At 69.5% G+C, this 56,818-nt stretch carries 54 protein-coding genes (1 of these 54 running past the window's edge); 36 read left to right on the top strand and 18 right to left on the bottom strand.

Annotated features, from left to right (window positions below):
• Positions 1 to 54: 54 nt before the first annotated feature.
• A complete protein-coding gene (locus tag G7043_RS14820) occupies positions 55 to 474 on the bottom strand; it encodes a ribonuclease domain-containing protein (RefSeq protein ID WP_166046186.1) in 420 nt (139 codons plus the stop codon).
• A 234-nt stretch (positions 475 to 708) separates the two neighbouring features.
• On the opposite strand from G7043_RS14820, the gene G7043_RS14825 reads away from it, so the two are divergent.
• From G7043_RS14825 to G7043_RS14855, 7 genes are all read left to right on the top strand, one after another.
• Entirely contained in the window at positions 709 to 1,551 is an 843-nt protein-coding gene (locus tag G7043_RS14825) for a cellulose binding domain-containing protein (RefSeq protein ID WP_166046187.1), read from the top strand.
• A 72-nt stretch (positions 1,552 to 1,623) separates the two neighbouring features.
• Positions 1,624 to 2,361 (top strand): protocatechuate 3,4-dioxygenase subunit beta, encoded by a 738-nt coding sequence (pcaH, locus tag G7043_RS14830; protein WP_166046188.1) that lies wholly within the window; start codon positions 1,624 to 1,626, stop codon positions 2,359 to 2,361.
• A complete protein-coding gene (gene pcaG, locus G7043_RS14835; protein ID WP_166046189.1) occupies positions 2,354 to 2,845 on the top strand; it encodes a protocatechuate 3,4-dioxygenase subunit alpha in 492 nt (163 codons plus the stop codon). The genes pcaH and pcaG overlap by 8 nt, the downstream gene beginning before the upstream one ends.
• Before the next feature lie 2 nt (positions 2,846 to 2,847).
• On the top strand, positions 2,848 to 3,957 hold the full coding sequence (locus G7043_RS14840) for a lyase family protein (protein ID WP_313887881.1): 1,110 nt from the start codon (positions 2,848 to 2,850) through the stop codon (positions 3,955 to 3,957).
• On the top strand, positions 3,954 to 4,709 hold the full coding sequence (locus G7043_RS14845) for an alpha/beta fold hydrolase (protein ID WP_166046190.1): 756 nt from the start codon (positions 3,954 to 3,956) through the stop codon (positions 4,707 to 4,709). The genes G7043_RS14840 and G7043_RS14845 overlap by 4 nt, the downstream gene beginning before the upstream one ends.
• Positions 4,706 to 5,047, top strand: coding sequence for a carboxymuconolactone decarboxylase family protein (locus G7043_RS14850; protein ID WP_166046389.1), 342 nt, complete (start codon positions 4,706 to 4,708; stop codon positions 5,045 to 5,047). Before G7043_RS14845 ends, G7043_RS14850 begins: the two co-directional genes overlap by 4 nt.
• The gene (locus G7043_RS14855; protein ID WP_313887882.1) at positions 5,044 to 6,210 is read left to right on the top strand and encodes a 4-hydroxybenzoate 3-monooxygenase; all 1,167 of its coding nucleotides are present in this window, start codon (positions 5,044 to 5,046) and stop codon (positions 6,208 to 6,210) included. Before G7043_RS14850 ends, G7043_RS14855 begins: the two co-directional genes overlap by 4 nt.
• Here the strand turns inward: G7043_RS14855 and G7043_RS14860 are convergent.
• Positions 6,186 to 7,391 (bottom strand): molybdopterin molybdotransferase MoeA, encoded by a 1,206-nt coding sequence (locus G7043_RS14860; RefSeq protein ID WP_166046191.1) that lies wholly within the window; start codon positions 7,389 to 7,391, stop codon positions 6,186 to 6,188. The two genes, G7043_RS14855 and G7043_RS14860, sit on opposite strands and share 25 nt — an antisense overlap.
• 62 nt (positions 7,392 to 7,453) lie before the next feature.
• Between G7043_RS14860 and G7043_RS14865 the strand changes: the two genes are divergently transcribed.
• From G7043_RS14865 to G7043_RS14885, 5 genes are all read left to right on the top strand, one after another.
• Positions 7,454 to 8,695, top strand: coding sequence for an MFS transporter (locus G7043_RS14865; RefSeq protein ID WP_166046192.1), 1,242 nt, complete (start codon positions 7,454 to 7,456; stop codon positions 8,693 to 8,695).
• 390 nt (positions 8,696 to 9,085) lie between these two features.
• Complete coding sequence (gene fdhD, locus G7043_RS14870; RefSeq protein WP_166046193.1) at positions 9,086 to 9,925, top strand: formate dehydrogenase accessory sulfurtransferase FdhD; 840 nt, start codon at positions 9,086 to 9,088, stop codon at positions 9,923 to 9,925.
• Between the two features lie 76 nt (positions 9,926 to 10,001).
• Positions 10,002 to 10,871, top strand: coding sequence for an ABC transporter ATP-binding protein (locus tag G7043_RS14875; RefSeq protein WP_166046194.1), 870 nt, complete (start codon positions 10,002 to 10,004; stop codon positions 10,869 to 10,871).
• 1 nt (position 10,872) lies between these two features.
• A complete protein-coding gene (locus tag G7043_RS14880) occupies positions 10,873 to 11,955 on the top strand; it encodes an ABC transporter permease (protein WP_166046195.1) in 1,083 nt (360 codons plus the stop codon).
• 4 nt (positions 11,956 to 11,959) lie between these two features.
• Positions 11,960 to 12,874 carry a Gfo/Idh/MocA family protein gene (locus G7043_RS14885; RefSeq protein ID WP_166046196.1) on the top strand — a complete coding sequence of 305 codons (915 nt, stop codon included), beginning with the start codon at positions 11,960 to 11,962 and terminating at the stop codon, positions 12,872 to 12,874.
• Here the strand turns inward: G7043_RS14885 and G7043_RS14890 are convergent.
• Positions 12,868 to 13,719 carry an alpha/beta fold hydrolase gene (locus G7043_RS14890; protein WP_313887883.1) on the bottom strand — a complete coding sequence of 284 codons (852 nt, stop codon included), beginning with the start codon at positions 13,717 to 13,719 and terminating at the stop codon, positions 12,868 to 12,870. The two genes, G7043_RS14885 and G7043_RS14890, sit on opposite strands and share 7 nt — an antisense overlap.
• 80 nt (positions 13,720 to 13,799) lie before the next feature.
• Between G7043_RS14890 and G7043_RS14895 the strand changes: the two genes are divergently transcribed.
• Positions 13,800 to 14,906, top strand: a complete 1,107-nt coding sequence (locus G7043_RS14895) for a macrolide family glycosyltransferase (protein ID WP_166046197.1) — start codon at positions 13,800 to 13,802, stop codon at positions 14,904 to 14,906.
• Here the strand turns inward: G7043_RS14895 and G7043_RS14900 are convergent.
• Entirely contained in the window at positions 14,881 to 15,723 is an 843-nt protein-coding gene (locus G7043_RS14900; RefSeq protein WP_166046198.1) for an alpha/beta fold hydrolase, read from the bottom strand. The genes G7043_RS14895 and G7043_RS14900 overlap by 26 nt on opposite strands.
• A gap of 108 nt (positions 15,724 to 15,831) precedes the next feature.
• Here G7043_RS14900 and G7043_RS14905 point away from each other — a divergent pair, with 108 nt between their 5' ends.
• Positions 15,832 to 16,551: an SDR family NAD(P)-dependent oxidoreductase gene (locus G7043_RS14905; RefSeq protein WP_166046199.1), complete on the top strand. Its 720-nt coding sequence runs from the start codon at positions 15,832 to 15,834 to the stop codon at positions 16,549 to 16,551.
• On the opposite strand, the gene G7043_RS14910 is transcribed toward G7043_RS14905, so the two are convergent.
• Positions 16,514 to 17,140, bottom strand: coding sequence for a DedA family protein (locus tag G7043_RS14910; protein WP_313887884.1), 627 nt, complete (start codon positions 17,138 to 17,140; stop codon positions 16,514 to 16,516). The genes G7043_RS14905 and G7043_RS14910 overlap by 38 nt on opposite strands.
• 80 nt (positions 17,141 to 17,220) lie before the next feature.
• Here G7043_RS14910 and G7043_RS14915 point away from each other — a divergent pair, with 80 nt between their 5' ends.
• From G7043_RS14915 to G7043_RS14950, 8 genes are all read left to right on the top strand, one after another.
• Positions 17,221 to 19,314 (top strand): XRE family transcriptional regulator, encoded by a 2,094-nt coding sequence (locus G7043_RS14915; protein ID WP_166046200.1) that lies wholly within the window; start codon positions 17,221 to 17,223, stop codon positions 19,312 to 19,314.
• Between the two features lie 98 nt (positions 19,315 to 19,412).
• The gene (locus G7043_RS14920) at positions 19,413 to 20,432 is read left to right on the top strand and encodes a hypothetical protein (protein WP_166046201.1); all 1,020 of its coding nucleotides are present in this window, start codon (positions 19,413 to 19,415) and stop codon (positions 20,430 to 20,432) included.
• Positions 20,429 to 20,731, top strand: coding sequence for a hypothetical protein (locus G7043_RS14925; protein ID WP_166046202.1), 303 nt, complete (start codon positions 20,429 to 20,431; stop codon positions 20,729 to 20,731). The genes G7043_RS14920 and G7043_RS14925 overlap by 4 nt, the downstream gene beginning before the upstream one ends.
• Complete coding sequence (locus G7043_RS14930) at positions 20,728 to 21,345, top strand: ESX secretion-associated protein EspG (protein WP_166046203.1); 618 nt, start codon at positions 20,728 to 20,730, stop codon at positions 21,343 to 21,345. Before G7043_RS14925 ends, G7043_RS14930 begins: the two co-directional genes overlap by 4 nt.
• A gap of 13 nt (positions 21,346 to 21,358) precedes the next feature.
• Positions 21,359 to 21,703: a YbaB/EbfC family nucleoid-associated protein gene (locus G7043_RS14935; RefSeq protein ID WP_166046204.1), complete on the top strand. Its 345-nt coding sequence runs from the start codon at positions 21,359 to 21,361 to the stop codon at positions 21,701 to 21,703.
• Positions 21,700 to 21,999, top strand: coding sequence for a type VII secretion target (locus G7043_RS14940; RefSeq protein ID WP_166046205.1), 300 nt, complete (start codon positions 21,700 to 21,702; stop codon positions 21,997 to 21,999). Before G7043_RS14935 ends, G7043_RS14940 begins: the two co-directional genes overlap by 4 nt.
• Entirely contained in the window at positions 21,996 to 22,772 is a 777-nt protein-coding gene (locus G7043_RS14945) for a hypothetical protein (RefSeq protein ID WP_242642250.1), read from the top strand. The genes G7043_RS14940 and G7043_RS14945 overlap by 4 nt, the downstream gene beginning before the upstream one ends.
• Positions 22,769 to 23,821, top strand: coding sequence for a serine hydrolase domain-containing protein (locus G7043_RS14950; RefSeq protein WP_166046206.1), 1,053 nt, complete (start codon positions 22,769 to 22,771; stop codon positions 23,819 to 23,821). Before G7043_RS14945 ends, G7043_RS14950 begins: the two co-directional genes overlap by 4 nt.
• Positions 23,822 to 24,026: 205 nt before the next feature.
• On the opposite strand, the gene sucD is transcribed toward G7043_RS14950, so the two are convergent.
• Both sucD and sucC read right to left on the bottom strand, forming a co-directional pair.
• Positions 24,027 to 24,905 (bottom strand): succinate--CoA ligase subunit alpha, encoded by an 879-nt coding sequence (sucD, locus tag G7043_RS14955; RefSeq protein ID WP_166046207.1) that lies wholly within the window; start codon positions 24,903 to 24,905, stop codon positions 24,027 to 24,029.
• A complete protein-coding gene (gene sucC / locus G7043_RS14960) occupies positions 24,905 to 26,011 on the bottom strand; it encodes an ADP-forming succinate--CoA ligase subunit beta (protein WP_166046208.1) in 1,107 nt (368 codons plus the stop codon). Before sucC ends, sucD begins: the two co-directional genes overlap by 1 nt.
• 126 nt (positions 26,012 to 26,137) lie before the next feature.
• Here sucC and G7043_RS14965 point away from each other — a divergent pair, with 126 nt between their 5' ends.
• The 6 genes from G7043_RS14965 to G7043_RS14990 all read left to right on the top strand — a co-directional run bounded on the left by G7043_RS14965 (position 26,138) and on the right by G7043_RS14990 (position 34,272).
• Entirely contained in the window at positions 26,138 to 27,823 is a 1,686-nt protein-coding gene (locus G7043_RS14965; protein ID WP_166046209.1) for a thiamine pyrophosphate-binding protein, read from the top strand.
• Positions 27,824 to 27,833: 10 nt separating this feature from the next.
• On the top strand, positions 27,834 to 29,063 hold the full coding sequence (gene frc / locus G7043_RS14970; RefSeq protein WP_166046210.1) for a formyl-CoA transferase: 1,230 nt from the start codon (positions 27,834 to 27,836) through the stop codon (positions 29,061 to 29,063).
• Positions 29,064 to 29,085: 22 nt separating this feature from the next.
• Entirely contained in the window at positions 29,086 to 31,236 is a 2,151-nt protein-coding gene (locus tag G7043_RS14975) for an acetate--CoA ligase family protein (RefSeq protein ID WP_166046211.1), read from the top strand.
• 205 nt (positions 31,237 to 31,441) lie between these two features.
• Positions 31,442 to 32,848 carry an Nramp family divalent metal transporter gene (locus tag G7043_RS14980; protein WP_166046212.1) on the top strand — a complete coding sequence of 469 codons (1,407 nt, stop codon included), beginning with the start codon at positions 31,442 to 31,444 and terminating at the stop codon, positions 32,846 to 32,848.
• Positions 32,848 to 33,291, top strand: coding sequence for a hypothetical protein (locus G7043_RS14985; protein WP_166046213.1), 444 nt, complete (start codon positions 32,848 to 32,850; stop codon positions 33,289 to 33,291). The genes G7043_RS14980 and G7043_RS14985 overlap by 1 nt, the downstream gene beginning before the upstream one ends.
• 30 nt (positions 33,292 to 33,321) lie before the next feature.
• Positions 33,322 to 34,272 (top strand): TerC family protein, encoded by a 951-nt coding sequence (locus G7043_RS14990; protein WP_166046394.1) that lies wholly within the window; start codon positions 33,322 to 33,324, stop codon positions 34,270 to 34,272.
• On the opposite strand, the gene G7043_RS14995 is transcribed toward G7043_RS14990, so the two are convergent.
• Entirely contained in the window at positions 34,263 to 34,448 is a 186-nt protein-coding gene (locus G7043_RS14995; RefSeq protein ID WP_166046214.1) for a hypothetical protein, read from the bottom strand. The two genes, G7043_RS14990 and G7043_RS14995, sit on opposite strands and share 10 nt — an antisense overlap.
• A 240-nt stretch (positions 34,449 to 34,688) precedes the next feature.
• Positions 34,689 to 35,402, bottom strand: coding sequence for a GntR family transcriptional regulator (locus G7043_RS15000; RefSeq protein ID WP_166046215.1), 714 nt, complete (start codon positions 35,400 to 35,402; stop codon positions 34,689 to 34,691).
• A gap of 97 nt (positions 35,403 to 35,499) precedes the next feature.
• Here G7043_RS15000 and G7043_RS15005 point away from each other — a divergent pair, with 97 nt between their 5' ends.
• Positions 35,500 to 36,477 carry a 2-dehydropantoate 2-reductase gene (locus G7043_RS15005; protein WP_166046216.1) on the top strand — a complete coding sequence of 326 codons (978 nt, stop codon included), beginning with the start codon at positions 35,500 to 35,502 and terminating at the stop codon, positions 36,475 to 36,477.
• Between the two features lie 11 nt (positions 36,478 to 36,488).
• Here G7043_RS15005 and G7043_RS15010 read toward each other — a convergent pair whose 3' ends face one another.
• Positions 36,489 to 37,094 (bottom strand): hypothetical protein, encoded by a 606-nt coding sequence (locus tag G7043_RS15010; RefSeq protein WP_166046217.1) that lies wholly within the window; start codon positions 37,092 to 37,094, stop codon positions 36,489 to 36,491.
• A 143-nt stretch (positions 37,095 to 37,237) separates the two neighbouring features.
• On the opposite strand from G7043_RS15010, the gene G7043_RS15015 reads away from it, so the two are divergent.
• Genes G7043_RS15015 through G7043_RS15035 form a run of 5 tightly spaced genes read left to right on the top strand, consistent with a single transcriptional unit; the run spans position 37,238 to position 44,420 of the window.
• On the top strand, positions 37,238 to 39,163 hold the full coding sequence (locus G7043_RS15015) for a molybdopterin oxidoreductase family protein (RefSeq protein ID WP_166046218.1): 1,926 nt from the start codon (positions 37,238 to 37,240) through the stop codon (positions 39,161 to 39,163).
• The gene (locus tag G7043_RS15020; RefSeq protein WP_166046219.1) at positions 39,164 to 40,948 is read left to right on the top strand and encodes an NAD(P)H-dependent oxidoreductase subunit E; all 1,785 of its coding nucleotides are present in this window, start codon (positions 39,164 to 39,166) and stop codon (positions 40,946 to 40,948) included.
• Positions 40,945 to 41,868, top strand: a complete 924-nt coding sequence (locus G7043_RS15025) for a 2Fe-2S iron-sulfur cluster-binding protein (RefSeq protein ID WP_166046220.1) — start codon at positions 40,945 to 40,947, stop codon at positions 41,866 to 41,868. The genes G7043_RS15020 and G7043_RS15025 overlap by 4 nt, the downstream gene beginning before the upstream one ends.
• Positions 41,869 to 41,895: 27 nt before the next feature.
• Entirely contained in the window at positions 41,896 to 43,437 is a 1,542-nt protein-coding gene (locus G7043_RS15030; RefSeq protein WP_166046221.1) for an aldehyde dehydrogenase family protein, read from the top strand.
• Between the two features lie 14 nt (positions 43,438 to 43,451).
• Positions 43,452 to 44,420: an acyl-CoA dehydrogenase family protein gene (locus G7043_RS15035; protein ID WP_166046222.1), complete on the top strand. Its 969-nt coding sequence runs from the start codon at positions 43,452 to 43,454 to the stop codon at positions 44,418 to 44,420.
• Positions 44,421 to 44,500: 80 nt separating this feature from the next.
• Here the strand turns inward: G7043_RS15035 and G7043_RS15040 are convergent, their stop codons facing one another.
• Complete coding sequence (locus tag G7043_RS15040; protein ID WP_166046223.1) at positions 44,501 to 47,185, bottom strand: AfsR/SARP family transcriptional regulator; 2,685 nt, start codon at positions 47,183 to 47,185, stop codon at positions 44,501 to 44,503.
• Positions 47,186 to 47,479: 294 nt separating this feature from the next.
• Positions 47,480 to 48,202, bottom strand: coding sequence for a YqjF family protein (locus G7043_RS15045; RefSeq protein WP_166046224.1), 723 nt, complete (start codon positions 48,200 to 48,202; stop codon positions 47,480 to 47,482).
• A 79-nt stretch (positions 48,203 to 48,281) separates the two neighbouring features.
• Here G7043_RS15045 and G7043_RS15050 point away from each other — a divergent pair, with 79 nt between their 5' ends.
• Positions 48,282 to 49,574 (top strand): nucleobase:cation symporter-2 family protein, encoded by a 1,293-nt coding sequence (locus tag G7043_RS15050; protein ID WP_166046225.1) that lies wholly within the window; start codon positions 48,282 to 48,284, stop codon positions 49,572 to 49,574.
• On the opposite strand, the gene G7043_RS15055 is transcribed toward G7043_RS15050, so the two are convergent.
• From G7043_RS15055 to G7043_RS15065, 3 genes are read right to left on the bottom strand one after another with little or no spacing between them, the layout of a single operon-like run.
• Positions 49,546 to 49,830, bottom strand: a complete 285-nt coding sequence (locus G7043_RS15055) for a PASTA domain-containing protein (RefSeq protein ID WP_207311148.1) — start codon at positions 49,828 to 49,830, stop codon at positions 49,546 to 49,548. The genes G7043_RS15050 and G7043_RS15055 overlap by 29 nt on opposite strands.
• 6 nt (positions 49,831 to 49,836) lie before the next feature.
• Complete coding sequence (locus G7043_RS49865; RefSeq protein WP_166046226.1) at positions 49,837 to 50,472, bottom strand: TetR/AcrR family transcriptional regulator; 636 nt, start codon at positions 50,470 to 50,472, stop codon at positions 49,837 to 49,839.
• Between the two features lie 8 nt (positions 50,473 to 50,480).
• On the bottom strand, positions 50,481 to 52,808 hold the full coding sequence (locus G7043_RS15065; protein ID WP_166046227.1) for a glycoside hydrolase family 3 protein: 2,328 nt from the start codon (positions 52,806 to 52,808) through the stop codon (positions 50,481 to 50,483).
• A gap of 151 nt (positions 52,809 to 52,959) precedes the next feature.
• On the opposite strand from G7043_RS15065, the gene G7043_RS15070 reads away from it, so the two are divergent.
• A complete protein-coding gene (locus G7043_RS15070) occupies positions 52,960 to 53,661 on the top strand; it encodes an AfsR/SARP family transcriptional regulator (protein ID WP_166046228.1) in 702 nt (233 codons plus the stop codon).
• Positions 53,662 to 53,834: 173 nt separating this feature from the next.
• On the opposite strand, the gene G7043_RS15075 is transcribed toward G7043_RS15070, so the two are convergent.
• The 3 genes from G7043_RS15075 to G7043_RS15085 all read right to left on the bottom strand — a co-directional run.
• Complete coding sequence (locus G7043_RS15075) at positions 53,835 to 54,317, bottom strand: hypothetical protein (protein ID WP_166046229.1); 483 nt, start codon at positions 54,315 to 54,317, stop codon at positions 53,835 to 53,837.
• A gap of 98 nt (positions 54,318 to 54,415) precedes the next feature.
• A complete protein-coding gene (locus G7043_RS15080) occupies positions 54,416 to 56,617 on the bottom strand; it encodes a hypothetical protein (RefSeq protein ID WP_166046230.1) in 2,202 nt (733 codons plus the stop codon).
• Positions 56,618 to 56,765: 148 nt separating this feature from the next.
• A protein-coding gene (locus tag G7043_RS15085) for a hypothetical protein (protein WP_313887886.1) crosses the window boundary here: on the bottom strand, positions 56,766 to 56,818 show its 3' portion. Its footprint extends 526 nt past the window's final position; the window shows 53 of its 579 coding nt (coding positions 527-579); its start codon lies off the right edge, out of view; it ends in the stop codon at positions 56,766 to 56,768.

Genomic DNA, 56,818 nt, shown 5'->3' on the forward strand with positions numbered 1-56,818 from the left:
GGCGCCGCGCGGGGGAGCAGCGCTGCCACCTTCTGTGCACCTGGTGGGCGCTCTCTAGGAGGTGGTGATGCGGTAGAAGTTCGAGTAGTGGTCCGGCGAGAAGTAGACGTAACCGTTGGTGCGGTCACGGACGATCCGGTACGCGTCCCGGGCGGCACCGCAGGCCCGCGGGTAGACGTCGAACTCCTGGTAGGTGTGGCCGGCCGGCAGCTGGCCCTCGCGGTTCTGGAACGTGCCGCCCGCGAAGTTGCACCGCCCGCCCGGCCAGTCGTACCAGTCGCGCCGGGTCGGGTAACCCAGCGACTTCCACGTGTTGTTGGCGGTGATGGCCGCCGAACAGCGGGATTGCGTGCAGGAGTTGTAGACGGCGGCGTCGGCGGCGGGCGTGACGACCGTGGTCACACCGAGCACGGACGCGACGATGGCGAGAGCGGCGAGCAGGCGACGTGTCCAGTGCGGTTGCAGGGTTTGCACTTCAGACCTCCATCGGCAGGGAACCTGGATGTCGTGATCATTTCTGGTGATCACCACGAGCAGGTGAACGGCGGGGAACCATCCGCGCAACGGCTGTGGCCTCTTCACGTTCGCACAAATGGCGCAGTCACGGGTCGAACATCGGGTGTTCACCGATCACAGCCTCCGAACGCCGGAGTTGATCAACTCCGAACAGTTGATTGCGGGCGCGGCCACCGGCGATAAATTTGTCCTATGGCAGCACGGAAGCACTTTTTGGTGCTGTTGACCCTGATCATCTGCGCGACCGCCTGCACCGCCGAACAGGTCGGAGCGCCGCGCCCCGCACCGCGGATCTCGGCTCCTCCGTCGGTGGAGAACCTGCCGTCCACAAAGGTGCGATCCGTTGTCGACGGCCGCACCGTCGAACTGGCGGACGGCACGCGCGCCCGCATCTCGCTGCTCGCCGAACCGGTCTCGTGCAACGCCGCCGCAGCCCTGGAGTTCGCCACGAAGACGTTGCTGGACAAGGAAGTTCGCGTCAGCAGCATCACGCCCGGCGAAGTGTCGCTGATACTGCCGGACGGCACCGACTTCGCGCTGGCGGCCGTGTCCGCCGGTGTGCTGCGCACCTCCGGTGTGGACGGTGGCCCGCTGATGGAGGCGGAAACCCAGGCGTCAAAGGCGAAAATCGGACTTTGGGCGCAGGAGTGTCCCACCTCGACCCCCGCGCCGCCGCCTCCCGTCACGTCCACGTCCGCCGCGCCGCCGCCCGCCCCGCCCTGCGTGGTGGCCTACCGGATCAACAGCACGTGGCCCGGCGCGTTCCAGGCCGAGGTGACCATCCGCAACGTCAGCGGCGCGCTGATCAACGGCTGGGCGTTGCGCTGGCGGTTCCCCGACGGGCAGACGATCACGCAGATGTGGAACGCCACCGCGTCCCAGTCCGGCGCGGACGTGACCGCCACCAACGCCGGTTACACCGCCCTGATCGTGCCCGACGGTTCGATCTCGATCGGGTTCAACGGCTCGATCAACGGCCTCAACTCCGTGCCGGACGCGTTCACGCTGAACGGCGCCGCCTGCACGGTCGGCTAGTTCGTGCGGCTTTCCGTTCAGTGGAAAACCACCGTCGACGGAGGTCGGTGCGGCTGCCTAGCGTTCGACCGTGTGACGACCAGCCAGCACGAGATCAGCGACGAGATCGCGAAGCTCCAGGCCGACTCACCGAAGGGTGCGCCGCTGCTGGACTTCCCGCCCTACCGCAGCACCCTGCTGCGCCACCCGACCAAGGAGCTGCAGCTCGTCGACCCCGAGGGCGCCGAGCTGCTCGCCCCGGTGTTCGGCCACTCCGACGTCGACGCCGTCGAGGCCGACCTGACCCTCCAGCGCGGTGGCGAGCCGATCGGCGAACGCATCCGGGTGCACGGGCGCGTGCTCGACGGCGACGGCCGGCCGGTGCGCCGCCAGCTCGTCGAGATCTGGCAGGCCAACGCCGCCGGCCGGTACTCGCACCAGGGCGACCAGCACCCCGCTCCGCTGGACCCGAACTTCACCGGCGTCGGCCGGTGCCTCACCGACGACGACGGCTGGTACTCGTTCACGTCGATCAAGCCGGGCCCCTACCCGTGGCGCAACCACCACAACGCCTGGCGGCCCGCGCACATCCACTTCTCGTTGTTCGGCACGGACTTCACCCAGCGCCTGATCACGCAGATGTACTTCCCCGGCGACCAGCTGCTGGCGCTGGACCCGATCGCCCAGTCGATCACCGATCCGGGCGCGTTGTCCCGGTTGATCGCGACGTACGACCACGCTCAGTCCGAGCACGAGTGGCTGCTCGGCTACCGCTGGGACATCGTGTTGACCGGCAGCCACGCGACCTACCTGGAGCCGTCCGATGACTGAGACCCCCGGGCAGACCGTCGGCCCGTTCTTCCACCACGCGCTCGCGTACGCGGGCGACTCCGAGCTGGTGCCGTTCGGCTCGGCCGGATCCGTGGTGCTGCACGGCCACGTCTACGACGGTGCGGGCACTCCGGTGCCGGACGCGATGATCGAGATCCGGCAGGCCGACGCTTCCGGTGTGGTGCCGGCCGTCGGCGGGTCGTTGCGGCGACGCGGAGCCGGGTTCACCGGATGGGGGCGTTCCTGCACGGACAGCGCCGGGCGTTACTGGTTCAGCACCGTTGAGCCCGGGTTGCCGTTCTTCGCCGTGACGGTGTTCGCGCGCGGGTTGCTCAATCGGTTGTTCACGCGGATCTACCTGCCTGGGGCTGACGGCGCGATGGACGGGTTGGTCGCTGAACGGGAGCCGGACGGGCGGCTGCGGTTCGACATCCATCTGCAGGGGCCGTCCGAGACGGTGTTCTTCAAGTTCCCGCGGACCTGACCGTGCTGCCGGGCTCGTATCGCGCCGCCGGTCTGGTGGACGACGCCGCGTTCGTGCGGGCGATGGTGTCGGTCGAGGTCGCGTGGGCGCGGGTGCTCGGCAACCCGGTCTCGGTGGACGCCTGGGTGCCGACGCTGGACCCCCGTGAGGTCGAGGCTGCCGGAAATCCGGTGCTGCCGCTGGTGTCGGCGCTGCGTGCCGAGGTCTCCGGTCCGGTCCACACCGGACTGACGAGCCAGGACGTCCTCGACTCCGCCCTGATGTTGCTGGCGCGTGAGGTGTTGACGCGTGTCTCGGCTGATCTGGAACGGGTTGCTGTCGCGCTCGCCCGGCTGGCTGACGAGCATCGGGCGAGCGTGATGGCCGGGCGGACGTTGACGCAGTTCGCCGTGCCGATCACGTTCGGGCTCAAGGCCGCGCGGTGGCTGGTGGGCGTGCTGGACGCACTGGACGAGCTGGACGTCGTGTCGAGGAACCTGCCGGTGCAGTGTGGAGGTGCGGCGGGGACGTTGGCTCGGGTGGAGTCCGATCCGGTCGCGGCTGCTTCCGCGTTCGCGGACCACTTGGGACTGGTGTGGCCAGGGATGCCGTGGCACACCTATCGCGCGCCGGTCACGCGTCTTGGTGACGCGGTGGTGCGCGTGTGTGACGCGCTCGGTGTGATGGCGGCGGATCTGCTGACGTTGGGACGGCCCGAGATCGGTGAGGTCCGGGAGGGCGCGGTGGCGGGGCGCGGTGGGTCGTCGACCATGCCGCACAAGCGGAATCCGGTGTTGTCGGTGCTGGTGAACAGCGCGGCTTTGCAGGCTCCGCAGCTGGGCGCCCAGTTGCACCTGTGTTCGGCGCGGGCCGTGGACGAACGGCCGGACGGCGCTTGGCACGCGGAGTGGCCGGCGTTGCGGTCGCTGCTGGAGCTGGCCGTGGTGGCGGCTTCGCAGGCGGCCGAGCTGGTCGAGGGCCTCGAGGTGCACGCGGACGTGATGGCGCGGCGGGCTGCCGAGGCGGCGGGCGAGTTGCTGGCGGAGCGGGGCGGCGGGACGGACCCGGCCACCTACCTCGGTGCCGCCGAGGTGTTCGTGGACGACGTGCTGAAGCGGTGGGAGTCGCGATGAGCGTGGAGCTGAGCCTGACACGGCTGGCCGGGGCGGAGTCGTCGGAGCGGCTGTTGGTGGTCGGGCCTTCGCTGGGCACGTCGGTGGCGTTGCTCTGGCGGGAGTGCGCGCTGACCCTTGACGAACAGTTCGAGGTGATCGGCTGGGACCTGCCCGGCCACGGCTCGGGTGCTCCCGCGACGGAGCCGTTCACCGTCGAGGACATCGCGGACGAGCTCAGCGCGCGGGTGGTGGCGTTGGGCGGTGGAAGGCGGATCGAGTACGCCGGGGTGTCGTTAGGTGGCGCGGTCGGGTTCGAGCTGGCCACGCGGGCCGACGGGCCGTTCGAGGCGGTCGTGTGCATCGGGGCGGCGCCGCGGATCGGCGTGCCGGAGATGTGGCGGGAGCGGGCCGCGCTGGTGCGGCGGGCCGGTACGCCGGTGATGGTCGAGGGGTCGGCTCAGCGGTGGTTCGCGCCGGGCTTCGTCGAGCGCGCGCCTCGGGTGGCCGGGGCGGTGCTCAGGACGTTGGCGGACGCGGACCAGGAGTCGTACGCGTTGGCGTGCGAGGCGTTGGGGCGGTACGAAGCCGGTGCGGCCGTGCGGCCCTGCCAGGTGCTGGTGGGGGAGCACGACGTCGTGGTGTCGCCGGCGACGGCTGATCGGGTGCTCGGCGGGTGCGGGCATCTGCCGCCCGCCGAGGATCCGGTGATGGTGGCGCAGGTGTTGGTTCAGGTGCTTGAGGAGATGCGGTGTCCTACGACGACGGCATGAAGGTTCGGCGTGAGGTGTTGGGGGACGCGCATGTGGACGGCGTGACGCCGGACGAGTTCACGAAGGACTTCCAGGACTTCATCACGCGGTACGCGTGGGGTGAGATCTGGACGCGGCCTGGGCTGGATCGGCGGATGCGCAGCGCGATCACGCTCACGGCGTTGATCGCGTTCGGGCACTGGGACGAGTTGAAGATGCACGTCGCCGCGGCGCGGCGGAACGGGTTGAGCGTCGAGGAGATCGGCGAGGTGATCTTGCAGAGCGCGATCTACTGCGGGGTTCCCGCGGCGAACCACGCGTTCTCGGTGGCACGTCAAGTTTTGCGGGAGGACACGTGAAAACGCAGGTTGGCATCGTCGGTGCGGGACCCGCCGGTCTCATGCTCTCGCACCTGTTGTCGCTCAACGGAATCGACAGCATCGTCATCGACAACAGAACGCGCGTGGAGATCGAGAACACGGTCCGCGCCGGCATCCTGGAGGCCGACAGCGCCCGGCTGCTCGTCGACACCGGGGTGTCCGCCCGGGTGCTGCGCGACGGGCACCCGCACGAGGGCATCGACCTGCGGTTCGGCGGCGAGAGCCATCGCATCGACTTCCGCGCGCTCGTCGGCGAATCGGTCTGGCTCTACCCGCAGACCGACGTGTTCGTCGACCTGGCCAACGCCCGCGAGCGCGACGGCGGCGACGTGCGGTTCGGCGTCAGCGACACGTCGGTCGACCTCACCGAGCCCGCGATCCGCTTCACCGACAGCGACGGCGTGCGGCAGGAGGTGCGCTGCGACCTGCTCGTCGGCGCGGACGGCTCCCGCTCGATCTGCCGGGCGCAGGTACCGGAAGCCGTGCGCACGCACAGCTTCCGCGAGTACCCGTTCGCCTGGTTCGGCATCATCACCGAGGCCCCGCGCAGCGCCCCCGAACTGGTCTACGCGCACTCGCCGCGCGGGTTCGCGTTGATCAGCCAGCGCACCGAGACCCACCAGCGCATGTACTTCCAGTGCGACCCGGAGACCGACCCCGCGGCGTGGTCGGCGGACCAGATCTGGGAGGAGCTGCAGTCCCGCGTCGCCGGACCGGACGGCTTCACGCTGAACGAGGGACCGATCACCGAGAAGACCGTGCTGCGCTTCCGGTCGTTCGTCGCGGAACCCATGCGCCACGGCAAACTCCTGCTCGCCGGCGACGCGGCCCACACCGTGCCGCCGACCGGCGCGAAGGGCCTCAACCTGGCACTGGCGGACGTGCGAGTGCTGGCCGAGGTCATCGAACGCGCGCTGCTCAAGAACGACGGCGACGCGTTGGACGAGTACGGGCCGCGCGCGCTGGACCGCGTGTGGAAGGCGCAACACTTCTCGTACTGGATGACCACGATGCTGCACGCCCTGCCCGGCGCGACGGACTTCGACGTGCGGCGGCAGCTCGGCGAACTGGGCTCGGTGGTCGGATCCGAGGCGGGGTCGCGGTTCCTGGCCGAGGGCTACACCGGCCGCTGGCCCGCGTAGGGCAGCAGCTCCACCTTGCCGCCGCGGTGGCCGGGTGGAACGACCGCGAGCGCGTCGGCCAGCGCCGCACCCCACAGCGAACCCGGCCGGTCGTGGCCGGCCGGGAAGGCTTCTCCTCCGGTGCGGACGACCGGCACCAGGCGGGTGTCCTTCGGATGGGCACCGACGTCCTGAAGCCGTGCGGTGACAGGTGACTGGACGGTGTGGCCGCCGAGGGTGTCGAGCAACGGCCGGAGCAGGGTCAGGATCGCGGCCAGGGCGGCGAACGGGTTGCCCGGCAGGCCGGCCACGCACCGGCCGTCGGGGAGGACGGCGAGCAGCATCGGGTGGCCTGGGCGGCAGGCGACGCCGCTGACCAGGATCTCCGCGTCCAGATCGGCCAGGACGCGGCGGAGGTGGTCCGCCGGGCCGACCGAGGTGGCGCCGCACGTGACGAGGACGTCGGCTGTGTCGAAGTTGAGGGCGGCTGGGGCGTGCGGCGGCGTGGCGCCGAGGACGTCGGCAGTGTCGGACGTCAGCGCGTCGGCGAGAGCGGCCGGATCGTCGCGCAGGTGGGTGGTGCCGAGCAGGTCGGCTCCGGTCAGCAGACCGGGAAGCATCGGACCGATGGCGTCGCGAACCCGGCCAGGGCGCGGTGGTCCGGAGTGCAGGAGCTCGTCACCGGTCACGATCACAGCCACGCGGGGACGGCGATGCACCAGCACGGTGTCGTGGCCGGCCCCCGCGGCGAGACCCAGGACGGCCGGCGTGACGAGGGAACCGGCAGGAACCAGCTCGTCGCCGGCTGACCAGTCCTCGCCCCGGCGGCGGATGTGTTTGCCGGGCACGCCCTCGCCGTCCAGCCGCGCGCCGTCCACCGTGCAGATCTCCACCGGCAGCACGAGGTCCGACCCGTCCGGCACCGGCGCGCCGGTGGCCACGCCGAACGCCTCCCCGGAGCCCAGCACCACCGCCGGGACCGGGTCGCCGGCGGCCACGCGTCCCACGATCGTCCACGGGCCCGGCCCGGCCGCCGCGTAACCGTCCATCGCCGAGGTGTCGCAGGCCGGCTGACTGGCCAGGGCGCGCACCCCTGAGGCCAGCGCGAGGCCCAGGCCGTCGGCGAGAGGGACCTCGACGGCCTCCAGCGGTTTGGCTGCTTCCCGTGCTGTCTGACGGGCCAGCGTCCAGGGCATGTTCATGTGGGCTCCCGTGGTATAGCCTACCTCATACTGTATGCAATCCTCGGAACGGGGTGAAGGGCATGCCAGTCGCGACTTACGTCCGTGATCACGTCGGCAGGCTCTACCGGGTGGGGGAGACCGACGTCGAGGTGTCGGGGCGCTCGCGCCGTGCGGTGCTGTGGGCGGCGTGGGCGGCGATGCTCGCGGCCGGCATCGGGCAGTACGGCTTCGGAGCGCTGATCCCGCAACTGCAGGACCGGTGGAGCGTGCCGGAGTTGTTCTGGGCCTTGGCGTTGTGGACCGTGTGCCAGGCGGGCACGGCGTTCCCGGCGGCCTGGTTGAGGCAGCAGAAGAGACTCACGGCGACCGGCGCCATGTGGATCGGCGCGATCCTGTGCGGGACAGGGCTGTTGACGCTCGGGCAGGGCCAGTTGGTCGGGTACGCGGTGCTCGGTGGCATCGGCGCCGGCCTGGTCTACGCGACGTGCCTCGGCACGGTCGTCCGGTGGTATCCGGAGCGCGTCACCAGGAAGGTCGCGTTCGTCAGCGCGGCGTTCCCGTACGGGTCGGTGCCGTTCGTGATCGCCGCCGGGATCTTCTTCGGCAATGGCTTCCTGCTGCAGGCGGCCATCGCGATCACCGTGATCGTGGCGGTGGCGGGCGTGTTCATGAAGGACCCGCCCGAGCACTGGTGGCCGTCGCACGTCCCGCCGCGCGAGTGGGCGTTGGATCGGGCACGGGTGCCGAACCGTGCGGCGCTCAAGGAGTTCAGGCCCGAAGAAGCCATGCGGTGCGGCACGTTCTGGTGGCTGTACGGCGGTGTGGCGTTCGCGGCGGCGGTCTCGCTCTACGATCTGGCGTACCTGCCGCTGTTCGTCGGCGACAAGGTGCTCGGGGCGGTCGCACTGGCCACCCTCGCCGCGGCCACCGGTACCGGACGGGTGCTGGTCGGGCGGATCTCGGACCGGATCGGACGCAGGAAGGCGCTCGTCTGGACCTTGGCGACCGGTGGGCTGGCGCAGTTCGTCCTGCTGTACTCGCAGAACACGGTCGGCCTGCTGATCGGCGCGACGCTCGCGGGCCTGGGCACCGGCTGCTGTTACTCGTTGCTGGTCGGCGTCACCCGCGAGTACTTCGGCGAGACGAACGGCGCGCAGAACTTCGGCGTGCTCTACACCGCGAAGGCCGCCGGGGCGCTCCTGGCCGCCATCGTGCTCGCCTCACAGGGGCCCACGTTCGCCTTCATCGCGGCAGGCGTGCTCGGGCTGGCCGGCGCGGTGCTCACCAGACACCTCTCGCAACCGGGAAGGCCCCGGCTGTGAGCCGCGTGCCCGTCCTTGCGAGAGGCTGGCACGAGACACCCGCGGACGGCTGTTGCCTGATGGAACTGACATCGGTGCTCGCGGGCGAGGTGTGGTCGGACCGGCCCGCCTGCGTGCACCCGGTGCTGGCGTGTGTGGCGCGGTGCGTCAACGATCAGTCCACAGCGGACGGACGACGCAAGCTGTTGCCGTTCGCCACCAAGGTGATCGGGACGCAGAAGGCGCCGGCCCGAGCACTGGTAGCGCATTGTGTGCGCCGGGCCGGGATCGTCGTGCCGAGGTGGTGGCCGCGCGACTGGGTCGTGGTCAGGGCGGTGCGGACGATGACCGGGGACGAGGTGTTGCGGCGCCTGCTCGACGAGTGCGTCGCGATCTGCAGGGAGGAAACACGTGGGACGGGTGACGAGCAGGCGGCGCGTGGTGCGGCTGGTGGACGACGCGGCCACCGCGCGACCGGACACGCTGGCGGTCGAGGAACCGCTGGAGATCCGCGTGCGGGGCAAGTCCCTCGCCGTGACCATGCGCACGCCGGGTGACGACTTCGACCTCGCGGCGGGTTTCCTGGTCAGCGAAGGCGTTGTGCGCGACCCGTCCGACATCGCCTCCATCCGCTACTGCGCGGGCGCCACGGCGGACGGCGGCAACACCTACAACGTGCTGGACGTCGGACTCGGCGAAGGCGTCGCGCCACCCGACCCGTCGATCGAGCGCAACTTCTACACCACCTCGTCGTGCGGCCTGTGCGGCAAGGCGAGCCTGGACGCCGTGCGCACCACCGCGACCTGGCAGGTGGCGGCCGACCCGATCCGGCTCGACCCGAAGACGATCACCGAGTTCCCGACGAAACTCCGTGCCGCGCAACGGGTCTTCGACCGCACGGGCGGGCTGCACGCGGCCGGGCTGTTCGACGCCGACGGCAACCTGCTGTGCCTGCGCGAGGACGTCGGCCGGCACAACGCGGTGGACAAGGTCGTCGGCTGGGCCACCCGAAACGGACGGCTGCCGCTGACGAGCACCGTGCTGATGGTGAGCGGCCGGGCGTCGTTCGAGCTGGTGCAGAAGGCGGTCATGGCGGGGATCCCGGTGCTCACCGCGGTGTCCGCGCCGTCGTCGCTGGCCGCGGACCTCGCCGAGGAGATGGGCGTGACGCTCGTCGGGTTCCTCCGGGGCAGCTCGATGAACGTCTACACAGGAGGACACCGCCTCGGCCTCACGGTCGGAGCGCGTTAGTCCGTAAGGAGTCCTCCGCGCGGATGATGCCGCGCGACGGACGCGATCTTGGTACGAACCGCATAACGTTCACGGCATGTTGAACGTGAGGGGGATCAGCCGAAGCTTCGGCGATCACAAGGTGCTCGACGAGGTGAGCTTCGACGTGCGGCCCGGCCGGATGACGGGCTTCCTCGGCGCCAACGGGTCGGGCAAGACGACCACGATGCGCATCGTGCTGGGGGTGCTCGCCGCGCACGGGGGTTCGGTGAGCTGGCAGGACCAGGAGATCACACCGCAGAACCGCCCGCACTTCGGGTACATGCCGGAAGAACGCGGCCTGTACCCGAAGATGAAGGTGCGCGAGCAGATCACCTGGCTCGGCCGCCTGCACGGCGTCGAGAGGACGGTCGCGCAGCGCAACACCGACCAGCTGCTCGAGGACCTGGAGCTGACCGGGCGTGCGAACGACCGGCTGGAACAGCTGTCGCTCGGCAACCAGCAGCGCGTGCAGATCGCCGCCGCGCTGGTGCACGACCCCGAGGTGCTGATCCTCGACGAGCCGTTCTCCGGCCTCGACCCGATCGCCGTCGAGACCGTGCTGGACGTGCTGCGCAAGCGGGCGGCGAGCGGGGTACCGGTGCTGTTCTCCAGCCACCAGCTGGCGATCGTGGAACGCCTCTGCGACGACGTGGTGATCATCTCGAAGGGACGGATCGCCGCGAAGGGCTCGCGCGAGGAACTGCGGCAGACCCACGCGGGCGACCGCTACGAGATCGTCGTCGCGGAGGACGCGGGCTGGATCCGCGACGTGCCCGGCACGACGCTCCTGGAGCTCGACGGGCCGCGCGCGGTGTTCGAGTCCGCACCCCAGCAGGTTCTCAAGGCCGCCTTGGACCGCGGTGAGGTCCGCTCGTTCACGCCCGTCGTGCCCACGCTCGACGAGATCTTCAAGGAAGTGATCTGACATGGCCGTGACCACTTCCAAGAAGGCGTCCTTCTCCCAGGCGACGTGGCTCGTCGCCGAACGTGAGATGAAGACCCTGGTCACCACCAAGGGTTTCTGGATCGGCTTCCTCTTCACGGTCGTCGCGCTGTTCGCGCTCACCGTGCTGCCGACCGTGTTCGGCGGTGACAACCCGAAGGTCGCGGCGGTCGGTTCGGCCGTGCAGGTGGTGCAGGGCAAGCAACTCGACGTCCAGGAGGTCTCCACCGTCCAGGAGGCCGCGGACCTCGTCAGGGCCGACGACGTCGAGGCGGCGATCGTGCCGGACGGCAGCGGGATCAAGGTCCTCGCCCTGAACGACCCGCCGAACGACGTGATCCGCGAGCTCGTCCAGTCGCCTCCGGTCGAACTGCTGGAGGCCTCCGCGGTGAACAACGGCCAGCGGTCCGTCACGGTGGTGGTGTTCGGGCTGGTGTTCCTGATGTTCGGCATGGGCGGCGCGGCGATCGCGCAGAGCACCGTGACCGAGAAGCAGACCCGGATCGTGGAGATCCTGGTGTCCACCGTGCCGGTGCGGGCGCTGCTCGCGGGCAAGATCCTCGGGCACACGATCCTCACCCTCGGCCAGGTGGTCGTGCTCGCGCTCACCGCGCCGATCGCGCTGCGGGTCGCCGGGCTGGGCGAGCTGCTGGGGGTGGTGGCGCCTGCGCTGGGCTGGTTCGTGCCGTTCGTGATGCTCGGGTTCGTGCTGATCTCGTCGATGTGGGCGGTCGCGGGCTCACTGGTCAGCCGCCAGGAGGACCTCGGCTCCACCATGGGCGTGGTCATGCTCGCGGTGATGGGCCCGTACTTCGGCGTGCAGTTCTTCCACGAGAACCCCGCGGTGCTCGCCGTGATGTCGTTCGTGCCCTTCACCGCCGGGGTCGCGATGCCGGTCCGGTTGTTCGCGCAGCAGGCCGAAGCGTGGGAGGCGCTGGTCTCGCTCGGGATCCTGGCGGCGACCGTCACGGTGATCCTGCTGGTCGCGTCGCGGCTCTACACCGGATCGCTCATGCAGACCGGTGGGCGGGTGAAGTTGTCCAAGGCCTGGGCACCTGCAGAATGAGCGGATGATCGCTGATCCGATTCGCCTCGCCGTCGTCGGCCTGGGCGCCATGGGCACCCGGATGCTGACGGCGGCGCAGGCACATCCCGGCTACACCGTGGTCGCGGGTGTCGACGTCGTACCCCGCAGGCTGGATGTTCCCGTCGTGCCCTCGCTCGACGACGTGCTGTCCGATGTGGACGCGGTGTACGTCGCGACCCCGCCCGCGTCCCACGCCTCGCTCGTGACCACGGCGTTCGAGGCGGGCAAGGCGGTGTTCTGCGAGAAGCCGCTCGCCGTCGACCTCGCCGAAGCCCGCGCGATGGCGGCCGCGGCCAAGGGACGGCCGAACGCGGTGAACTTCGCGTTGTCCGACATGGTGGCGACGATCGAGATCGAACGGCGGCTGGCCGAGCTGGGCGCGCTGCGCGGAGTGGAGATCAGGCTGCAGTTCCCGCGCTGGCCGCGGGCGTTCCAGGCGGACGCGGAGTGGCTCGCGCGGTCCGCGCAGGGCGGGTTCGTCCGCGAGGTGTTGTCGCACTTCGTCTACCTGACGGACCGGCTGCTCGGGCCGCTCACCGTCGAGTCGGTGTCGTCGGACTTCCCCGAGCCCGGCGCCGCCGAGGTGGCCGCACGCGGTGTGCTGCGGGGCAGCGGCGTGCCGGTGCACGTGTCGGCGTTCTCCGGGCTGGCCGGGCCCGAGGTCTACGAGTGGACGGCGTGGGGCACCGAACGTTCGCTGCGCCTCGAACAGTGGGCCTCTCTGTCCATTTCGGATGGTGGTGCGTGGAAGCCGGTGCCGTTGCGGCAGACGGGTTCCGAACACTCGCGGCTCACGCTGTTCGCGCAGGCCGTGCGGGGTGAACACCCGCGCGACCTGGCGAACTTCGACAGCGGACTGCGGGTGGCCGAGGTGGTCGAGGCCTTCCTGCGTCAGTGACGGCGGACGTGCTCGAGGATCGCGTCGGTCAGCACCGCGTGCATCGCGGCCGGGAGGCTGTGCCCCATGCCGTCGAGCTCCACCAACCGCGCGTCCGGCAGCAGACCGGCCAGGTGACGGCCGAAACCGAGCGGGTAGAACGGATCCTCGCTCGCCTGCAGCACCAGGGTCGGCGTCTCGGCCCGGCGCAGGTCGTCCGCGCCACGCGGCAGTGCCGCGGCGCCGAGCCGCACGTGTCCGGTGGCCGGCAGGAACGTGCCCGCGTGTGCGATGGCGCGTTCCTCCAGCCGCCGGTACTCCGCCGCGTCGAACGGCAACCGGTCACCGTGCAGCTCCCGCCAGAGCGCCACGCGACGCTCCAGCTCGGACTCCACGTCCGCCCCCGGTTCGGCGAGCGCGATCATCCTGCTGATCCGCTCGCCGTTGTCCGGCTGCGTCTCGTCCGTCGTGCCCATGTCGAGGGCGCCGGTGAGCGCGAGCGTGAGGGAGCGCAGGCGCTCGGGGTGGTCCACGGCCAGCAGCTGACCGATGAGACCGCCCATCGACACGCCGACGACGTGGGCCTTGTCCACGCCGTGCGCGTCCAGCACCGCGAGAGCGTCCTGCGTGAGGTCGGCGAAGTCGTAGGTGGCGTCCGGCACCGTCGTCGACTTCCCGGTGTCGCGGTGGTCGTACCGGATCACCCGGTACCCGCCGCCCACCAGCAGTGCGACGAACTCGTCCGGCCACCCCATCGCGGACGCGTTGGCGCCCATGATCAGGAAGATCGGCGGGGCCGCCGGATCACCGAGGTCCTCGCTCCACAGCCGGACCTCTCCCGTTTCGACGACACGCTCTGCCACCACGCCCCCTGACCTTGATCAACTCCATCCCACGCTACCCGAGCCGGAAAATGCGTTTGACCGTGTTCGGCAGGATCGGGGAAATGGGGATCTTGTTCGTCACGCTTGCAGGACATGGCCACGTCACGCCGACCCTGGCGGTGGTCGAGGAACTGACCAGGCGCGGCGCCGAAGTCGACTACGCGACCGGCGCCGAGCACGCGGAAGCCGTGACGGGAGCCGGTGCGCGCTGGGTGGAGCTGCCCGCCCTGCCGGACTTCCGCCCGACCACCGCCAATCCGATCGACGAGTGGTTTCCGCACTACTTCAGGGCGATGAGCGCCACCTACCCGGTGCTGCTCGACCGCTGCCGGACCGACCGTCCCGACCTGATCTGCTACGACGCGACGAACTGGCCGGCCCGGCTCGCGGCGCGGAAGTTCGGCATCCCGGCGGTGCGGACCATGCCGCACACCGCGTCCAACGAGCACTTCAAGGTGATGGACGTCGACCTGGACCGCTACCTCACCGAGGACACCGCGCGGTTCGCGGCCGAACACGGCGTCGAGCTCGACCCGTGGAGCACGGTCGAGGCACCGGAGGCGTGCAGCGTGGTGTTCCTGCCGCGCGAGTTCCAGCCGTTCGGGGAGACGTTCGACGACTCGTTCCACTTCGTCGGCCCCGTGCTCGGCAGCCGGCTGGACGAGGAGTGGTCACCGCGCCGCGCGGACCTGCCGTTGCTGTTCGTCTCGCTCGGCTCGGTGATGAGCGATCACGACTTCTACCGCGCGTGCGTCGAGCAGTTCGGCGACGGCAGCTGGCAGGTCGCGATGACCGCACAGGGAGTCGGTGAAGTACCGGAGAACATCGATGTGCGGCCGTGGTTCCCGCAACCCGCGGTGTTGCGGCACGCCGACGTGTTCATCAGCCACGGCGGCATGAACTCCACGATGGAGGCGCTGCACCAGGGCGTGCCGCTGGTGATCGTCCCGCAGACGCCGGAACAGGACGCCAACGCCGACCGCGTCGCCGAACTAGGGCTGGGCGAACGGGTCGACGACCACGCGGACCTGCGTTCGGCGGTGGAACGGGTGGCGAAGAGCGGCACGATCCGGCGCAACCTCGACCGGATGCGTGCCGCCATCGAGAACAGCGGCGGCGCTGAACGGGCCGCCGACGTCATCCTCAGCCGAGCACTTCGCGCAGTTTGACGCCGAACTCCTCGGGCTTGCCCGCGTACCCGAACTCGCCGCCCATGAACCCGCCGTGGTGGCTGGGGAACACGGTGGCCTCCTGGCCGAGGAGCTTCGCGGTGTGCACGGCGGTTCGCGCGGTGAACGCGTTGCCCGTCTCCTCACCGACGGCGATCACGATCCGGGTCGGCGCGGCCGCGAGCGCGTCCACCTTCACCTGGTAGTCGGTGATCGCGAGGGAGTTCCGCGACAGCAACGGGTCGTCGCGGGACCCGTCGTCCTCGGCGGGCATGCCGAACTGCGCCGGATCGGCCGGCGGCAGGGCGAAGTACTCGTCGGTGAACTCGCCCTGCCACGACGACATGACGATGAACTGGGCCATGCCCGCGCCGTTCCCGTTGGCGAAGTAGGCGTCGATGAACCCGTCACGGGCGCGGCGCGCGGCGTCGGCATCCGGCAGCACGTCGATGATCGGCGGCTCGTGCGCGACGAGCGTGACCACGTCGTCCGGGTAGGTGGCCACGAGTTCGAGCGCGGTGACCGCGCCGCCGCTGGACGCGAACATGTCGACCGGGCCGCCGACGGCCTCGATCACCGCGTGCACGTCCGCCGCCTGGATCTCGGGCCGGTTCTCCGTGCTGCCGTCCGATCGCGTGCTCCTGCCGAGTCCGCGCGGGTCGTAGGTGATCACTGTTCGATCGGGAAACTGTTCCTTGAGCGCCGCGAAGCCGCTGGCGTCCATCGGCTGGCCGATCATCATCAACGGACGGCCGCCCTCACCGTGCACGTCGTAGGTGATGGCCGCTTCGTCGGTTTCCAGAATGTGGGATGTCATGCGGTTCTCCCCAGTGGAGTCGGGTCTGAGCAGCCTAGTCACAGACGTGAACCCCGAGGGACGACAAACCGATCGACCTGCATGTTCGCCACTGGTATCAAGGCTCGCATGACACGAACAGCAGTGGTGACCGGCGGCGGCACGGGCATCGGCAAGGCGGTGGCTGCCCGGTTCGCGCAGCAGGGCCTCGACGTGGTGATCACGGGTCGGCGGGAGGACGTGCTGAAGGCGGCGGCCGAGGAGATCGGCGCGCGGGCGGTGGCGTTCGACGCGACGGATCCGGAGGCCGTGCAGGCGGCGTTGAGCGACCTGCCGTCGCAAGTGGACGTTCTCGTCAACAACGCGGGTGGCAACGTGGCCCGTCGACGTCCCGCGCCGGAGAACCTGACCGACGTGCGGGACCTCTGGGTCGCGAGCTACGAAACCAACGTGGTCAGTGCCGTGCTCGTGACGACCGCGCTGGAGCCGCGCCTGGCCGACAACGCCCGAGTGGTGACGATCGGCTCGATCGCGGGCCGGCGCGGGTCGGGTTCCTACGGCGCGGCCAAGGCGGCGGTGGAGGCGTGGACGGCGGACCTCGCGTTCTCGTTGGGAGGCAGGGGGATCACGGTCAACGTGGTGTCGCCCGGCGTCACCGAGGACACCGAGTTCTTCGGCGGCACCCTGAGCGAGGACAGGCGCAAGGTGCTCGTCGGCAACACGGCGAACGGCCGTGCGGGCACCCCGGCGGACGTCGCCGCGGCGATCACCTTCCTGACCTCCCCGGAGGCCGGGCACATCACCGCGCAGGTCATCGGGGTGAACGGCGGAGCCGGGCTCGGACGCTGAACCCGATCACCGCGAGCAGGACGACCAGCAGCGCGATCCAGGAGAACTCGGCGAGGTAGTGCTCGGCGGCCTCGCCGACGAAGTACACCGCCGCTGTCGTGCCGCCGGCCCACGCGATGCCGCCAGCAGCGTTGGCCAGCAGGAACTTCCCGTAGTGCATGCCCATCGTGGCGGCCAGCGGACCGGAGAGGATCCGCAGCAGCGCCACGAACCGGCCGAAGAAGACCGCCCAGGCGCCGTACCGTTCGAACAGCGCCTGGGCGCGGCCGAGTTTGTCCTCGCTGAAGTGGCTGGGGAACTTCTCGCCCGCCCACCCGAACACGCGCGGCCCGAACCGCTTGCCCAGCGCGTACCCGATGCTGTCGCCGATGATCGCGCCCGCTGAGGCCGAGATGCCGACGATCACCGGCGAGACGCCGTCGTGGTGCGAGGCCATGAGCGCGGCCGTGACGAGCACGATCTCGCCCGGCAGCGGGATCCCGACGCTCTCGACGCCGACCACCAGGCCCACGACGACGTAGACCAGCAGCGGTGGAACGGTGTGGAGCCACGCGGAGAGCACGTCCGCGATCTTCCTCCAACCGGGCACCAACGGCTATTGGACACAGTGGCCACGAGACGCGGCCGTCTCGGTACCCTGCTGATCATCCGGACGAGGGGGCGGCGGTTGTGGCGAGCCAGTTCGGCTTACTGCTGCGTCAATGGCGGCAGCGGGCGGGATTGAGCCAGGAAGCGCTCGCTCAGCGCGCTGCCGTGGGCATTCGCACGGTGCGGGGGCTGGAGACCGGCGAACGCACCGATCCGCGGATGGGAACCGTGCGGTCGCTGGCCGACGCGCTGGAGCTCACCGGGGCCGAGCGGGCCGAGTTGTTCGCCGCCGCCGGCCGCGACGAGCCGGTGGTTCTGGAGCCCGTGCGGTTCGACCCGCTGGCCGAGGCCGTGGAGACCCTGAAGGTCGCGGTCGAGGCGCGCTGGCGGCGCGAGGAAGAACAAGGCCAGATCCACGACCCGGTGCCGCTGCCGGTCCGATGGGACGCGGCGCCCGAGACGTTGCGGGACAGCTGGCTCAACATCGGTGGTGAGGCCGCGCTCGCCGGGCGGCTGGACCAGATCGTCGAGGTGTACCGGAAGGTCGGGTCGCGGCGGCTCGTCGTGCTCGGGCGGGCAGGGGCCGGCAAGACGGTGCTGACCACGCGGTTCGTGCTCGACCTGCTGGGCGCCCGGGACGCGCGGGACCCGGTGCCGGTGATCTTCAGCCTGGGGTCGTGGCACCCGGAACGGGTGGGGCTGCGCGACTGGATGGCCGAGCAGCTGACCCGTGATCACCCGTTCCTCGGAGCTCCCGGACCCAGTGGTGGGACGTTGGCGGCGGCGCTGGTGGACGCCCAGCGGGTGCTGCCGGTGCTCGACGGGTTCGACGAGATCGCGGCCGGGTTGCATCGACCGGCGTTGAACGCCTTGAACACCACCACTCTGCCGTTGCTGCTGACCAGCCGTGTGGACGAGTACCGGGATGCGGTCGAGGGCACCGACGTGCTGACGTCGGCTGCAGCAGTAATGCTGGCTGACCTGACGTGCGACGACCTCGCGGACTACTTGCCGCGCACCACGCGCAAGGACGTGTGGACGCTGGTGCTCGACGAGGTGCGGGGCGGCGGGGTCCTCGCAAAGGTGCTGACGACGCCGTTGATGGTGGCGCTCGCGCGGCGGATCTACAGCGACACACCGGACCACGATCCCGCTGAGCTGCTCCGGTTCCACGACGCCGAAGAGATCGAACGGCACCTGCTCGGCAGTTTCGTGCCCGCTGTCTACGGGGTCGAGGCCGAGCGCGTGCAGCCGTGGCTCGGCTACCTCGCCGATCACCTCACCCGCCTCGGCACCCACGACCTGGCGTGGTGGCGGTTCGGCACGTCGTCGAAGGTCACCGGACTGAGCGTCGGGATCGCGGTCGGGATGGCGGACCTGGTGCTGGAGGCGGCCGTACTCGGCATGTTCACCGCCAGAGGCGTGTCGTTCGCGGTGATGATCGGGCTGGTCACGGGTGTGTTGTTCGGGGTGGCGCACCGGTACGTGGTCCGCGCGGCACCGCTGGAACCCGTGCGGACGCGGCTGCGGCTGCGCGGACGCCTGGGCAAGCGGGTGTGGTCACGAGCCCTGCTCGGGCTGGCGTTCTGCGGGGCGGTCGGCGGCACTTACGGGCTGGTGCAGGGGATTTCGTTCTGGCTGGCCTGGCCCGGATGGAAGATGAACACGGGCGTGCTGGCGGACGTCGTGGTGTTCTCCCTGGTGTTCGGGCTCGGCGGCGCGCTCGTCTTCGGGCTGGTCGCGGCGATGGAGACGCCGCTGGACGTGCGTTCGGCAGGCAGCCCCGGTGACTTGCTCGACGCGAACCGGCGGCACGTGTTCGGGCTGGCCGCGGTGGTGGTCCCGGCCTTCGCACTGTTCGTCGTGGCGGCCACCCAGGTCGGCGTGGTGGTGCTCGTGGCGTTGAGGTTCGAAGTCGTGTGGACTCCGGTCTCGGCGCTGGCCCTCGGGCTCGTCGGCGGTGTGGGGGGCGGGCTGGCCTACGGCCTGAGCCTGACCGCGTGGGGCCAATGGGTGCTGTTCGCGCGCGTCTGGTTGCCGCTGACCGGACGGCTGCCGTGGCGGTTGCCGGCCTTCCTCGACGACGCCTACCGGCGTGGCGTGCTGCGGCGAGCGGGTGCGGTCTACCAGTTCCGGCACGCGCGCCTGCAGGATCATTTCGCGCGTTTGCCCTGATGGGAGGGACCGGCCACAAGTGGCCGGTCGTCTGGCCTGTTCCTTCGTTTGGCCCGGTGTGATCGTTTGCCGGGCTGGACGAGGGAGGGATCCGAGGGGTGTCAGGCGAGATCAACTGGGAGGCGTACAGCCACCAGCAGCTGCATCAGATGCTGTGGCAGGACGCCGATGTGGGGGACGTCAGCACGGTCGCTGACGAGTGGACGCGCCACCGCGAGGCGTTGAGCACGCACGCCGCGGTGCTTCGGGAGCAACGGGCCGCGTTGCTCGACGGCTGGCACGGCGCCGCGGCGGAGGAGGCCGCCGCGCGGCTCACCACGCTGGCCGAGCGAATCGAGAAGATCAGCGAGCTCGCGGCGGCGGGGCAGCAGGCCGCTCAGGACTCCGCGGACGCGTTGGCTGCCGCGCGAGCCGCGATGCCGCCGCCACCGGACGCGGCGACGATGCCCGCGTCGTTCACGCCGGCGTCGTTCGCGCTGCCGAGCGCACCTTCGCCGTTCGCGCTGCCGAGCGCGCCGTTCTCGCTCCCCGGCGCGCCGGCGCCGATGGCCCTGCCGAGCGCTCCAACGCTGCCGGCGGGCACGTCGGGCTTCTACTTCTACTTCGGCGCCGCCTCGGCCGACCAGCAGAAAGCCCAGGCGGTCCGCGCGATGCAGACCTACGAGTCCAGCCTCAACGGCAGCGGCCGCCTGATCGACGACGCCCGCGGCTACGTCCCGCAGGCCGCCCCCACGCCCCGCGCCGCCGCCGTCGCACCGGTGCAGACACCCAGTTCAGGTGGCGTGCCTTGGCAACGGCTCGTAGGCGGTGGGAGCGGTGGAGCCGCAACGACGCGAGGCCCGGTCATCGGCGCCGTGAATCCGGTGAGCCAGCAGACCCAACTCAGCCCAGGCATGCGCACGGGCGTGATGTTCGGTCAGACCGTAGGCCCAACGATCACCGGTGCGCCCATTACAGACGCACGGTCCGCCGCACAAAACGGCGCGATGGCCTCGCCGCCGGGCGGCGCGCGCAAGGACGACGACCAGGAACACGAGAACCAGATGCCGACGCTCGACCACGGGCTGTTCGTGGTGAACGAGCGGGTGTCGCCGGCCGTGATCGGGGAGGAGCAGTGACCGGTTTCGAGGTCGCACCGGACGCGTTGCAGGACCGGATCAGGACGCTGACCAGGCTGGCCGAGCTGACCGGTGACCTGGTGGCCACCGCGAGCAGGCTGGCCGAGCGGCAGCCGTTGCTCGGCACGGCGCCGCCCGCCCAGGACCTGTCGAAGAGGCTCAAGGGGGCGGGCGAAGGGCTCGCGGGCGAGGTGGGCGCCGCCGAACGGGAGGTGCGCGCGTTCCAGGAGATGCTCGCGCAGATCAAGGCCACCTACGCCGAGACCGACGCCGAGCAGGCGCGCAAGGCGGGGCGATGATCGCCTTCGACCTGGTGGAGATGGACCTGCTCGCGACGCACGCCGGGGTGCGCTGGCCGTTTCCGCTGCGGGTGCCGTCGTTCGGCACCCGAGCGAGCGAACGCGCCGATCTCCTCGCCGAGGCGGGCCACGGGTTGCAGGCGCGCGGACTGGCCGAAGCGCACGGGCCGACGGGTATGGCCGCTGTGCTCGTCACGGCGCTGTGCGAACACACGGCCGTGGTCGACCTCGTGGTGCCGGGGACGGGTGCCGTCGCGATGGTCTACGGCGACGACGCTGTGGTGTGCACGCAGTCGGAGAGCACGGTTCGCGTGCGGCTCGTCGAGGCGGCGACGCTGGGTGACGAGCTCGTGGCGTTGGTGCCCGAACTGCGGCCCGCGCAGCTCATGCCGATCACCCTGCCGCCCGGCGCGAAGGTCGACCTCGAGGTCACCGGGCAGGGGCAGGCAGGCGTGATCCGCGGCGGGCAGCGGCAGGAAGTGTCCTGGTTGGACAGTGCGGACGGCCGGGTCAGGGTCGACGTGGGCGTGGACGGCTGGGTCAGCGTCAATCCCATGCGGCACCACGACCTCGTCCGTGCGATTGGTGAGCTCGCCGCGGTCGCGCGAGCCTAGAAGAGGGGGAGAAGTGGATCCAGCACAGTGGCTGGCGGACTACCAGGAACGTCTGGAACGGGTGGCGTACAGCGCGCGCAGCGCCAGTGCGAGCCTGGCCGAGGTCGGGGCGAGCGCGACCTCGCCACGCGGAGAGGTCACCGTGACGGTGAACGCGGGCGGGGTGCTCGGCGACGTCGTGCTGACGCCCGCGGCGCGCAAGCTCGACGTCGACACGCTCGCGATGCTGATCGTCAGCACCGCACGGGAGGCGCAACGGCTGGCCGGCGCGCGCATGACCGAGGTGATGACGGCCTACCTCGGTGATGGCGACGCACTGAACCAGATCACGAATCACCTGCCGGAGGCCGTGCGATGAGCTTCGCGGTTGATCACGAGCAGCTGCGCGGTCATGCCGCGACGCTCGCCGGGTACGCCGACCAGCTGTCCGCGACGGGAACGGCTCTGCCCGACCAGCTCGGCCAGGATTCGCTCGGCTCGTTCGCCCAGTTCCTCGCCGCCGGACTCAGCGGCGCGATGGGGGAGACGCTGGCAGCGTTCGCGCACGTGGCGTCCACAATGGACAAAGTGAGCGAGGGCATGCGGCAGACCGCCGACACCTACCAGCGCACCGACGACGACAGCGCCGCCAACCTCACCGGGGTCGCCCGATGACCGCCACTACAACGGACGCGGGCACGATCGCCGCGCTGCTCAACGAGCTCCGCACCACCACCAACGCCATCACGGGCGACGAATGGCTGTCGTCCGACCTCGCCGCCACCCCGAAGGCCGACCTCCGCGAACTCGGTTCGAACGGCAAACCCTTGCAGGCCCTGGACAGTGCGGGCGTCGGGTTCCTCACCCCGATGATCTCGTTCCTGGAAGAGCCGCTGAACCAGCTGAAGGGCGACCCGGACGGCGTCGAGCGCGGCGTCGGCGAGTTCGACAAGGCGGGCAAGGCCGGCCAGGCGCTGGCGAAGGACTACCAGGACAAGGCAGGCAGCGAGACCAGCGGCTGGAGCGGCCAGAGCGCCACCGACTACGCCAAGACCGGCAAGGAACTCGTCGACGGCGTGCTGTCCGTCGCCGAGACCGCGCTGACCAACGCCAGCGCGCTGATCAAGGCGGGACAGGTGGTCGCCCAGGTCGTCGCGGAGGTCACCCGGCTGATCACCGAGGCGATCGGCAAGATCGTGCCGATCATGACCCAGGCGATCGCGGCGGCACCGGCGACGTTCGGGCAGAGCATCGCCGTCGCGATCCCGCAGTGCGTGCAGATCGCCGTCGACTGCGGCGGGCAGATCGCGGCGAAGCTCGGCGAACTGCTGGCCAGCGGCGAGAACCTGATCAAGCTGGTCGAGGGCGCGCAGGCGGTGCTGAAGATCGTGAAGCAGGCCCTGTCGGTCATCGGAGACAAGAGCACCTCGACGGAGGCGACCACGTGAAGCGCATCGCAGCACTTGTCGCGGGCGTCGCGCTCGCCATCAGCGTCGCCCCGGCGAAGGCCGACGCCGCGGTCCAGACGGTGCTCGACCGGTACGCCGCACAGGCAGGACCGGGCGCTGCCGTGCACACCGCGCGGTACACGCTCTCCGCGGGCACTGGGAAGATCAACGAACAACGCGTGATCACCGCTGCCGACCACTTCCGGATCGGCAGCCAGACCAAGACGTTCACCGCCGCGGTGATCCTCCAGCTCGTCGACGAGCACCGCGTGGAGCTGGACGTACCGATCTCCCGTTACCTGCCCGGTGTCGTGAACGGGAACTACAACGGTGACGTGATCACCGTTCGCCACCTGCTGCAGCACACCAGCGGCCTCGTCCGTGACGTCCGTGACGCACGAGCGAACCCGGACGGCACGTTCTCCCTCGCCGAACTGGTCCGCTCCGCGATGGACGAGCCCGCGCAGTCCGCACCTGGCGCCGCGCTGAACTACTCCAACGTCGGCTACCTGGTGCTGGGCCTGCTGATCGAGAAGATCACCGGCGAGCGGGCGGGTGACGTGATCACCGAGCGGATCATCAGCCCGCTCGGCCTCACCGAGACCGACTTTCCCGCACCCGGAGACCGCGCGTTGAGGGCTCCGTTCCTCAACGGGTATATCGGTGGTCGCCTCGGCCCGTTCTTCTTCTGGACCGAGGCGACCACCGGTCAGGAACTGTCGTTCTGGAGCACCGCAGGCGCGATGTCGTCCACATTGGACGACATCCGGCGGTTCTACCAGGCGCTGATCCAGGGCCGGGTCGTCTCGCCCGCCGCGCTCGCGGAGATGCGCCGCACGGTCAGCTCCTACGGTCTCGCGCTCGCCGAGGTGCCGCTGACGTGCGGGGGAGTGGCCTGGGGTCACAACGGTTCGTTGCCCACCGGCCATTTCTCGCTGACGCTGGCCACCGACGACGGGCGGTCCGTGTCGGTGGTGACCAACACGAACCAGCCGGGGTCGAACCCCTCCGCCATCGCGGTCGCGGACAAGGCCCTCTGCGCCACCTAGAAGCCCATGCCGACCGCAGTCCCCTTCACCCACAGAAACCCCACCCGCCTCACTTTTGGATACGCGGGGACCCCGCGTACTACTAGAACGGACAAAGGGCCCCCGCGTGGCCACCGGCCAGCAGGGTGGGGTTGCGGAGAGTGATAGGGGCGGGGTTGGGTCACTCGAACGATTTTGGGTGTCGGTATATGGGCTGGGCGGACGGCTAGGTGGTCAGGATGGAGCGGGCCAGGGCTGCGGTTTCGGACGGGGTTTTGCCGACCTTGATGCCGACCGCCTCCATGGCCTGCTTCTTGGCCTCCGCCGTGCCCGAGGACCCCGAGACGATGGCGCCCGCGTGGCCCATCGTCTTGCCCTCGGGCGCGGTGAAGCCGGCGACGTAGCCGACGACGGGCTTGGACACGTTGTCCCGCACGAACTCCGCCGCCCGCTCCTCCGCGTCACCGCCGATCTCACCGATCATCACGATCAGCTCGGTCTCCGGGTCGGCCTCGAACGCCGCGATCGCGTCGATGTGCGTGGTGCCGACGATCGGGTCGCCGCCGATGCCGACGCACGTCGTGAAGCCGAAGTCCTTCAGCTCGTGCATCAGCTGGTAGGTCAGCGTGCCGGACTTCGACACCAGTCCGATCGACCCCGGCTTGGTGATGTCGGCCGGGATGATGCCCGCGTTCGCCTTGCCGGGACTGATGATGCCGGGACAGTTCGGTCCGATGATCCGCGTCGGCGAACCGGCCGCGTGTGCCCAGAACCGGGCGGTGTCGTGGACCGGGACTCCCTCGGTGATCACCACCGCCAGGCCGATGCCCGCGTCGATCGCCTCGATCACCGCGTCACCGGTGAAGGCGGGCGGCACGAAGAGCACCGACACGTTCGCGCCGGTTGCCTCCATCGCTTCGCTGACCGTGCCGAACACCGGCAGCGTCACGTCGTCGAAGTCCACGGACGTGCCGGCCTTGCGCGCGTTCACGCCGCCGACGACCTGCGTGCCGGCCGCGAGCATGCGGCGGGTGTGCTTGGCGCCCTCGGACCCGGTCATGCCCTGCACGATCACGCGGCTGTGCTCGTCGAGGAAGATCGCCATCAGGACTCCTTACCGGCGCCGGCGAGCACGGCGGCACGGCCCGCCGCGTCGTCCATCGTGTGCGCCACGGTGATCAGCGGGTGTCGTGCTTCGTCGAGGATGCGATGGCCTGCTTCGGCGTTGTTGCCGTCCAGCCGCACGACCAGCGGCTTGTCCGCGCGGTCGCCCAGCAGCCCGAGTGCTTGCACGATTCCGTCGGCCACCGCGTCGCACGCGGTGATGCCGCCGAAGACGTTCACGAACACGCTGCGCACCGACGGGTCGGACAGGATGACGTCGAGACCGTCGGCCATCACCTGGGCCGAGGCACCGCCGCCGATGTCGAGGAAGTTCGCGGGCGCGGCACCGGCCAGCGCCACGACGTCCAATGTGGACATGACAAGACCCGCGCCGTTGCCGATGACACCGACCGTGCCGTCGAGCTTGACGTAGTTCAGGCCTTTCTCGGCGGCCCGCACTTCCAGCGGGTCACCCTGGGCGCTGTCTGACGAACGAGAGTGCCGGAAGGAAGCGTTGTCGTCCAGGGTCACTTTGCCGTCGAGCGCGACGATCCGGCCGTCTTTGGTGCGCGCCAACGGGTTCACTTCGACGAGTGTCGCGTCCTCCGAAACGAAGACCTTCCACAAAGCGGAAGCGACGGCGTTCACCTCGTAGGCGATCTCCGGTGAGAAGACCGCAGCTGCGTCGAAGGACGAAGCTGGCATTCGAGTGATGGAGTCCGCCATCTCCTCGATCTCCATGCCGCCGGTGGCCGACGCCATGCCGATGAACGTCCTGTTGGCACGATCGAGCAGGAACGACAGGTAGTACTCCTCGGCGATCTCGCTCGCCTCGGTGACCAGCACCTTGTGCACGGTGTGGCCCTTGATGTCCATTCCGAGGATGGTCGAGGCCGCAACCAAAGCTTCGTCGGGCGTCGAAGCGAGCTTGATGCCGCCGGCCTTGCCGCGCCCGCCGGTCTTCACCTGAGCCTTGACGACAACGGTGCCGCCGAGCTTCGCGGCGGCCTCGCGCGCGGATTCAGGAGTGTCCGCCACGAAACCACGCGGAACGGGCACCCCGTACCGCTCGAAGAGGTCCCGTGCCTCGTGTTCGAAAAGATCCACCGTCTACGTCCTCTCGCCGAAAACTTGCGGCCATCTATGGACATCCGGTTGGTAGCGGAGTAACGATATGCCTACCTCATACGGTATGCAATCTACAGTCGAAGCGCCAAGGGGAGCTGATCGCCGATGACGAGTTCCGCGGAGCCGGAGTCGATTTCTGGAGGCCACCTGGTGGCCAAGGCGCTCAAAGCTGAGGGCGTCGACACCATCTTCACGCTGTGCGGCGGGCACATCATCGACATCTACGACGGCTGCGTGGACGAGGGCATCGCCGTCGTCGACGTACGACACGAGCAGGTCGCGGCGCACGCGGCCGACGGCTACGCCCGCATCACCGGCAAGCCCGGTTGCGCCGTCGTCACGGCGGGGCCCGGCACCACCGACGCCGTCACGGGCGTCGCCAACGCGTTCCGCGCGGAGAGCCCGATGCTGCTGATCGGCGGCCAGGGTGCGTTGAGCCAGCACAAGATGGGCTCACTGCAGGACCTCCCGCACGTCGACATGATGACGCCGATCACCAAGTTCGCCGCGAACGTCCCGCACACCGCCCGCATCGCGGACATGGTGTCGATGGCGTTCCGCGAGGCCAACGCCGGCGCGCCCGGCCCGTCGTTCCTGGAGATCCCGCGCGACGTCCTGGACGCCAGGGTGCCGGTGAGCACCGCCCGAGTACCGCAGGCGGGCCACTACCGCGCGTCCACCCGCAGTGTCGGTGACCCGGCGGACATCGAGAAGCTCGCGGACCTGCTGGTGAACGCCCGAAAGCCCGCGATCCTGCTGGGCAGCCAGGTGTGGACGACGCGCGCCACCGACTCCGCGATCGAGCTCGTCCGCACCCTCAACGTCCCCGCCTACATGAACGGCGCCGGCCGCGGCACCCTGCCTCCCGGCGACCCGCACCACTTCCAGCTGTCGCGCCGCTACGCCTTCGACAACGCCGACGTGATCGTCATCGTCGGCACCCCGTTCGACTTCCGGATGGGCTACGGCCGAAGGCTTTCCGCGAACGCCACGGTCGTGCAGATCGACCTCGACTACCGCACGGTCGGCAAGAACCGCGACGTCGACCTCGGCATCGTCGGTGACGCCGACCTGGTGCTGTCCAGCGTCACGCAGGCCGCGTCCGGTCGCGAGGACAACGGCGCGATGGGCCGCAAGGTGTGGCTGGAGGAACTGCAGGCGGTCGAGGAGAAGGCCCGGCAGAAGCGGCTGGAGCACCTGCGCTCCGACGACATGCCGATCCACCCCTACCGGCTGGTGAGCGAGATCAACGACTTCCTCACCGAGGACTCCATCTACATCGGCGACGGCGGTGACGTCGTCACGTTCTCCGGCCAGGTCGTGCAACCCAAGTCGCCGGGCCACTGGATGGACCCCGGTCCGCTCGGGACACTCGGCGTCGGCATCCCGTTCGTGCTCGCCGCCAAACTGGCGAGGCCGGACAAGGAAGTCGTGGCGCTGTTCGGTGACGGCGCGTTCAGCCTCACCGGCTGGGACTTCGAGACGCTCGTCCGCTACAACCTGCCGTTCGTCGGCATCGTCGGCAACAACTCGTCGATGAACCAGATCCGCTATGGCCAGGCGGCCAAGTACGGGCTGGAACGCGAGCGAGTCGGCAACACGCTCGGCGACGTGAAGTACGACCAGTTCGCCAAGATGCTCGGCGGTTACGGCGAGGAAGTCCGCGATCCCAAGGACATCGGCCCGGCGCTGCAGCGCGCCCGCGAGTCGGGCAAGCCCTCGTTGATCAACGTGTGGATCGACCCCGACGTGTACGCGCCCGGAACCATGAACCAGACGATGTACAAGTAGGTGAGCTGACATGGCCAAAGCCCTGGAGGGCGTCAAAGTCCTCGACATGACGCACGTGCAGTCCGGACCGTCGTCGACCCAGCTGCTCGCCTGGCTGGGTGCGGACGTCATCAAGCTGGAGACGCCCGGACGCGGTGACATCACCCGCGGTCAGCTGCGTGATCTGCCCGAAGTGGACAGTCTCTACTTCACGATGCTCAACTGCAACAAGCGGAGCATCACGCTCAACATGAAGGCCCCGGAAGGCAAAGAGGTCTTCGAGAAGCTCATCGGTGACGTCGACATCCTCGTCGAGAACTTCGGCCCCGGTGTCGTCGAACGGTTCGGCTACCCGTGGGAGAGGTTGCAGGAGCTCAACGACAGGCTCATCTACGCGTCGATCAAGGGCTTCGGGCCCGGCCGTTACGCCGACTTCAAGGCGTACGAGGTGATCGCGCAGGCGATGGGCGGCTCGATGAGCACCACCGGGTTCGAGGAAGGTCCGCCGCTCGCCACCGGCGCGCAGATCGGCGACTCCGGTACCGGAATCCACCTGGTGGCCGCGATCCTGGCTGCGCTGTACCAACGGACCAACACCGGGCGCGGGCAGCGCGTCCAGGTCGCGATGCAGGACGCGGTGCTCAACCTGTGCCGGGTGAAGCTGCGCGATCAGCAGCGCCTCGCCCACGGGCCGCTGGGGGAGTACCCGAACGAGCAGTTCGGCGACGAGGTGCCCCGCTCCGGCAACGCATCCGGTGGTGGCCAGCCCGGCTGGGCGGTGCGCTGTGCCCCCGGCGGCCCCAACGACTACATCTACGTGATCATCCAGCCGCCCGGCTGGAAGCCGCTGACCGAGCTGATCGGCAGGCCCGAGCTCGCCGAGGACCCGGCGTGGGCCACGCCCGAGGTCCGGTTGTCCAAGCTGGACAAGGCGTTCGCGTTGATCGAGGAGTGGACGGAGAAGCACACCAAGTGGGAGGTGATGGACAAGCTCAACGCCCACAACATCCCGTGCGGACCCATTCTGTCCACAAAGGAGATCATCGAGGACGAGACCCTGGCCGAGCTGGGCACCGTAGTCGAGGTCGACCACCCGGAGCGCGGCACGTTCAAGACGGTCGGCAACCCGCTCAAGCTCTCCGACTCGGTCGTCGAGGTGCAGCGCCCGCCGCTGCTCGGTGAGCACAACGACGAAGTCCTCGGCGCGCTGGGCTACAGCACCGAACGGCTGGCCGAACTCCGCACCGCCGGCGTCATCTGAACCCTTAGGGAGACGAAATCTCATGCCGGACAACGGCTACGACCGCGCCGCGGTCGAGAACGTACTCGCGAAGGTGCGGGCGGAGGGACGGTCGTCGCTCACCGCACCGGAGGGCAAGCGGGTCTGCGACGCCTACGGGATCGCGACCCCGGCCGAGGCGCTGGCGAAGTCGTCGGAGGGCGCCGTCGCGTTCGCCGAGGAGATCGGCTACCCGGTCGTGCTCAAGATCGTCTCACCGGACATCCTGCACAAGACCGAGGCCGGCGGCGTCCTGGTGGGCCTGCGGAACTCAGCCGAGGTCGCCGAGGGCTACCGCGCGATCATCCACAACGCCAAGAACTACCAGGCCGACGCCGAGATCACCGGTGTCCAGGTCCAGCAACAGCTGCAGACCGGCAAGGACGTGCACGAGGTGATCGTGGGCGCCACCACCGACGAGACGTTCGGCAAGATCGTCGCGTTCGGGCTCGGCGGTGTCCTGGTCGAGGTGCTCAAGGACGTCACCTTCCGGCTGGCGCCCACGAGTGCCTCCGAGGCGCTGTCGATGGTCAACGGCATCGCGGCGGCGGAGATCCTGCACGGAGTGCGTGGCGCGCAAGGCGTCGACACGGGCAAGCTCGCCGACCTGATCCACCGCGTCTCGGCCCTGGTCACGGACTTCCCGCAGCTCGCGGAGGTCGACCTCAACCCGGTGCTCGCCACTCCCGGTGGCGCCACGGCGGTCGACGTGCGGATCCTCGTGGACGAGAACGCCGCGAAACAGCCGCACCGGTTCACCCAGGACGAGATCCTCGCCTCGATGAACCGGATCATGAAACCGGCGGCCGTCGCCGTGATCGGTGCCTCGAACGAAGAGGGCAAGATCGGCAACTCGGTGATGAAGAACCTCGTCAACGGCGGGTTCCAGGGAGAGATCTATCCGATCAACCCCAAGGCCGACGAAATTCTCGATCGGAAGGCCTTCGCGAGCATCGCCGACGTTCCAGGAGACGTCGACGTCGCGGTGTTCGCCATCCCGGCCAAGTTCGTACCGGCCGCACTCGAAGAGGTCGGCAAGAAGGGCGTCGCCGGCGCGATCATGATCCCGTCCGGGTTCGGCGAAACGGGCAACGTCGAACTGCAGGAGGAGATCGTCACGATCGCGCGCAAGCACGGAGTGCGCATCCTCGGTCCGAACATCTACGGCTACTACTACACGCCGGAGAACCTCTCGGCGACGTTCTGCACGCCGTACGACGTCAAGGGCGGAGTCGCCCTGTCGTCGCAGAGTGGCGGAATCGGCATGGCGATCCTCGGATTCAGCCGTTCCGCGGGCATGGGCGTCTCCGCGATCGTCGGTGTGGGCAACAAGGCCGACATCGACGAGGACGACCTGCTGACGTTCTTCGAGCAGGACCCCAACACCCAGCTCGTCGCGATGCACCTGGAAGACCTGAAGGACGGCCGTTCCTTCGCGGAGACGGCGAAGCGGGTGTCCACCAAGAAACCGGTCGTCGTTCTGAAAGCCGGACGAACCGACCAGGGTGCCAAGGCCGCCAGCTCGCACACCGGCGCACTGGCGGGCAACGACCGGGTCTACGACGACATCCTCAAGCAGAGCGGCGTGATCCGCGCACCCGGCCTGAACGACCTGCTGGAGTACGCGCGCGGCATCCCGCTGCTGGCCACGCCCAAGGGCGAGAACGTCGTCATCATCACCGGCGCGGGCGGCTCGGGTGTGTTGCTCTCGGACGCCTGTGTGGACAACGGGTTGTCGCTCATGACCATTCCGGACGACCTGGACGCGGCGTTCCGGAAGTTCATCCCGCCGTTCGGCGCGGCGGGCAACCCGGTCGACATCACCGGGGGCGAACCGCCCTCGACGTACCGGAACACGATCGCGCTCGGACTCGCGGACGACCGCATCCACTCGCTGATCCTGGGCTACTGGCACACCATCGTCACGCCACCGATGGTGTTCGCGAAGCTCGTGGTCGACGTCGTGGAGGAGTACCGGGCGAACGGCATCCACAAGCCCGTCGTCGCCTCGCTCGCCGGCGACGTGCAGGTGGAGGAGGCCAGCGAGTACCTGTACCGGAACGGAGTGGTTGCGTATCCGTACACAACGGAGAAACCTGTCGCGGTACTGGGAGCGAAGTACCGGTGGGCACGTGCCGCTGGGCTGCTTGGGTAACGGCAGATTTTTCTTGTAGCAAGGGAGAGATGGCCCGTCCGCGACCGTGACACGCCCACGGTCGCGAACCCGCCAGGGAGGTCAACGAAGACAGCCGGTCCTCTGGAGGTTGTTAACCGTGGATGATCCAAATCTGGTCGCTCGAACGGAAGTCAGTTCGCCTCCCGAGAAGGAGCGGTTCTGGCCCGCGGGCAGGCTGGAAGCGATGCCCATCAGGAAACTGCCCGACGCACCACCGTCGATCCACCTGCTCGGCCCCACGGTGTTCCTGGTGGCGCTCGGCGTGGGCATGGGCGAGTCCTACATGTGGCCGCGCCTGGTGCTGGTCTTCGGACCGGACATCAGGTGGCTCTTCCTGGTCGGCGTGACGTTGCAGGCCGTCGTCATGCTGGAGATGGCCAGGTACGCGATGGCGACGGGGGAGAGCATCTTCTTCGGCGCCGCACGCGTGTTCAAACCGATCATGTGGTTCTTCTTCGTCGTGGCGATACTCGTCTACATCTGGCCGGGTCATCTCTCCGCCGGGGCGGCGGCCCTGGAAAAGATCACCGGCATACCGTGGACGGTGTCGGCCTGCGTCGGCCTGATCCTGGTCGGGATCCTGTTCAGCCTGGCCAAGGTCATCTACAACCTGCTCGAGAACCTGCTGTCCATCCTCATCGGACTGCTCGTCGTCAGCACGGCCGTGGTGGCGGCGCTGGTCGGCACCTGGGGCGATCTGACCAGCACGGTGACCGGCATGTTCCAGTTCGGGTACTTCCCGGCGCAGGCCATGTCGCCCGAGTGGTTCCCGATCATCGTCGGCTCGATCGCGTTCGCCGGCCCGTCCGGCATGCAGCAGATGTGGTACACGCTGCACCTGCGCGACAGCGGCGCCGGCATGGGCGCGCACATCCCGAAGCTGCGCGGCCTGCGGCACGCGGGCGAGGAAGAGCAGATGCCGTCCCGCGGCTTCATGTTCGACACCGAGGACAAGTCGGAGCTCGCCAAGTGGAAGGGCTGGCGGCGCTGGGTGACGTTCGACGCCCTGTTGTTGTTCTGGGGCATCACGATGCTCGTCACGGTTTCTTTCACGGTCCTCGCGCAGTCGGCCAGCCGGACCTCTCCGGACGTCAAGGCGCTGATCGAGTCCGGTGAGCGCGAGGCGGCGCTGAACGCCATGTCGGACGCCTTCGCGTCAGCGGGCGGACCGGTGCTCGGTGGCGTGTTCCTCGGGTTCATCGCACTGATCGGCCTGAACGCCACGCTGGGCCTGTTCGACTCGTTCTCGCGCGGCCAGGCGGACATGACCTACCACTTCGTCAAGGGCGCGAAGAAGTTCCGCATGTCGCACCTCTACGCGGGATTCCTGTGGGGCGTCATCACGTTCGGCATCCTGATCCTGCTGTTCGGGCCAGCCGACGGACCGGGAGCGATCCTCGACGTGCTCGCGTTCCTGTCGACGTTCGCCATGGGCGCCTACTGCGTCGTGCTCCTGCTGGTGAACAACCGGATGCTGCCCAAACCCATCCGGCCCAAGCTGATCACGAACCTCATCATCGGCTTCGGCGCCCTGTTCTACCTGGGCATGCTGTTCTTCAGCCTCGTCAAGTTCGGGGTCGTGGTGGGCTGATGACGCAGATCCGCGAAGGCTTTCTGAAAGAAGCGGTGCCCGGCGCGTTCGTCGGTCTCGCCGCGGGGCTCATCGCGGGAGGGCTGGCCGCGCTCGTCGGCCAGCCGCTCGGGTGGGCTCTCGTGACGATGGTGGCGCTCGGCCTGCCGCTGGGCGCGTTCGGCGGTGGTTTCGGCCTGCTGGTGGCGGCAGGCCGGCTCCCGGCGGGGCGGTTCGCGCCGGTGGCGCTCTACTGGCTCGTGGCGTTCCCGCTGGCCAGGCTCATTCACGAGACCACCGTGAGCCTGGTGCTCACCGGCCAGGTTCGCCTGCCTGCGGACCTGGCCGGTTTCCTCGCCTACCAAGGGATCGTGAGTTTCGGCTGGGCCATCGGTTTCCTGTGGCTGCACGAACGCATCGCGATGCGACTGCGAGCGCGTTCGGACGCCACCGCCTCCCGCTGACCTTCCCTTCCGCCGAAGGAGCCAAGGATGTTGGATCTGCCCGTCTGGGTGTGGATCGCGACCGTGGGCGGACTCGCCCTGGTGATCGCGTTCGACTTCTACCTCGTGGTGCGCAAGCCGCACGAACCCACTTTTCGCGAGTCCGTCTACTGGGTCGTGTTCTACGTCGGCCTGGCTGTCCTCTTCGGACTCGGCGTGACGCTGTTCGCCGGTGGGCAGCACGGTGGCGAGTTCTTCGCCGGCTGGATCACCGAGTACTCGCTCAGCGTCGACAACCTGTTCGTGTTCGTCCTCATCATGGCCCGGTTCGCGGTGCCTCGGGAGCAGCGGCAGAAGGTGCTGATCGTGGGCATCCTGCTGGCGTTGCTGCTGCGGGCGATCTTCATCGCGGTCGGCGCCGAGGCGATCTCCCGGTTCGACTGGCTCTTCTACGTCTTCGGTGCGTTCCTCATCTACACCGCGTGGAAGCTGGTGGCGCACAACGAGACCGAGGAGGCCGAGTTCTCCGAGAACGCCGCGTTGCGCACGGTGCGCAAGGTGTTTCCCCGCGCGAGTCCGCTGCTGATCGTCATGGTCGCGGTCGGCACCACGGACCTGCTGTTCGCGGTGGACTCGATTCCGGCGATCTTCGGCCTGACCAAGGAGCCGTACCTGGTGCTCACTGCCAACGCGTTCGCGTTGATGGGCCTGCGCCAGCTCTTCTTCCTGGTGGGCGGACTGCTGGATCGCCTGGTGCACCTCAGCAAGGGCCTTGCGGTGGTGCTCGCGTTCATCGGGCTCAAGCTCATCTTCGAGGCGATGCACCACCACGGTGTGTCGTGGGCTCCGGAGATTCCGATCGTCGTGTCTCTCGGCGTGATCGTCCTGACCCTGGCGATCACCACGGTGTGGAGTCTGCACACCTCCCGGCGGGCCGCCCGCGCCGCCGTGGAGGAGGCTGAAGCTCAACGCTCTCAACGAGTTGAGGGCGCTCAGCCGTGAATCGTGTGGCCCTCGGCGTCCTTGCGGAGCGTCTTCGCCACGGCCGCGACGGCCTCGGCGTCCTTGCGCTGCTCGTTCAGCGCGGTGGACAGCCCGAGGCCGATCGCGCGGCCGTCGGCGGAGGCGCCCCCGCGCGGCTGGGTGAGCGAACGCGCGAAGTTCTTGAAGCGGGACATGGTCTTCCTCCTGTCGATGGTCGTTCCCGAGGCGCGCAGAAACCCACCAGGCACTGTCGCACGGGACCAGCAGGGTTGCGGCCGGGATCCTCGCCACTGGATACCCGTTCGGGCTCCTGGTTGATCCCGTCCCTGCCGAGATTCAGCATACTGCGTTTTGTATGCAATCCACGACCATCGTGTCGCGGATCACCCGTGCGGCACCAAATGACCGATTTCGGGTGATCTGAGCGTAATGGCTCACTTACTGTCGGTGGTCTTCCGGTCGTGGTAGGTCTGCCGGGTCTGCTCGGCGTGCCGGTGCATGACCTCGCCTGCTCGCTCTCCGTCACCGTCGGCGATCGCTGAAATCAACTCAGCGTGTTCGTTCCACGAGTCACGGCTGCGCGGGCGGGCGATCGGCGTGTAGTACCAGCGGACCCGGCGGTCGACCAGGCCGATCATCTCGGACAGGACCTTGTTGCGGCCGATCGCCGCGACGGCCGCGTGCAGGTTGGCGTTCGCCTCGACCAGGCGTTCCACGTCGGCGGCGGCCAGGGCGTCCTCGCCGGCCTTCTGCAGCTTCTTGAGCTGCTTCACGTCGGACGCCGTCGCGTGTTCGGCGGCGAGCTTGGCGGAGTAGGTCTCCAGCACGCTGCGCACGGCGAGCAGCTGGTCGGCCTCCTCCTCGGTCGGGGTGTGCACGAAGGCACCCTGGGCGGGGCGCAGGTCGACCCATCCGTCAGTCTGGAGTCGCTGCAGTGCCTCGCGCACCGGCTGCCTGCTCACGCCCAGGTACTCGGCGAGCTCGGCCTCGACCAGGTGCTGGCCGGGCGCGAGGGTGCGGTTGACGATGAGTTCGAGCAAGGCGTCGTAGACGGCTTGTCGCAGCGGTGCCGGCCGTTCGACCCGGCGGCTGGCCGCGGCGCTGAGAGGGCCGCGGGCGGCCCGGCGGCCACTGGGCAAAGAGGTCATGCGGCACAGAATACAGCTTTTCGTATGCAAAAAGCACTTCTACCACAATGGTCGTGTTGTCCGTATACTGTATGCAATTTGACGAGCGGGGCGTGACATGAAGATCGCTGTTCTCGGAGCCGGAGCGATCGGTGCCTACGTCGGTGCGGCCTTGCATCGTGCGGGGGTGGAGGTCCACCTGATCGCGCGTGGAGCTCACCTCGCCGCCATGCGGGAGCACGGCGTGCGGGTGCTGAGTCCGCGCGGTGATTTCACCGCGCGTCCACATGCGACTTCGGATCCCGCCGAAGTGGGCGAGGTCGACTACGTTTTCCTCGGCCTGAAGGCGTACTCGTACGCGTCGTCAGGCGATCTGCTGGCACCGCTGATGGGACCGGACACCGCCGTGATCGCGGCGCAGAACGGGATCCCGTGGTGGTACTTCCACGGCATGACCGGGCATCCCCTGGAGGGACAACGGATCGAGGCCGTGGACCCCGGTGGCTCGGTCACGGCCGTGCTGCCCATGGAACGGGCGATCGGCTGTGTCGTCTACTGCTCGACCGAGATCGAGTCGCCCGGCGTGATCCGCCACCTGGAGGGCACGCGGTTCTCGATCGGCGAACCCGACCGCAGCATCTCCGCGCGCTGCGTCGCGCTGAGCGAGGCGATGATCGCGGGCGGGCTGAAGTGCCCGGTGGAGAAGGACGTCCGCGAGGACATCTGGATCAAACTGATGGGCAACGTGGCGTTCAACCCGTTGAGCGCCCTGACCCGCGCGACCATGGTGGAGATCTGCGACCACGACGACAGCCGCGACCTGGTGGCCCAGATGATGGCGGAGACCCTGACCATCGCGCGGGCCGCGGGCTGTGACCCGAACATCTCGATCGACAAGCGCATCGACGGCGCCCGGCGGGTCGGGCACCACAAGACGTCGATGCTGCAGGACCTGGAGGCGGGCAAGCGGCTGGAGATCGACGCGATCATCGGCGCCGTGGTGGAGATCGCCGAGCTCACCCGCGTGCCGGCACCGACGCTGCGGCACGTGTACGCGGCCATTGACCTCTTGTCGCGGACGTCCGTGGTGTCGTAGTCGGTGCCGGCTCAGCCCGGCAGGCTCCCGACCACCGCGCCGTTCTCGTCCAGCACGCGGATGCTCGGCACGTCCTGCGCGTCCACCGACAACACGATGCGGGGCCGGCCCTTCGAGTCGTTGAGCGCGAGCACCGCGCCGTCCCCCGTCGACCAGACCAGCTCGACCCTGGTGGGCATGGGCGGTGTCTGCTCGACGGGCAGGCGCGGGTCGGGCATCTGCTTGAAGAACAACGCGGTCGCGCCGTGCTCTCCCTGCCACTTGGTGCCCAGGGTGATGGCCTGCGCGTTGAGGTAGTCGAGGGAGAAGCTGGCCTCCGACGCTCCCGCGACGATGCCGCCGCGTTCGGAGCCGTTCTCGTCGTTGAAGATCAGGTAGGTGCCGTGCTCAGGCCCCTGACGCTGCTCGGCCGGAATCACCTTGCCGCCGATGATCACCGGCGGGCGCCGCGTGTCGGCGAGTACGCGCTGCCGCCCCCGGTTGTCCCGCACGGTGAAGGACTGCCTGGCCTGGTCGCCTCGTGTCTCGGCGGTCGCGGGCGGGGTGAGGACTGCGCCCGTGGTGACCGCGAGTGCGGCTCCCTGCAGGGCGGCACGCCTGGACAACGGTGGTGTCATGCGTGCCAGTGAACCGGTGGCGCTCCCGATGATCACTGGGGCGAGCCACCGTTGCGGTGGTAGGGCCACCTCGACCAAGAAATCCGCACAAGGGCTAGCGCATACCGAAGATTGCATACAGTATGGACGTAGGAGGTGTCGTGATGAGCAGGCGGAAGAAGACCGAGCCCTACGTCCGGCTGACCCAGCCGCTGGTGCGCGACTCAGGCATCCTGCGCCCAGCCACCTGGGACGAGGCACTGGACCGCGCCGCAGAGGGTTTCCGCAGGAACGTCGCCAACGGGGGTCCGGACGCGTTCGGCATGTTCTCCTGTGCGCGGGCCACCAACGAGATGAACTACATGGCGCAGAAGTTCACGCGCGCCGTGATCGGGACGAACAACGTGGACTCGTGCAACCGCACGTGTCACGCGCCGAGTGTGGCCGGCCTCGCCAAGGTGTTCGGCAGCGGCGGCGGCACCTCCTCCTACCAGGAGATCGAGGACGCCGACCTGATCGTGCTGTGGGGCTCGAACGCGCGGGAAGCGCACCCGATCTTCTTCCAGCACGTGCTCAAGGCGGTGAACAAGGGCGCGAAGCTGTACGTGGTCGACCCGCGGCTCACCAGCACCGGCAAGTGGGCGCACAAGTGGTTGCGGCTCAACGTCGGTACGGACATCCCGCTGGCCCACGCCATCGCGCGCGAGATCATCGCGTCCGGTCTCACCAACATGTCGTTCGTCGAGCGCGCTACCGAGGGCTTCGACGAGTTCGTGAAGGCCGTCGAGCCGTGGACGTTGCCGGTCGCGGAGCTGGAGACCGGGGTGCCGGCCGAGTTGATCCGCGAGCTCGCGCACGCGTACGCCAAGGCGGATCGCGGGCAGCTCAGCTGGACGCTCGGCATCACCGAGCACCACAACGGCACCGACAACGTGCTGTCGCTCATCAACCTGTCGCTGCTGACCGGGCAGGTCGGCCGGTACGGGGCCGGGCTGAACCCGTTGCGCGGGCAGAACAACGTCCAGGGCGGTGGCGACATGGGCGCCATCCCGGACCGGCTGCCCGGCTTCCAGGACATCACGAACCCGGACGTCGCCAAGAAGTTCAACGACGCGTGGGGCTCGAACTTCAAGGCCGCCAAGGGCTGGAACCTCACCCAGATGCTCGAGGCGATGGAACGCGGTGACATGACCACCGTCTACATCATCGGCGAGAACCCGGTGCAGTCCGAGGCCGACTGCGAGCACACGATCAAGCGACTGTCCAACTTGGACCACGTCGTGGTGCAGGACATCTTCCTCACCAAGACCGCGCAGCTCGCGCACGTCGTGCTGCCCGCCGCGGCCGCGTGGTGCGAGACCGACGGCACGTTCACGAACAGCGAGCGCCGGGTGCAACGCGTGCGGAAAGCTCTTACGCCGCCCGAAGGTGCGCGCGACGACATCGAGATCATGGGTGAGATCGCCACCAGGCTCGGCGCGGACTGGCAGCACAAGACCGGCGAGGACGTGTGGGACGAGCTGCGCAGCCTTTCGCCGATCCACACCGGCATGACCTACGAACGGCTCGAAAAGCTCGGTGGCATCCAGTGGCCGTGCCCGAGCGAGGACTCCCTCGAACCGAGTTTCCTGCACGGCCGGTTGTGGGAGGAGGACCCGGTGAAACGCGGGATGCCCGCGACGTTCTCGCCGGTGCCGCACAGCCCGCCCGTCGACGAGCTGACGAGTGAGTTCCCGTTCCGGCTCACGACCGGCCGCCGGCTCGACTCCTACAACACCGGGGTGCAGTCAGGCGGGTTCGAGTCGCCGCTGCGCATGGGCGAGACGCTCGACCTGTGCCCGCAGGACGCGGCGGCGCTCGGGGTCACCGCTGGCGAGGAAGTCCGGATCACGTCCCGGCGCGGGCAGATCCAGGCGCCGGTGCGGATCGACGACGGGCTGACGCCGGGGCTGGTGTTCATGACGTTCCACTTCCCGGACGAGATCGACGTCAACATCATCACGATCGAGGCGACCTGCCCGATCGCCGGCACGGCCGAGTACAAGGCCGCGGCCATTCGCATCGACAAGCTTCCGGTGAAGGTGGGCTGAGTGGACCTCAAACTCCTCGACGTCGAGCCCACCGAGGCCGAACGCGTGGTCGTGGACCTGTTCAACGGCATGGGGCGCGACCAACTGCTGCCCGCCCTGCACGCCGTCAACGACCGGGTCGGCTGGATCAGCCAGGGCGCGCTGAACCACATCTGCCGCGTCCTGCACGTCCCACCGGCCGAGGCGTACGGCGTGGCGAGCTTCTACTCGCTGTTCTCGCTGACCGAACGGCCGGCGAAGATCGTGCACGTCTGCGTCGACCTGGCCTGCCAGGTCAACGGCGCGAAGGCGTTGTGCGACAGGCTGACCGACGAGCTCGGCCCGGCGGGCGCGAAGAGCGGCTGGCTGCGCAGCCCCTGTCTCGGGGTGTGCGAGAAGGCTCCGGCTGCGCTCGCGTTCGAGGCGGGGGAGGTGGCGAAGGAACAGCTCCTGGCGCCCACCCACGCCGGCGAGGTGATCGCGGTGGCGGCCGCTGGTCCCTCTCCTGTGGACGGTGAGCGCGCGGAGGTGCCGCAGGCCGGTGACCCCGGCCTGCGGCTGCTCAAGCGGGTTGGCGTCGTCGACCCGGAGTCGCTGGACGACTACCGGGCGACGGGCGGCTACCAGGCGTTGCGGACGGCTCTCCTCCTGGGCCCGTCCGGGGTGATCCGCGAGGTCACCGACGCCAAGCTGATGGGCCGCGGCGGTGCGGCGTTCCCGACGGGGCGCAAGTGGGACGCGACCGCCCGCCAGCCCGTCCGGCCGCACTACCTGGTGTGCAACGCCGACGAGAGCGAGCCCGGCACGTTCAAGGACCGGCTGCTCATGGAGGGCGACCCGTTCTCGGTGATCGAGTCGATGACGATCGCCGGGTTCGCCGCGGGGTGCTCGAAGGGCTACCTGTACCTGCGCGGCGAGTACCCGCTGGCGCTGCACCTGCTGCGCAACGCGATCGCCAAGGCGCGCGAGCGAGGGTTCCTCGGCACGAACATCATGGGGCACGAGGGTTTCTCGTTCGACATCGAGATCCGCCGCGGCGCCGGTGCGTACATCTGCGGTGAGGAAACCGCGATCTTCAACTCCATCGAGGGCTTCCGCGGCGAGCCGCGGTCGAAGCCTCCCTTCCCGGTGGAGGTAGGACTCTTCGGCAAGCCGACCGTGGTCAACAACGTGGAGACGCTGGTGAACGTGCCGGTGATCCTCGCCGAGGGCAGCGAGGCGTACACCCGGATCGGCACCGCCGGGTCCACGGGGTCGAAGCTGTTCTGCCTGTCGGGCAACGTGAGTCGTCCGGGCGTGTACGAGGTGCCGTTCGGCACCACGCTCGGGGAACTCCTCGATCTGGCGGGTGGCGTGCCGCCAGGCCGGGAGCTGCGAGCGGTACTGCTCGGCGGGGCGGCAGGCGGGTTCGTTCGCCCGGACGAGCTCGACCTGCCGCTCACCCTGGAGGACGCGCGCGCCGCCGGCACCACCCTCGGCTCCGGCGTGGTGCTCGTGCTCGACGACACCGCTGATCTGGGCAGCTTCCTGTTGCGCATCGCCGCGTTCTTCCGCGACGAGTCGTGCGGGCAGTGCGTGCCGTGCCGGATCGGGACCGTGCGGCAGGAAGAGGCCCTGCACCGGCTCGTCGGCAAGCGTCCGCTGAGCACCGGCGCGGCTGATCTCCAGCTGCTGCGCGAAGTCGGGCAGGTCATGCGCGACTCGTCGATCTGCGGTCTCGGCCAAACAGCGTGGAACGCCATCGAATCAGCCCTCGACCGGCTGGGCTGTGTTGAATCATTTGGGCATGAGGAGGCAGGGTCATGACGATCGTCGAGATCGGGCTTCCGAAGCGGCTGGTCGAGCTGACCTTGGACGGCGAAAGCGTTCGCGTGCCGGAAGGTGCGACGATCCTGGACGCCTGCACCGCGTCCGGCAAGTCGATCCCCACCCTCTGCTACGGCGACACGTTGAAGCCCGCCAACGCCTGCCGCGTGTGCATGGTCGAGGTCGAGGGTTCGCGCACGCTGGTGCCGTCGTGCTCGCGCAAGGTCGAGCCGGGCATGGTGGTGCGCACCGACTCCGAGCGCACCACCCACAGCCGCAAGCTGGTGCTGGAACTTCTCGGGTCCGCGACGGACCTCTCCACCACACCGCACGTGGACGAGTGGATGTCCGCGTGCGGTGCCGACCCCTCCCGGTTCGGCCCGTCGGCGCCTCCGTCGCAGGACCGCGACGAGCGCCGGCCGGGCGAGCACGAGGAGATCGACGGTTCGGTCGCCGCGACCGTCCGGCAACCGACCAAAGTGGACAATCCGCTGTACGTCCGCGACTACGGCAAGTGCATCATGTGTTACAAGTGCGTCGACGCGTGCGGCGACCAGTGGCAGAACAGCTTCGCGATCTCCGTGGCAGGACGCGGGTTCGACGCGCGGATCTCCACGGAGTTCGCCACGCCGCTGCCCGACAGCGCGTGCGTGTACTGCGGCAACTGCATCGAGGTCTGCCCGACCGGTGCGCTGAGCTTCAAACGCGAGCACGACAAGCGCGAAGACGGCACCTGGGACGAGTCGAAGCAGACCGAGACCACGACCATCTGCACGTTCTGCGGGGTCGGGTGCAACCTCACGCTGCACGTGCAGGACAACGAGATCGTCAAGGTCACTTCTCCGCACGAAAGCACTGTCACGCACGGAAATCTCTGCATCAAGGGCCGCTTCGGCTGGCAGCACGTGCAGAACCGCTGATCTTTTAGGCACCGGGAGGGCACTCCGATGTCGTTGATCCTCAAGCCCGGCACCTCGTGGAACGAGGTCTATTCGCAGTGCGTCGAGGTCGCACCGGAAGCGTTCCACGACGATCGGCTGCTCAACCACTTCGGCGGCGGGTGGAGTCGTTCCGGTGAACCGATGCCCGCCACCACCCCGGTCGACGGCTCCACCATCGCGGGCCCGCCGTTCCTCGACTTCGACGTCGCGGGCCGTGCGGTGGTCTCCGCCGTCGAGCAGCACATGGAGTGGCGTGAAGTGCCTCTCGCGGAACGCAAAGCCCGCGTTTCAGAGGCTCTGGACGCCCTGACCCAGCACCGCGACCTGCTGTCGTTGTTGCTGGTGTGGGAGATCGGCAAGCCGTGGCGGCTTGCGACGGCCGACGTCGACCGGTGCATCGAGGGTGTGCGGTGGTACGTCGAGGAGATCGACGGGATGCTCGCGGGCCGGACGCCGTTGAACGGGCCGGTCAGCAACATCGCCTCGTGGAACTACCCGATGAGCGTGCTGATGCACGCGATGCTGGTGCAGGCGTTGGCGGGCAACGCCGTTATCGCCAAGGCACCGACCGACGGCGGCGTGAGCTGCCTGACGCTGGCCACCGCCCTGGCCGCGCGGTCCGGGCTGCCGTTCACGCTCGTCAGCGGCAGCGGGGCCGAGCTGGCACCGGTGCTGGTCGGGTCGTCGTTCCTGGGTTGTGTGTCCTTTGTGGGCGGTCGCGACGTCGGCAGCTCCATCGCGACCCGGCTGGTCGACTCGCAGCGCAGGCACGTGCTGGAGCAGGAGGGCCTGAACTGCTGGGGTGTCTGGGAAACCGACTCCTGGGACATGCTCGGCACGCAGATCCGCAAGGCCTTCGACTACGGCAAGCAGCGCTGCACCGCCTACCCGCGCTACGTCGTGCAGCGGTCGCTGTTCGACAAGTTCCTGAGCGTCTACCTGCCCGCGGTGCGAGACGTGAAGTTCGGTCATCCGCTCGCCGTCGCTTCGCCCGGCGACGAGCTGCCGTCGCTGGACTTCGGCCCGCTGATCAACGACGCGAAGGCCAAGGAGCTCGGTGACGTCGTGGACGAGGCGATCCGGGCCGGTGGTGTGCCGCTGTACCGGGGATCGGCGGACGACGGCCGGTTCCTGCCCGGCCAGCAGACCGCCGCCTACCTGGCACCGGTCGCGATCCTCGACCCGCCGCGGGCGTCCGTGCTGCACCACGCCGAACCGTTCGGGCCGGTCGACACGATCGTGCTGGTGGACACCGAGGCCGAGCTGCTGGCCGCGATGAACGCCTCGAACGGCGCGCTGGTCGCGTCGCTGGCCTGCGACGACGAGGCCACGGCTCGGCGGTTGAGCGCGGACATCCAGGCGTTCAAGGTCGGCATCAACAAGCCGCGGTCACGCGGTGACCGGGACGAGGTGTTCGGCGGCCGTGGCGCGTCTTGGCGCGGTGCGTTCGTGGGTGGCGCGTTGCTCGTGCACGCCGTCACAGAGGGTCCGCCCGATGAACGGCCGTACGGCAACTTCCCCTCCTACTCGCTTTACCCGCCAACGTGACGTACCGCGCGGACTTGCTCCGCATTGTGCAGAACGTGGTGGCCCCTCAGGCCGCCGATGTTGACCAGCAGGCCAGATTCCCGCGCGCCGCCCTGAACTCCTTGGGCGCGAGCGGCATCCTGGGCATGACCATCTCGCGCACGGTCGGCGGGGGAGGACAGGACCTGCGCTCGGCCGGACGAGTGGTCGAGCACGTCGCAAGCGTCTGCGGCGCAACGGCTTCCGTCCTGCGCTCGCACTACTCGGCGGCCGCCGTGCTGGACCGCTCCGGACCGCACTGGTTGCGCGCGGAGATCGCGGCGGGCCGGCACCTGTCGACGTTGGCGGCGTTCGGTGCCGACGGCGTGGTGTCCGCGCACGGCGACGTGGTGCAGGTGCGGGCGCGCAAGAGCTGGGTGATCGCGGCCGGCGAGGCGGACAGCTACGTCTGGTCCTGCGGCGCGGCGTTGTTCCTGGTTCCCGCACAGGCACCGGGGCTGCTGGTGCCGGCCGACCACGCCGGGATGGGGTTGCGCGGGACCGTCGCCACCTGCGTGGAGGCGGATCCCGTGCGGGTGCCGGCGTCCAACCAGCTGTGGTCGGAAGAGCTGGCGTTCCCGTGGTTCCTGGTGCTCGGGGCGGCCGTGTCGCTGGGCCTGATGGAAGGCGCGCTGGCCGCGGCTTTGGGACATCTCGGCGGCGGTGACCCGCGCACAAGGGCCGACCTGGTCCGGATGCGGCTGCGCACCGACTCGGTGCGCGTGCTCTACAACGACACCCTGTCCGCGGTGACGTGGCATCCGGAACGGTCGGCCGACCGGGTCCGGCTGCTGGCGGTCACCGCGACCGAGGCAGCGGTGGCGGTGACGGATCTGGCGATGAAGGTGTGCGGGGACGCGGCGTTCCGGCGGGACCTGGGCATCGAGCGCAGGTTCCGCGACGCACGGGCCGCAGCCGCAATCGACCCGACGGTGGCCTCCCTGCTGGACTCGGTGGAGATCTGACGAGCAGCCGAGAGGTTGATGAGGGGAGCTTTCACAAACCTCAGGTTTGTGAAAGCTCCCCTCATCAACCTCCTTACGGGCTAGAGGCGGGCGCGGACTTCGTCGGCTTTGGGTTCGCCCAGTTCTTCGAACAGGGTCACGGACTCCAGCCAGCACTTCTCCGCCCCGCGCCGGTCCCCGAGGCCGTCCAGTGCCAGCCCGAGGTTGTCCAGCGACTCGGCCTGCCCGTACAGGTCGCCGATCGCCCGGAACGTCTCCAGCGCCCGGTCGATGTACGACACGGCCTCCGGGAAGTCGAGCAACCCCCGGTACACCTCGCCGATGTTGTTGAGCAGGATCGCCTCGCTGTACGGGTCCTTGACCTCCTGCCGGATCTCCAGCGCCCGCAGGTAGCGCGACAGCGCGACGTCGAACCGGCCGGCGTCGGCGTGCAGCAGGGCGATGTTGTTCAGCGTCACCGCTTCCGTGTGCAGGTTGCCCAGCTCGCGGGCGATCTCGGCGGCCTGTTCGTAGCACGACAGCGCGTCGTCGACCCGGCCCTGCACCATGTACGCGATGCCGAGGTTGTTCAACGTCGGTTCCTGCCGCGCCCTGTCCCCGATCGCGCGGAAGATCGCCAGCGCCTGCTGGTAGCACTCGACGGACTCGTCGTGCCGCCGGATTTCACGCAGCCCGATGCCCAACGTGATGAGCATCCGCCCTTCGGCGCTGCGGTCGCCCACCGACCGCGCCGCCGCCAGCGCGACCTCGTGCGTGTCGATCCAGTCCGTCCAGTGCTTGCGGAGGTTGAAGAAGTCCCACAGGCATTGGGCGAGGGTCCAGGAGTGCTCCGGCAGTCCGTGCTCGGCCGCGTCCCGGACGGCCGCGACGAGGTTCGCGCGTTCGGTGTCGCACCACAGCAGAGCGGCGTCCCGGTCGGCGAACGTGCGCGGGTGCACGGCCGGATCCGCCACCGGGATCTCCAGCTTGCGGTGCGGGTTCAACTGTTGCGCACTCTGCCACGACGTCTGCAGGTACCAGTCCATCACCCGCCGCCGCGCCATCGCACGGGCAGGCGGCGGCTCGGCGGCCGTCACCTGTTCAACGGCATACGCGCGCAACAGGTCGTGCAACCCGTAACGCCCAGGGGTGTGCTGCTGCAGCAGGTGTTCGTCGAGCAACGTCTCCAGCAGGTCCTCGGCCTCGTACGCGGTCAGCCCGGCGAGCGCGGCGGCGGATTCGGCCGTGACGTCCTCTCCCGGGTGGATTCCGAGGAGTCGAAACAGGCGCCTCTGGTGCTCGGGCAACGCCTGGTACGAGAGGTCGAACACGCCCCGCGCACCGAGACCGCCCCCTCTTTCCAGCTGGGCCACCAGGTCCAGCACGGTCCACTGTGGACGGCGAGCGAGCCGTTTCGCGGCCAGCGCCACGGCGATCGGCAGGTGCCCGCACAGCTCCGCGACGCGTTCGGCCGCCTCGCGGTCGGCGTTCACCCGGTCCTCACCGGCGATGCGAGCCAGCAACGCGACCGCCTCGCCGGGCGTGAAGACGTCCAGCGACAGCGACTTCACCCCGTCCAGCCGCAACAACGTGCGGCGGCTGGTGATCAGCACCAGACAGGACGCACCACCGGGCAGCAACGGCCGGACCTGGTCCTCACCCGCCGCGTTGTCCAGCAACACCAACGCGCGCTTGCCCGCCAGCCGGTCGCGGTACAGCGCCGCGCGTGACTCCAGCGACTCCGGGATCTGCCCGCCCGGCACACCCAGCAGACGCAGGAAGCTCTCCAGCACCGCCGTCGGGTCCGCCGGCAGCTCGTCCGCGTCGAAGCCGTGCAGATCGGCCCACAGCTGCACGTCCGGATAGCGCGACACGAGCTGGTGCGCCGCCCGCACGGCCAGTTTCGTCTTGCCGACACCGGCCATGCCCTCGATCGCGGAGATCACGACCGTCGAGTGCGGGCCCGGCTCGCACAACCGCCGCAGCTCCGACTCGCGGCCGGTGAACTCGGCGATGTCCATCGGCAGCTGGCGGTGCGCGTTCAAAGCCGCGGGCGAGGGCACCCGGCTTTCGAGGATCACCTGCTGCAACTGCCGCAGCCGCGCGCCCGGCTCCACGCCGACCTGCTCGACCATGTGCTTGCGGACGGCCGCATAGGCCTCCAGCGCCTCACCGCGACGCCCGGAACGGTCCAGCGCCAGCATCAACTGCGCCCACAGCTCCTCGCGCAACGGGTGCTGCGCCGTCTCCCGCCGCAGCCGGTCGATCACGTCGTCGAACCGGCCCAGCTCCAGCGCCGCCTTCGCGTACCGCTCGACCGCGGTCAGCCGCTTCTCCTGCAGCCGCGTGAACTCCGCGCGCAGCAACGGTCCCGCGGACAGCTCGGCGGTCGGCACGCCGTGCCACTTGGCCAGCGCCTGGGCGAACAGGTCCGCGGCGGCCTGGGTGTCGCCGTCCGCCACGGCCTTCTCTCCGGAGCGCACCAGCTGGTCGAACGCGTCCAGGTCGAGCTCACCGGGTTCGACGACGAGCTGGTAGCCGTGGCCGGGCCGGGTGACCAGCCGTTCGCCGAGAACCTTGCGCAACCCCGCCACGTACGTGCGGAGGTTCGACTCCGGTGCCACGGGCGGTGAGTCCCAGACCGCCTCGGTCAGCTGTGCGACGCTGACGGCCTCGTTCGCGTGCAGCAACAGCATCGTGAGGACGGCGCGTTGCCGTGGTCCGCCCAGCTCCAGCGATGTGCCCGTCCGCCGTACTGCCAGCGAACCGAGCAGCAGGAACTCCACAGGTGCATTTCTCCTCGATGTTCGTAGTCGTACGGATCAGGTAATCCTCGCGCAACGCCCTGGCCGCCTGTGCACGGCCTGGGCGAAATCTGTGCGCGCCTCCTGGCACCTTTGTACTCAGATCCGGAACCTGCGTCGCCGGGCCCGAGAAAGACCTGGGACAGGGGGTCGGCGCAGTTGGCGGGTCTGGTTCCCCAAGAACCCGGCCGACGTGTGAAAGTCACCGCGCACGTCGGCCAACTACCGCAAGACCGGTGGCCCGGACGGGTCCCCCAGACTGGGCCGGGCCACCACCTACTTCGACGGCACACCGAAACGCACCGGCACGCCGGGCGAGTGCAGCACGCTGACCGGGGGTCCCTGGGGGGCTCCCGGTCCGGCGGCTGCCACCAGGCCGTCGTCGAGGTCCAGCAGTTCGGCTTCGTGCAGCCGCCACTCCGGATGGTCGTTGGGCAGGTAGATCGTCCTGCCGTACCAGTTCACGTGCAGGCCCCAGCGGGCCGTGAGGAACCGGCTGAGCTCGTCGGGTTCGACGGCGGGGCCCACCCGCACCACCACCCTGCTCGACGTGCCGCGGGGTTCCGGCCAGATGCGCCGGCAGGTGTAGGTGACCACGTCGTCGAAGCGTTTCAACCGCATCGACGACCACTTGTACGGCAGCCTCGAACCGATTCGAGCGCCCATCACCGGGACGATGCGGCTGGCGTCGAGGGACAGGAACACGACCCCGCGCCGACCGGCGTCGTCGACCGAGTAGAGGCGGACGTTCGTCTCGCAGAACGTGCCGACGTAGGGCAGCCGCGGCCCGATCGTCCCGCCGATCGGGTGCATGCGGAACGGCACCAGCCCGATGTAGGTGACGCCGTTCAGCACGTCCGGCCGGGTGCCGGCGGGCAGGAACCCCGCGACCGACTCCGGCTCCACGGCCCAGTGCAGGAACGTCACGTCCCGCCACCACTGGCCGACGGACGCGATTCGCACCGGACGCGGCGTCAGCGGCGTCACCGGCTCGGTCATGCCCCCGAACGTACCGCTGAGCGGGCGACTTTTCCCTGGTGTGATGCCACCGCAACGACCGGGCACTACACAGTTCCGCATGGCTCTCAAGCATCCGGTCGACGAGGTACTGCCACCTGCCAGGCTCGGACTGCTCGGTTTGCAGCACGTCCTCGCCATGTACACCGGCTGCGTGACGGTGCCGCTCGTCTTCGGCGCCGCCGCCGGGCTCGACACCCACACCATCGGCCTGCTCGTGAACGCCGATCTGCTGGTGGCGGGCCTGATCACGTTGCTGCAGTCGCTCGGCATCGGCAACGTCCTGGGCATCCGGCTGCCGGTCGTGGCGGGCGCGACGTTCACCGCCGTGGCGCCGATGATCCTGATCGCGGGCCAGTACGGCGTGCAGGCCGTCTACGGCTCGATGCTCGCCGCCGGTGTGTTCGGGATCCTGGTCGCGGTGCCGTTCGCCCGAGCTGTCCGGTTCTTCCCGCCGGTCGTCACCGGCTCGGTGATCACGGTGATCGGGTTGTCGCTGATCGGCGTGGGGGCCGGGCTGATCACGGGGCAGGACGGGGTGGGTTCCGGCAAGGAGCTCGCGCTGGCGTTCGGCATCGTGCTGGTGATCGTGCTCGTCGGACGGTTCGCGCGCGGCCTGCTCGGCCAGCTGGGCGTGCTGATCGGCCTGGTCGGCGGCACGATCGCGGCGATCTTCCTCGGCCTGACCGACTTCAGAGGCGTCGGTGACGCGGCATGGCTGGGCATCGCTCAGCCGTTCCACTTCGGCGCGCCGCAGTTCCCGTTGGCCGCGGTGATCTCCATGTGTGTCGTGATGCTGGTGACCTTCACCGAGTCCACCGCCGACATGCTCGCGGTCGGGGAGATGACGGGCCGTCCGGTCACCTCACGCGACCTGGCGCGCGGTCTGGCGGCCGAGGGCGTCTCCGGGGTGCTGGGCGGGATCATGAACGGGTTCCTGGACACCGTCTTCGGCCAGAACGTCGGCCTCGTCGGCATCACGAAGGTCCGCAGCCGGTACGTCGCCGCGGTCGCCGGCGCGATTCTGGTGCTGCTGGGCCTGATCCCGAAGCTCGGCGAGATCGTCGCCGCGCTGCCCGGTCCGGTGGTCGGCGCGGCCGGGCTGGTCATGTTCGCCACGGTCGCCGCCGTGGGCATGGGGATCCTGCGCCGGGTCGACTTCGAGGACACCGGGAACCTGCTGATCATCGCGGTGACGATCGGCGTCGGCCTGCTCCCGGTGGTGGCCCCGAAGATCTACCAGGCGTTCCCGGCCTGGGCACAGGTGATCGGCGGCAGCGCCATCACGAGCGCGGCGCTGACCGCCTTCGTGCTCAACCTGCTGTTCAACCACACCCGTCGACGAACTTCGTAGCTTCCCGGTGCTGAGGCAGCGGACGCCGCGGCTCGCGCACACCGCTGCCATCACCGCCGCCCTCGATCCAGACGGTCACCGCGGCCCAGCGTTCGACCTGCGCGCCCGGCGCGGGACGCTGCGCCACGACGCGGCCGTTCAGGACGGGATGAGGACCGTCCGGATCAGGACTCTGCAGGAGCAGGCCCGCGTCGTAGCCCGTCAGCCACGCGTCGAGCGCCTGCTTGCCGTGGAAGTTCGGTACCACCACTGCCACATGACTTCACCCGGCGTCGACGGTACTCCAGCGAGCGCGCAAAGTGTCCGTGAACGCCTCGAATTCCGCGGCCATCGCCACGTCTTCTGGTTGCAGCAACCACTGCTGCTGCAACCCGTCGATCACCGCGATCGTCGTGCGGACCAGCGTTTCGACGGGTGCGTCCGCCGCGATCTCGCCGCTTTTCTGGCCGGTGCGCACAGCTTCGGCCAGCCACGTGCGCATGCTCGCGTAGTGCTGCTGCACCCACGCGTGCGCCGGATGCGACGGTTCCGTGCCCTCAGCCGCCAGCCGCACGAACAACCCGACGAGGTGCGGCCGCGTCGAGTTGCGCGCCACGAGCGCGGTCAGCGAGTCGAATGCCGCCCAGCCCAGCGGTGGCGTGGTGGTGCCGGTCAGGAAGTCGCCGTCCTCCCGGTCGCGTTCCTCGAGCACGGCCGCGAGCAACGCCGCCTTGCTCGGGAAGTGGTGCAGCAGACCGGATTGCGAGAGGCCTGTCCTGGCCGCGACGGCGGCGACGGAGGTGCCCTTGAAGCCTGCCGTCGCGAACAGTTCGGTCGCGACGGCCACGGCCTTCGCCCTGGACTCCTCACCCGAGAGGTCCACCCGCGACTTGGCCCGGTACCTGGGCGGGAACGACACCGCTCACCTCACTCCTGGTCGGCCCGCAGGGTAACCCGGACGTCGCCGAGCCCGCGGGCGATCAGCACTTCGCCGCCGCGCAACGGCTGCCAGCCGTCCGCCCACACCCGCCGCGCCCGTGCGTCACACCGCACCTCTACCTGCGCGGTTTCACCTGAGCCGACATCCGCGACCGCCCAGCCGATCAGCCGCACCGGTTCGTCTTCCGGCCGCAGGTAGACCTGCACGACCTCGCGTCCTGGCCGGGAGCCGGTGTTGGTGAGCCGCACGGACACGGTGTCGTCCACAATGGACGCTTCGCCGTACTCCCAGGTGGTGTAGCCGAGACCGTGGCCGAACCAGAACAACGGGTCGGAGGCGCCGCGGTAGCCGATCGCGGTGCCTTCGGTGTACGGCAGCACTCCGTCGACCGGCACGGGCGTCAACGCGTCGGAGTCGGTGCGCGGGAACGTGGTGACCAGCCGCCCCGCCGGTTCGACGTGGCCGAGCAACGCGGCCGCCACGGCGTCACCGGCTTCCTGGCCCGGCAAACCCGCCCACAGCACGGCATCGACCTGCGCGAGCCAGGGCATCAGGATCGGCGTCGCGGCGTTCACCACGACAACTGTGCGCCGGGCGGCCCCGGCCACCGCGGCGACCAGCGCGTCCTGTTCGCCCGGCAGCGCCAGCGTCGTCTTGTCGAAGCCCTCGGTCTCCTGCTCCTCGGTCAGGCCGACGACCACGACCGCGACGTCCGCCTCACGAGCGGCCCGGACGGCGGCGCCGATCGCGTCGGCGGGCGGCCGGGGGACCGGCTGGGTGATCAGGCCGACCAGCGCCGCCGCCTCGCGCACGCGGGCCGTGATGCGGTCGCCGGGGTGCAGGAGCACCTCGGTCGTCCAGAACGGTGGCTTCAGCAGCGCTTCCTCCACGATGCCGTCCGCCCAGGCCAGGCGCACGGCGTGCGACTCGTCGGCGACCTCCAGCGTCCAGTCGCCGAACCCGCGCACACCGACCTGCAGGAGTGTCGGTTCGGTCAGCACGACCTCGCCGGACACCTCGATCGACGTGGCGCCTTGCGCCCACCCGCCGTAGGCCGCGAGTTCGGCGATCTCCATCCCGCGTGACGCCAGCACCTCGCCGGACGCGTCGAACGTGGTGGCACGGATGTCCCGCAACACCCCGGTGCCGGGAGAGGCGTGCCGGAACCGGACCTCTACACCGTCCACAACGGACACCCGGTCGCCGAGCAGCGAGGTCAGGCCGTCGGCGATGGAGATGACGTGCGGCGGCCGCACGCCGGCCGAGCCACCGCCCTGGGCGACGGTCTCGATCGCGTGCCGGCCGATCAGCGCGACCCGTGGTGCGTCCAACGGCAGCACGCCGTTGTTGGTCAGCACGGTCATGCCACCGGCGGCGAACCTGCGCAGCTGCTCACGCCTGATGACGCTGTCCGGTGCGGGGAGGTCTTCCGGCCACGAGCGTTGCTCGCCGAACGCGCCGGTGCGTTCGGCGAGGAGCAGCAGGCGGCGCAGGTGGTCGTCGATCACCGACTCGGAGACCTCGCCCGCCTCGACCGCCGCGACCAGCTTGTCCTCCCACGGCCCGCCCGGGCCGGGCATCACCAGGTCGAGGCCGCCATTGGCGCTCTCGGCCGTGCTCTGGGTGGCGAACCAGTCGGACATGACCAGGCCGTCGAACCCCCACTCGCCCTTGAGCACGCCCTCGACCAGTTCGGTGTGCTCGGTCGCGGCGACGCCGTTGACCTTGTTGTAGGCCGCCATGATCGCCCACGGCGCGGCGTCCTGGACGACGATCTCGAACGGCAGGAGGTAGACCTCGCGCAGCGTCTTCTCGTCCAGCTCCGAGCTCGCCGTGCGGCGCTCGGTCTCGGACTCGTTGGCCACGTAGTGCTTCGGCGTCGCCGCGATGCCCTTGCCCTGCAGGCCGCGCACGTACGCGGCGGCGAGTGCGCCGGTCAGCAGCGGGTCCTCGCTGTAGGCCTCGAACAGGCGGCCACCGAGCGGGGTGCGGTGCAGGTTGATCGTCGGGCCGAGCACGACGTGCACCTGTTGCGCGGCCGCCTCGTCCGCGAGCACCTCGCCGACCTCGTGGGCCAATGCGACGTCCCAGTGCTGGGCGAGCAGCGTGGCGTTCGGCAGCACGCAGGCGATCGTGCCGCCCCTGAGTTCGGCGCCGCGCACGCCGGTGGGTCCGTCGGACAGTTTCAGCGACGCCAGCCCGATCTCCGGCTCGGCCCACAGCGCGAACAGCGCGGAACCGGTGAGCAGCCGCACTTTCCTCGGCAGGTCGAGGCTGGTCGCCAAATCGATGGTGGCCGCCTTCTCGATGTCCATGCGCTGAGCACACCAGAAGTCCCGACCGAGTGGTCGGTCGGTATATCGGCCCGTGACCATTTGGTTATCGTTCGGTTACCTATGGAAATGTGTCACGGCGCGGCACACCGGCGGCACGCCTCTTCTTGTGTCCAAGGGGAGGGGAATGGTGATGACGATCGAGGTGCGGTTGCTCGGACCGCTGGAGGTTCGCGGCCCGGCGGGTCCCGTGCACTTCAGCGGGGCGCGGCGGCGTGCGGTGTTCGCGATGCTGGCGTTGAGAACCGGCCGGATGGTGTCCAGATCGGCGCTCGTCGACGGCCTGTGGGGCGAGGACGTGCCGCCGACGGGGACGAAGACGCTGCAGGGGCACGTCGCGAAGGTCCGCAGGTCGCTGGAGCTGGCCGGCGCGGACGGCGTGGTGCTGACCCGCGAACCCGGCTACCTGCTCGACGTCACGCAGGTCGTCGTGGACGTCGAGGTCTTCGACGAACACCTGCGCTGTGGCCGGTACGCGGAGGCGTTGCGGCTGTACCGCGGTGATCCGCTGGCGGACTGCCCGGTCGAGGGCTGGGCGGGCGCGGAGATCGCGCGGCTGCGGGAGGCGGTGGCGTTCGCGGAGGAGAACCACGCGGCGGCACTGTGCCTGGCCGGCCGGCACGCCGAGGCGATCGGGCAGCTGGAACGGCTGGTCGCGCTGTACCCGTTGCGGGAGTCGCTGTGGGACCTGCTGATGGAGGCCCAGCACCGGGCGGGACGGGCGGGTGACGCGCTGCGGACGTACCGGCGGGTGCGGGCGCTGCTGGTGGAGGAGTTCGGCATGGAACCCGGCGATGCGTTGCGCCGCAGGGAAGCCGCGGTGCTGGCCGGGTGAACGCCAGCGGCACCGAGGCTCGTGTCGGGGGTGCGAGTCTCGGTGCCGGTCTTGGGGAGGCGCGGCGGCCCGTACTGGGGGTGACGGGCCGCCGCGCCGGGTCAATGCTTCCCCCTCGGAGGCATCGACCGGGATGGATCAGCGCTCACCCTGGGGGAGTGAGCCCTGAACCGTTAGAACGGGCTGTGCAGTTCGTTCGACTTGAACGTCCGCGTCGAGGTGCGCTGGTCGAACAGGCGCACGCGGGCGTAGAGCTCGTCGCCGCCGTCCGGGTCCTCGTCGAGGGCGTTGTACGGCACGTTGATGTCGAACTCGGCGCTCAGGCCGTTCGCACCCGCGCGGACCCAGGTCAGCGGAATCCGGAACTCCGCGTTGTCGAACCAGTCGGCGCCCATCGCCCACGAGTCGAACGGGTCACCGTTCTGGTCGATGATCGCCTGCGCGTCCTGCTGCGACATCTTGACGTCGATGCCGACGTGCACGGCGTACTGGTCGGTGCCGATCTTGTTGATCGAGAAGCAGATGACGTGCTTGCTCCCGGTCGAGCACGTCGACTTCGCCTCGGCCGCGCCCGTCGTCACCGTCATGATGCCGAGCGCCGCGAGACCCAACATGCCGAAGCGCGTGACGCGCCGCAGCACTCCCTGCCTGTCCATTCGTTCCCCTTGTGCGTGCCGGACGCCCCCTCGGCGCCCCCGTGCCCAAGACTCTGCCGACCCGCGGTGGCGCCTCGGCTGCCGTCGGGTGGTCAAGATCACGGCCGGTACGAACAGCGGTAGCCGGTGATGACGGCTGTACTGAGGGCGTCCGCTGTGGACTGCTCGGTCGCGGCGATCGTGGTGATGGCCCGGCGGATCGCTTTGCGCACCGCGGTTCTGGCGCGTTCGGCGGGGCCCGCGAAGTTCCGGCCGCGGCCGCCGAAGCCGGTCTCGCGGGCCAGGTGGCGCAGCAACGCCTCCAGTTCGGCTTCGAGTCGCGGTGACGGGTCGTCGTCGATGCGCGCGCGGAGAGCGCGGATGCGAGCCAGGTACGCGGCGCGGGCCTCGGGGTCCAGCACGGACTGGTTGCCGGTGTCCTCACCGCCGACGAGTTCCAGCGCGGCGACCTCGACACCGGGCTGAGCCACCAGCCGCGCGAGGTAACGCATGCCCACCAGGTCCTCGACGCGGATCTCCCTGCCCTGGTGGGACACGATCCACCACGGGCTCTCACGGCGGATGGAGATCCGTCCGGCCAGTCCGTCGCGGTCTCGGGCCCACATCGCGGCGCGTGCCGTCATGCCGATCGCGTTCGCGTCGGTGATGGCGACGTCGAACAACTCCCTGCCCCGTTCGCCACCCAGCGTCTGCGCGAGGATCGCGCGGGCGTAGGCGGTCATCGGTAAGTTGGCGAGCCGGATGTTCGTGGTGACCGCGCGTTCCAGATGCCGCGCGGCGAGGGAGTGTTCGCCGAACGTCGTGGCGGCGATGCCCAGCAGCAGTTCGGTCGACCCGAAGCAGACGATGGCGGTGGCCGGCACGACCGGCATGTCCGCGAACGGTTCGAGCAACCGGTAGGCCTCGCGGGCGATCTCCTCGTCACCGAGTCCCGCGGCCACGTGCACGACGCAGAACATGCACGTGATCCAGGTGCTGGACAACGGAACCGCGCTCAGTCCGTTGATCGTCATCCGGTGCAACGCCGACCGCGCCCGGTCGTGCTGCCCCGCCTCCAGCGCCAGCAACGCGAGCGCTGCCTCGAAGCTGAACTCCAGGTCCGGCAACGTGGGGGAGTGCGTGACCTGCTCGGCCAGGTCGACCAGCTCACCGCCGCGGCCCTGCAGCCACCGGATGGCGAAGAGGTGCGTGCTGTGGAACGTCTCCGCGTCCACGTCACCCACCTCCAGCCCGATCTGCAGGCAGGCCAACGACTTCTGCTCCGCCTCCGCGAACCGGCCGGCGCGGATCGTGCGCATGACGTCCATCGCGGCGTGGAAGAACAGCAGCCCCGGATAGTCGCTCGCCCGTCTGGCCAGCTCGACCTGCGACCGTTCGGCGTGCGGGTCCCCCAGGCAGAACAGGTCCATCGTGCGCCGGCACAACCCGCTGAGCGCCAGCAGGTCCAGCCCCGACGCCGACGCGACGGTGATCAGCTCGTCGGCCAGGCTCAGCCGCACTGAGTTGTGCTCCGGAGACCACAACGCGTGATGTGCCAACGACAAGGCCTCGGCCAAGGTCAATTGGTCACCGGTTTTTCTGGCCTGCTCCAACGCCTCCAGCACGGACTCGGTCTCGCGCCGGTCGTACGCGTGCTCGGCCGCGAGCCGCACGGTCAACCGGGTGCGCAGCGGCTCGGCCGGTTGCCGGGCCAGGGCTTCGCGCAACCGGGCGATCGCCAGCGCGCGGTCGGCCCGGCCGCGGAACTTGTTGACCCACATGCCCGGCAACCCGAGTGCCGCCTCGGGATAGCCTTCCCGCGCCGCCTGGTCGAGCAGCTCGCGCGCCTCGGTGATCCGGCCCTTCGCGAGCACCGCGTGCGCCCGCTCGACCAGCCGGACCGTGTCGTCGAGCGCCGTGGTGCCGGTCGAGGTGACGACGATGACCACCGGCAGCTGATGCACGCCCCCGGCCACGACCTGGGTGAGCTGGAACGCCTCCTCGCCCGCCACGTCGATGTCGTCGATCATGACCAACGCCGGCGCCGCCGACAGCACGTCGAGAACCTTCTGGGCGCAGACCTCGGGATCGGCGTCGAGCGCCGACGCGTCACCGCCCAGCCCGGCGAGAATCGCGTGCCACGGCCAGAACGCGGGCGCGTCCGCGCGGCAACCGACCCAGGTGACCGCGAACCCGTGTGTTCGCGCCAGTTCCGCCGCCTGGATCAGGTACTGCGTCCGTTCGGCTCCCGCGGGTCTGTTCACCGCGAAGAGCTGACCGGTTCCCCGTCTAGCCCGTTCGAACGCCGATTCCGGCAGCACCGCTTCACCTTCGAATGCACTTCCTCAGCCAGGACCCGGGAGAACCTAGCGGAGATCCGAGACCGCCACGTACGCGGTCGACACGCATTTAAGGACGAAGATTCCAGCACGCGGATACACGCAGTGGACCGAGCCGGGACTCCGAGGGCTAGTCGCGATCTTCGAGGTAGCGGGTGTGGTCCGCCTGCCGCTGCACGTCGG

The sequence above is a fragment of the Lentzea alba genome (assembly GCF_011067745.1).
GTDB lineage: Bacteria > Actinomycetota > Actinomycetes > Mycobacteriales > Pseudonocardiaceae > Lentzea > Lentzea alba.

Excerpts from the sequence above, each read along its gene's own strand:
- G7043_RS14825 (WP_166046187.1), top strand. The coding sequence starts at position 709 with ATGGCAGCACGGAAGCACTTTTTGGTGCTGTTGACCCTGATCATCTGC.
- pcaG (WP_166046189.1), top strand. The coding sequence starts at position 2,354 with ATGACTGAGACCCCCGGGCAGACCGTCGGCCCGTTCTTCCACCACGCG.
- G7043_RS14845 (WP_166046190.1), top strand. The coding sequence starts at position 3,954 with ATGAGCGTGGAGCTGAGCCTGACACGGCTGGCCGGGGCGGAGTCGTCG.
- G7043_RS14850 (WP_166046389.1), top strand. The coding sequence starts at position 4,706 with ATGAAGGTTCGGCGTGAGGTGTTGGGGGACGCGCATGTGGACGGCGTG.
- G7043_RS14860 (WP_166046191.1), bottom strand. The coding sequence starts at position 7,391 with ATGAACATGCCCTGGACGCTGGCCCGTCAGACAGCACGGGAAGCAGCC.
- G7043_RS14865 (WP_166046192.1), top strand. The coding sequence starts at position 7,454 with ATGCCAGTCGCGACTTACGTCCGTGATCACGTCGGCAGGCTCTACCGG.
- G7043_RS14875 (WP_166046194.1), top strand. The coding sequence starts at position 10,002 with ATGTTGAACGTGAGGGGGATCAGCCGAAGCTTCGGCGATCACAAGGTG.
- G7043_RS14880 (WP_166046195.1), top strand. The coding sequence starts at position 10,873 with ATGGCCGTGACCACTTCCAAGAAGGCGTCCTTCTCCCAGGCGACGTGG.
- G7043_RS14885 (WP_166046196.1), top strand. The coding sequence starts at position 11,960 with ATGATCGCTGATCCGATTCGCCTCGCCGTCGTCGGCCTGGGCGCCATG.
- G7043_RS14895 (WP_166046197.1), top strand. The coding sequence starts at position 13,800 with ATGGGGATCTTGTTCGTCACGCTTGCAGGACATGGCCACGTCACGCCG.
- G7043_RS14900 (WP_166046198.1), bottom strand. The coding sequence starts at position 15,723 with ATGACATCCCACATTCTGGAAACCGACGAAGCGGCCATCACCTACGAC.
- G7043_RS14905 (WP_166046199.1), top strand. The coding sequence starts at position 15,832 with ATGACACGAACAGCAGTGGTGACCGGCGGCGGCACGGGCATCGGCAAG.
- G7043_RS14930 (WP_166046203.1), top strand. The coding sequence starts at position 20,728 with ATGATCGCCTTCGACCTGGTGGAGATGGACCTGCTCGCGACGCACGCC.
- G7043_RS14940 (WP_166046205.1), top strand. The coding sequence starts at position 21,700 with ATGAGCTTCGCGGTTGATCACGAGCAGCTGCGCGGTCATGCCGCGACG.
- G7043_RS14945 (WP_242642250.1), top strand. The coding sequence starts at position 21,996 with ATGACCGCCACTACAACGGACGCGGGCACGATCGCCGCGCTGCTCAAC.
- sucD (WP_166046207.1), bottom strand. The coding sequence starts at position 24,905 with ATGGCGATCTTCCTCGACGAGCACAGCCGCGTGATCGTGCAGGGCATG.
- G7043_RS14965 (WP_166046209.1), top strand. The coding sequence starts at position 26,138 with ATGACGAGTTCCGCGGAGCCGGAGTCGATTTCTGGAGGCCACCTGGTG.
- frc (WP_166046210.1), top strand. The coding sequence starts at position 27,834 with ATGGCCAAAGCCCTGGAGGGCGTCAAAGTCCTCGACATGACGCACGTG.
- G7043_RS14975 (WP_166046211.1), top strand. The coding sequence starts at position 29,086 with ATGCCGGACAACGGCTACGACCGCGCCGCGGTCGAGAACGTACTCGCG.
- G7043_RS14980 (WP_166046212.1), top strand. The coding sequence starts at position 31,442 with ATGCCCATCAGGAAACTGCCCGACGCACCACCGTCGATCCACCTGCTC.
- G7043_RS14985 (WP_166046213.1), top strand. The coding sequence starts at position 32,848 with ATGACGCAGATCCGCGAAGGCTTTCTGAAAGAAGCGGTGCCCGGCGCG.
- G7043_RS14995 (WP_166046214.1), bottom strand. The coding sequence starts at position 34,448 with ATGTCCCGCTTCAAGAACTTCGCGCGTTCGCTCACCCAGCCGCGCGGG.
- G7043_RS15000 (WP_166046215.1), bottom strand. The coding sequence starts at position 35,402 with ATGACCTCTTTGCCCAGTGGCCGCCGGGCCGCCCGCGGCCCTCTCAGC.
- G7043_RS15005 (WP_166046216.1), top strand. The coding sequence starts at position 35,500 with ATGAAGATCGCTGTTCTCGGAGCCGGAGCGATCGGTGCCTACGTCGGT.
- G7043_RS15010 (WP_166046217.1), bottom strand. The coding sequence starts at position 37,094 with ATGACACCACCGTTGTCCAGGCGTGCCGCCCTGCAGGGAGCCGCACTC.
- G7043_RS15015 (WP_166046218.1), top strand. The coding sequence starts at position 37,238 with ATGAGCAGGCGGAAGAAGACCGAGCCCTACGTCCGGCTGACCCAGCCG.
- G7043_RS15025 (WP_166046220.1), top strand. The coding sequence starts at position 40,945 with ATGACGATCGTCGAGATCGGGCTTCCGAAGCGGCTGGTCGAGCTGACC.
- G7043_RS15030 (WP_166046221.1), top strand. The coding sequence starts at position 41,896 with ATGTCGTTGATCCTCAAGCCCGGCACCTCGTGGAACGAGGTCTATTCG.
- G7043_RS15045 (WP_166046224.1), bottom strand. The coding sequence starts at position 48,202 with ATGACCGAGCCGGTGACGCCGCTGACGCCGCGTCCGGTGCGAATCGCG.
- G7043_RS15050 (WP_166046225.1), top strand. The coding sequence starts at position 48,282 with ATGGCTCTCAAGCATCCGGTCGACGAGGTACTGCCACCTGCCAGGCTC.
- G7043_RS15065 (WP_166046227.1), bottom strand. The coding sequence starts at position 52,808 with ATGGACATCGAGAAGGCGGCCACCATCGATTTGGCGACCAGCCTCGAC.
- G7043_RS15070 (WP_166046228.1), top strand. The coding sequence starts at position 52,960 with ATGACGATCGAGGTGCGGTTGCTCGGACCGCTGGAGGTTCGCGGCCCG.
- G7043_RS15075 (WP_166046229.1), bottom strand. The coding sequence starts at position 54,317 with ATGGACAGGCAGGGAGTGCTGCGGCGCGTCACGCGCTTCGGCATGTTG.